We start from the raw sequence: 53,645 nt of genomic DNA on the forward strand, positions 1-53,645 counted from the left end.
CCTCTTCGCCGACACGAATCGCGTCGACCAGCGCGGCCTCGACGAGTTCTGGCCGGTTCCGAAAATGCCCGTACACCGTCATTCGGCCCACACCAGCGGCTTTGGCGATGTCGTCGACGCTCGCCTCCGGGTTGATGCTCAGCTGTTCGCGCGCCGCGGCCACGATGCTGGCGATGCTGCGTTCGGCATCGGCGCGCCGCCGCGGACGCCCGGCCGTGCTGGAATTCGACACCTCACCACCCTAGCTCGTATAGCTGTGCATGAGTTACATTGGGCTCATAACTCGTATTGACATGTACTGGTTAGCGAGAGAGGTTGAAAATGACACAAAGCCCGCACCCGTTGCGATGGCGCATCCTGGCATTGCTCGGCACCGCACAGTTGATGCTGATCCTCGACATCACCGTCGTGGCAATCGCGTTGCCGCACATCGAGATCGATCTCGATCTCAGCCGCGAGGCACTGACCTGGACCGTGAGCGCCTACACGCTCGCCTTCGGCGGACTGATGCTGCTGGGCGGACGCATCGCCGACCTGGTCGGACCGAAGCGGGTGGTTCTGGCCGGGCTGCTGATCTTCACCGCAGCGTCACTGGTGACCGGATTCGCCGAATCGGCACCCATGCTGCTGAGCGGGCGCATAGCCCAAGGTGTCGGCGCGGCGCTGTTGTCGCCCTCGGCACTGTCGTTGGTCGTCACCTTGTTCACCGGCGAGGAACGCAATAAGGCCCTCGGCGTGTGGTCCGCACTTGGCGGTGGCGGCGCGGCGTTGGGCGTGCTGCTCGGTGGCCTGCTCACCGCCGGGCCGGGTTGGGCGTGGGTGTTCTTCATCAATGTGCCGATCGGACTGGTGATCCTCATCGGACTGGCACGGATGCTGCCGAACCATCGACCCACCGCCGAGTCCACCAACCTCGATGTGCTGGGCGCGCTCCTGGTCACGGCATCGTCGACCGCCCTGATCTACGCCCTGATCACAGCCGGTGAGCACGGCTGGCTGTCCAGCACCACCGGCTGGCTCGCCCTGCTGGCGGCGATCGGCTACCTCGCCTTCGCGGCGCGACAGAAGACCGCCCGCTCACCACTGATGAACCTCGCACTGCTCGGCCGTCGCCCAGTAGCGACCGGCACCTTCTTGATCACGATCGCGACAGCGCTGATGATCGCGGTGTTCTTTCTCGGCACCTTCTACTTCCAGAACGCGCGCGGCTACGGCGCACTGCACACCGGACTGCTGTTTCTGCCGGTGGCGCTGGCAACCATGCTCGGCGCCGACCTCACCGGCCGCATGCTCGCCCGCCTCGGCGTTCGCCTACTCGCCGTCGCAGGCTTGGTCATCGCGGCGGTCGGCATGGCGCTGCCCGCGTGGTCGATGACCCCGGTCACCGTGACATTGGGCGTCACGATCGCGGCAGCCGGAACCGGCGCCCTGTTCGTCGTCGCCTCCGCGACCGCGCTCGGTCAGGTCGATCCGCGCGAGGCGGGCATTGCGGCAGGCATCGTGAGCACCTTCCACGAATTCGGCGCATCACTCGGCGCCGCAGCGGTTTCCAGCGTGGCAGCCGCCAGCCTCATCGGCGATACCCTCACCGGATTCACCGACGGATTCACCGGCGCCGCTATCACCGCCGCGGTCGCGGCCATCGTCGCAGCGCTGCTCACAGCACCGGCGACAGCGAAGGAGAGCGTCACGAACAAAGTCTGAATATTGCTGTATCCAAACTGTCGAATCGCGACTATTCGGCGCAGGTGGCGGACATCGGCACACTCGCCCGGTGGATGGACCTGGACGAACCGGAGTTGGTGATTCAGCGCGGCGACAGGCGGACGAAGGGCAGGTGACGCCCGACCTCGCGGTAGTCCTCCTGGGAGCCGTCGGTGGCAAAGCCCATGAAGCGCACTAGTTTTCGGGCCGCGCCGGGGTGACGAGGAGCATAGCGAGCCATGAAGTCACCGCCTTCGTCCGTGCCGAGGGGGTGGGCGGTGACCGGGATCGTGCGCATGCCGGCCCGGATGCTGGTCTCGGGCGCGGCCAGAATGTTCTGGTACCAGGCGGCTTTGGGGCCGAAGCCGGAGCAGACCACGTAGCTGCCGTCGGTGCGGTCGTGTTCGACGACCTCGAGAACGACCTGGCGCTGCTTGCCCGAAACGCGTCCCACGTGGTTCAACAGGAGCAGCCGATCCCCGAAGACCCAGCCGAGCCGGAGTCGGTACAGATGGATAGGGGCCCGGAACAGTAGGCGCCGAATACCGGTCGGCGGCGCGGGGCGTTTGACGATCTCCATGGTGGCGCCTTTCAGTTGTGGACGGGCGCAGATCAGTTCACCCTCCCCATCCTATTTCGCGCACGATCGCCCGGGCCGCCGCCCGACCTTCCGGCGCGGGCACGAGGGGGTAGACGTGAATGGCGTCCTGGCAGACCGTCAAGGTCAGCTCGGCATCGACGGCGTCGGCGCGGCGCCGGAGCCGAACGGCGTCGGGGTACAGAATGTCGCGGGTGCCGAACCAGAGTGACTTCGGCGCGAGGCCACGCAGTTCACCGTGGATCGGGCTCAATCGAGGATCTGTCAGATCCGCCCCCGCGGCCCAGACGAGTCCGGCCCTGCGCGCACCCGCGCCGACCAACCACGGGTCACGTCGCTGCACAGCTGCGACGCCGGGCTCGGCCAGTGCCAGGTCCAGCCAGGGAGCGATGAGGACGATCCGCCGCGGCTGGGGCAGCGGACTGTCGAGCAGCGACTGCGCGAAGCCGAGCGCCAGGCCACCGCCCGCGGAATCGCCTGCGACCGTGATGGCGTCGAAGCGGTCGAGCACCTGTCGGTATACGGTCGTCACCAGGCCGTAGGCTTCGCGCCAATGATGGTGGGGCGCAAGGCCGTACAGCGGAACTTCGACATGGACGCCCGCGTCCGCGAGCTGGCCGATCAGTCGCCAGTGCTGGGACACGATCTGTTGAAAGTATCCGCCGCCGTGCAGATATACCACCGCGGTCGTGGCCTTTTCGGCGCGTGGCGCCACTGTCCAGCAGTCGAAACCGTCGATCGTACGCATGCCGACCTGGTGGCGGGCGCGTAGTCGGGCCGGTGGCCGTCCGGCCCGCGGTCGGCGTCGCATCGCACGGTCGACGGACTCCGCCGTCACGTATGTCCGTCGTCTCGTCGCGCGGACGAATATCGCGGCCGCGTGCATCATCAAGCTCACTGTCGGCTGCCTCTCCAGTAGTCGGGATCGGTGGGCGCCTCGGGGTAGTCGGCGGCGAGGCCGTTGAGCGCGAACCCGATGAAGCCCTTGCCGATCATGAGGTCGACCGCTTCGAGCACGGCCAGCGGATCGACGGCGGGTGCGCCGAGGTAGGCGCCGCGCAGGTCCAGCTCCGGCGCGTAGGTGGGTTGCAGCTCGGCGGCGGCCGCGGCCGCGCCACCACCTTGCGAGTAGCCGAACAGGCCGACCGGACCGGAGCTGTCGATCGTCGTTCCGGCGAGTCGTTGTGCGGCCCGCACGGCGTCGAGAACGGCGTGCGCTTCGGCGAGCCGGTTCAGCCAGTCATGGGTCGCCGGTGTGCCGAGGCCGTGGTAGTCGGTGACGACCACGGCGATGCCACGCACCACCAGCGCGTTGACGGCGACGGTCTCGAACTCGGTCATGACATCGAGTAGCGGCGTGTAATGCGCGATCTTGTCGAACAAGCGCGAGGGCGCGCGCAGTGATCGCCTTGCCCGTGGGTACCGACCGCGAGACTGACCAGCGGTCGGGGCCCAGGTCCGCTCCATGCGAGGGCCGGATCGAAGTAGGTGCCGGTGACAGCGACCGGTTCGCCGTGAGTGTCGTTGCTGCGGTACATGATTCGGGTAGCACTGGCCGGCATCGGCCCATTGGGGCCGGGTACCGAGAGCGCTACCGACATCGGTTCGGCTCGCAGGATGTCGCCGGGTGCACCCGCCGGGAGCGGGACCGGCGGCACGTAGAAGTCCGTCCCGGACGCCGGACACGCACCGGCGAGGCCGGCGACCATCAACGGCAGCACGAGCGCGACTGCCGCGAGAGTCACCGCAGTGCGGACCGTCGCCGCACAGCCTTCGGGGTTGATCATGAACGTCCTTCCGGGGCAATCGCCTGATTCGCGAGACCGACTCCGCACCAGCACGCAATTGGGAATCGGCTGTCGTCACTTTAACGGCAGGGACGTCCCAGTGGTCAAATATCGGAATGGCAGACAATCCTTCGACGCCAGGGCGCCCCTACGCGGGCGAGAGCCACACCGACCGGGCCGCGCGACGCTCCGAACAGCTACTCGATGCCGGGTTCGAGCTGTTCGGGACCGTGGGCTACCGCGCGACGACCGTGCGGGCGCTGTGTCGCGAAGCGAAGGTCACCGACCGCTACTTCTACAAATCGTTCACCGACAGCGAGGACCTGATCGCCGCCGTCTATCGGCGGTGCATCGACCGCCTCCAGGACGCGGTCCTCGACGGCTTGCGCGCGGCGCCGTCGACCGACCCGGACGACCTGATCACCGCCGGGCTCGATGCCTTCTTCGCCGCGGTCGAGGATCCGCGGCTGGCCCGAATCGTCTGGCTGGAGGTGCTCGGCGCGAGTCCACGACTGGACGAGCTGTATATCGCCACCCTGAGCACCTTCCTCGACGTCATCCCGCCCACCGTTCTCGATGCCTTCGAACAGCAGGGACTGGACCGCGAACACACCCAGCTCGTCGCGATCGCGCTGGTCGGCGCGATCAATACGACGGGGATGGCATGGTTCCTGCGCGGCTACGACACACCACGATCGGCCATCGTCGCCGCGGCGAAACGCGTGATCGGATTCGCGAGCGGGCCAGGTCGACAAATAATGAACAAACCATGACGGACCCCGGTGATACCGGTGGATCGATTGATTCTCACGGTCATTGATGAATACAGTCTGGGCGAGGTTGTCAGGCATGACAAGACGAGCACAGAAACGGATGTCTACTGTGGACAGGCGAACACTCCTCGGTGCGATGGCAGTCGCGGGCACGGGGGCAATGACCATCGGCGGATTTCTCTTCACCGAAAGTCTCATCGGACCGGAACGGCTCACCGCGCGGCGAGTCGTCGATCGCCTGCAGAATATCCATGGCACCCATTCTGGATTTCGCCGCAATCACGCCAAGGGCGTTGCCGTCGAGGGCTATTTCGAAAGCAATGGGAATGGCGCGCAATTGTGTGCCGCGTCCGTTTTCCGAACGGGCAGGTACTCGGTGCGGGGGCGGTTCTCGTTGTCGGGCGGCAATCCCCACATCGCCGAGGATCCGGGCGTCGTGCGCGGTCTCGGACTGCAGTTCAGACTGCCCGCGGGCGAGCAGTGGCGGATGGCGATGATCAATCTGCCCGTCTTCCTCGACCCCACACCGCAGGACTTCCACGACCGGGGCCTGGCCTTCGCCAAGGACCCGGCGACCGGCAAACCGAACCCTCAACTGGTGTCGGACTACCTCGCCACCCATCCGCGCACCGTGGCGGCGATGAAGGTCGCGAAATCCGACCCCCCGGCTCCTACCTTCGCGACGAGTACGTTCCACGGCCTGAACGCGTTCGAATTCACCGACCCACACGGCACGACCACCCCGGTCAGGTGGAAATTGGTCCCTGAGACCGAGGCGACCCCTGATCTGCGCCCCGAGAGCCTGTTCACCCAGCTCACGACGGATCTGCGACACGGTCCGCGCCGTTGGACGATGCTGGTGGTGCGTGGCGTTCGAGGCGAGGACCGAACCGACGACGCCTCCGTACCGTGGCCGAGCACGCGTCCCGCGGTGAATGTCGGCACCGTGGTGCTGACCGGTATCGCCACCGAAACCTCGGACAACGTCCGCATGGTGAATTTCGATCCGCTGGTATTGCCCAACGGCATCGCGCCGTCCGACGATCCTTTGCTGTCGGCGCGATCGGCCGTCTACGCCGAGTCCTTCCGCCGACGGGCAGGCGAGCCCGACAACCGCGGCTCGGTGGAAGCGCAGGGCCGGGCGTGAACCCACCCACACCACAGGTCCGGTTCGGCATCGTCGCGCGAATCCTGCACTGGACAATGGCCGTACTCATCGTGGCAATGCTTTTTCTCGGCGCCGCGCTGGTCGGCTCGCTCGGCCATTATCACAGTATTCTGGTCCTGCATGAGACCGTCGGCGCGTTGATTCTTGTGCTGGCGCTGATCAGAGTCGTCAACCGAATCCGCGATACACCACCGCAGCAACTGGATTCGATCGCTCGGCCCGAGCGGATAGTCGCGACCGTCTCCGAATATTCGATGTACGCCTTGTTCATCGCCCAACCCGTCGTGGGATGGGCACTCGCCTCGGCATCGGGCATACCGATTCGCTTGCTCGGCGGAATTCGGCTACCGGCCATTACACCGACCGATCCGCATCTTTATCACGCGCTGCGGAACGTACACACCGTGCTCGCTGTCGGTTTACTCCTGGCATTCACCGCGCATATGTGCGCCGTGCTCGCACACACCCTGATCCTGCGGGATCAACTGTTGAACCGCATGCTGTTGGGCACACGCCGACGATCGGCGCCACCGGCCGTCGACGATCTCCGACCGGCCGACGGACCCGCGCCGGAGCCGCTGGTCAGTGCGCCATCAGCGGTAGCCGCACCTCGAACCGACAACCCGGGTCCCGATTCTCCACCGTGATATCGCCCCGGTGGGCCGCCATGAGGCCAGCCGCGATCGCCAGACCCATCCCGCTGCCGGTCGGCGCCCCCGCGGCAGCGACCGGCGAGCGCGCCGAGGTGCCCCGATAGGCGACTTCGAAGATGCGTGGAAGGTCCACTTCGGCGATCCCCGGTCCCGTGTCGTCGACGCGGGCCCACGCATGGCCGTCGCGCGACCCGGCGGAGATCGAGACCTGACCGCCGGGCGGGGTGTGGGCGATCGCGTTCGACACGAGGTTGGTCAGTACCCGGGTGAGCGCGCGGTCGCTGGCCGCGACTTCGATCCGCGACGCCGGTTGCTCGGCGGCGAGCGCGACGCGCGCGCGGTCGGCGCTGGGCCGGTTGGCGGCGAGCACTTCGTCGACCAGCTCACGCAGGTCCACCGGTTCCAGCTCGAGCCGCAGCGCGCCGGCGTTGATCTTGGACATCTCGAACAGATCGTCCACCATGGCCGAGAGCCGATTGGTCTCGCAACCGATCTGATCGGCGTAGCGGGCGACGTCGGTCGCGCTGCTGACGACACCGTCCGAGAGCGCCTCGGCCATCGCCCGAATACCGGCCAGCGGTGTGCGCAGATCGTGGCTGACCCAGGCGACCAGTTCCCGGCGCGAACGCTCCGCTCGTCGCTCCTGTTCACGGATCTGCTTTTCCCACACGGTCTTTCGTGCCTGTTCGCGGCCGAGCAGGAGCGCGGCGGGCACCGTGACCGCAGCTACCACAACCAGCACGATCGTGGTCCGCCTGAGCCCGTTGGACATCAGTCCACTCACCCCGATGATGCCAGCCAGCGCCGACAGCGTCGGAATCAGCACCAGCACAGCCATGCTCGTGGTCAGGGAACGATTGCTGGTGGCACGCAGAATGAGAGCGCCGATCAGCACTACGGGCACCGTGCAGGCCAGGGTCAACAGGATCAGCTCGGCGGTATCCTCAGGCATCGTCGCCCTCGGCGGGGACGGGGTTGCGGGCCCAGGCATAGCCCCGGCCCCATACCGTTTCGATCCGATGCCGGTCGCCGAGTTTGGCGCGCAGCCGCTTGATATGCACGGTGACCGTGGACAGATCGCCGAACTCCCAGCCCCACACCTGAGCAAGCAACTCGGTGCGGCTGAAAACTCGCTGGGGGTTCTCCAGCAGGAATACCAGCAGATCGAACTCGCGGGCGGTCAGTTCGACCGCCTGCCCGGCCACCGACACCGACTGGGAGTCGAGGCGAACCTGGACCGCGTCGTCGCCGATGACCTCGCGTCGAGGCTCGTGCGCCGTGTTGGATCGCCGCAGCACCGAGGCCACCCGCAACGCCAGTTCACGCGGGCTGAACGGCTTGGTGACATAGTCGTCGGCACCCGCCTCCAGCCCGAGTACGCGATCGTCCTCGTCGCCGAGCGCGGTGAGCAGAATGATCGGAGTATCCGGACGCGGGCCGGACCGCACCGCACGACAGATGTCGATACCGTCGGGCGCGGGCATCATCACATCCAGCACGGCCAATTGGACCTCGCCGCCCTGCTCCGCCAACGCGGCCAGCGCGGCGGGACCGTCGGCGGCCTCGACAACAATGCGGCCATCGCGTTCGAGATAGCGGCGCACCACATCCCGGACCATCGGGTCGTCATCGGCGATCAGAACAGACATCGGATTGCCATTTTCGTCAGATCGTGCGGGCATGAATCAGCGGTGTTGTGGCGTGCGGGCCACACCGCGCGCTACGGGTCCTGAGACCACTCGAAGGCGGCGGTGAACAGAGACGCGCAGGTAGCGGTGAGTTCGTCTGGATCCTCCTGCCTGCCCGCCATCAGCCAATACACGAGTAGGTGGTTGACGGCGCCGACGAGCGCGACCGCGGTGAGGTGACGGGCTTGCGGTGTCTGCTCGGCCTCCATGGCAGACCAGACGTTCATCACGATGTCGGCGAATTCGCGCAGGACACCGTGTCGCCGCTGCTCCATGGCCGGTGAGACGCCGACGACTTCGACGAGCACCACCCTGGCACGTCGTGGGTCTTCGGTGAGGTAGTTGACGAATCCGGCCAGGCCGCTGCGAACGATCGTGGCGATATCCGATGCCCCGGCCTCGGTGGCCTCAGCCATCGCCGCCAGGGTGGCTGATCGCATGTCGTGCACCAGTCGGTCATAGAGCGCGGCCAGGCATTCCTCGCGGTCACCGAAGGACTCATAGAAATAGCGCTCGGTGAGGGCGGCCTGCTGGCAGAGCCGCTTGACGGACGTGGCTTGGTACCCGTCGACGCCGTACCGGTCCAGGGCAGCCTCGAGTAGCGCGATCCGGCGCTGCCGGGTGCGCTCCACCGGTGCGAGACCGGTGTATCGCCGCCTGACTGGCGCCGCGCTCATACCGCTCCTTCCGTCACGATGTTCAAGGGTACCCAAGTCATTTTTGACATGTTATCGTGTCAAAAATGCGAACAGGAGAAGCATGCGCACTCGTTCCGGGAATCCAGCAACACTGAACGGCAAGGTCGTGGCAGTCACCGGCGCTGCCCAGGGCATCGGCCGTGAAATCGCTCGCGCGCTGGCACTGGCGGGCGCCCGCGTCGGCCTCGGCGACCTGGATGGCGACGCGGCCCGTGCGACGGCGGCGGCGTTGAACAGCGAGATCGCCGGACAGTCGAACGGTGCGGTCGAGGCGTTCAACCTCGACGTGACCGACACGGCATCCTTCACCGCCTTCCTCGCCGACGTCGAGTCCACCTGGGGGCCGATCGAGGTGCTGGTTAACAACGCGGGCGTGATGTGGGTCGGCAGTTTCGACGCCGAACCCGAGAACGCCACCCGGCGCCAGCTCGAGGTCAACTTGCACGGCGTGATCAGGGGTGTCAAACTCGCCGCCGCGACGATGCAGACCAGGGGGCGCGGCCATATCGTCACCATCGCCTCGGCCGCCTCGAAACTCTCCCCTCCCGGCGAATCCACGTACGCGGCGACCAAGCACGGCGTGTACGGCTATCTCAAAGGCGTGCGCACCGAGCTCGCGGCCAGCGGCGTGCAGCTGTCGATCGTCATGCCGGGCGTGGTCGACACAGAGCTGGCGGCGGGCACCGCGACCGGCGCCGCGAAGATGCTGCGGCCCGCCGATGTCGCCCATGCGGTCGTCGCGGTGATCGAACGCCCTCGCTTCGAGGTCTCCCTGCCCGCCTTCGTCGGCCCGCTCACCCGCTTGGTCGAGGTCCTGCCGCAATGGGGGCGCGACTTCATGTACCGCAAGATGCTGCCCGACCAGGTGGCCGCCGTCGCGGGATCGTCCACCCGCGAGTCCTACGAATCGCGCCTCACCGGCAACAGCCCGACCCAAGGAGAGTCATGACCGCCGTGCAGCCCTCGCCCCTCGATACCGTGCGTCCCATCCCGGAATTCGAAGGCGTGCACCAGATCTGGCCACGCGGTGACCGACTGGCCGCAGTGCGCAGCGCCGCCGAGCGGTACCGAGAGCGCTTCCTGTCCCAAGGCCAGGTCAGAGCGATCAAGAGCTTCGACATCGCAGCGGCGCCCTATCCTGCACGGTTCGCCTTCCAGGGGTACTCGATCAACGTCAACCCGATGATCTCGATCATCAACCGGATGTTCGTGATCCAGTTCGAAGGATTCGACGGCAAGCTCAAGACGTTGGTGTGGGAACCGACCGTCGCCGCGGGATCGGCGGAAGCGCCGTTCTACAACAAGCTCCAGAAGGTCTCGCGCAGCCTGCGCGCCGAGAAGCTGTTCGTCACCTACTACAACGACCCCGACACCGTGCTCCCCCGCTTGGGGCTGCGCAATTCCGACGTCGACTACCTCAGCTTCGATCACCTCCATGTGCAGGACGTGCGCATGATCATGGGTTCCGACACCCCGATAGCGGGTGAGACCGAACCGCGAAAGCCGTTGTTCCCCAACGCCAAACTGCTGGTACACCGCAAGGAGCTCGGCACGTTCGAGTCCATGCACCCGATGCAGTGGGCGTGGTACGTCGAACACGGGATGGACGGCGTGCCCGCCGACCGGCTCGAGGTCTTCGACGGTGATGTCGAACTCGGCGTCGGCGTGAGCCTGCTGTGGACTCCCGGTCACACCGACGGCAATCACTCGCTGGTCGTCAACACCCCCGACGGTGTGTGGGTGTCCTCGGAGAACGGGATGGCGGCCGACAGCTGGCAGCCCGAGTTGTCGAAGATCCCCGGCGTCAAGCAGCAAGCCGCCTTCTACGGCCGCGAGGTGGTGCTCAACGGCAACACCCTCGAGGATTCCCTCGACCAGTACGACTCGATGGTCAAGGAGAAGACCTTGGCCTCGCCGTCGCCCAAGGATCCCCAGTGGCTCCAGATCATCCCGTCGTCGGAATGCGCACCGTGGAAGCGCCAGTGGCCGGTGGTTCCCACGCACAGCCACGGCGGACTCGACTACGGCACCATCACCGCCCCCGACCGATCGCCCGAACAGTGACAATGACAGCGCGGGGGAACTGAGACATCCGGCCGGGAGCTCACGCTGCTCGGCCGGATGTCTCGTAGTTTCAGACGAGCTCGGGAACGCGCAGGTGGGCGAAGCCGAGCCGGAACTCCGCTACCTCGAGAACCTCGGCTTCCATGGTGCGGGTCGCCGCGGCCCGCATTCGATCCACCTGTTCGCGGCTGTTGTCGAGCTCCTCTCGGCTCGCCCAGACGGTCGATCCCACGCCTCGCCCGGTCTCCCGGTCGACGAACAGGCTGGCGCTGCGGAATCCTTCGATCTTCTCGAGCTCCGGCAGCAGGGTGTTCTTGAACGTCTGGATCGCCAGGTCGACACCGGACGGGTCGACTTGGACCCAGGTACACCGGGTACAGGCACTCGCGCCGGCCAGATGATCGCGGTGCATGACCGCTACTTCCCATTCCTCGATATTGTCGACCGTGCCGTTGAGCGCCTCGGCCAGACCATCACGCAGGGATCGGACGCGCATTCTGCTCTCGTGCAGCGCGGCCTCGGATTCCCACGCGGTCGTGGCGATGCATCGGCCTGTCGCCCTGTCCACCATCAGCGACATGCCGACCCACCCGTCGAGCTCGGGCATATTCGGCATCACCGCATTGTGGAGGTATGCGATACCGCGGTCGATCGACGACCGCTGGGCCGCAAATGTGCTGGAACGTGCGTACACGGGGCCACCTCCTACTTCAGGAAGGGCGGCGCCCCGGTGGGCGCCACCGGACACATCTACTGTCCTCCGAAGCGAGGATCCACACAATGCGATGGACGGTCTCAGAACACCGATAATTTCGCCGTATTCAATGGCGCCAAGGTATTGACATCGAGCAAATCAGGAGAAGACTGGATAGATACCGGAACACCGGAAATGAGCCGCACTGCCGACGAAGACGTTTGCCGACGGTTGTGACGTAATTTTCAGGATCTGGCTAAGCCCCCGGCAAGCCAGTCGAATAACCGGAGTTGTCAGCGACGACTGAACTCATGGTTTTCGATGGAGACTACCGGGGACTGTTCTGTGTGGGGCCGATAGGCTCCCCACCATGAACGCGCAGTTGATGATCGTCGAGGACGACACCCGGGTTCGAGCGTCACTGCGGCTGGCGATGGAAGACGAGGGCTACACGGTCGCCGAGGCGGACTGCGCCGAGAACGCGCTCGATCAGGTCCACAATCTCGGTGCTCCCGACGTGATGCTCGTCGACCTCATGCTCGGCGGAATGGACGGATACACCTATATCCGTGAGGTGCGTCGCGCTCATGACGTGCCGATCATCGTGGTCAGCGCCCGCGACGACACCCATGACGTGGTCGCCGCGCTGGAGGCGGGCGCCGACGATTTCGTCACCAAACCGTTCGAGGTCAAAGAACTCTCCGCACGTATCAGGGCGCTGCGCAGGCGTACCAGGAACACGACCGACCGCGATGTCACCGAGACTGTCCTCGACGCGGCAGCGCACCGCAGGCTGGTGCTCTGTCCGGAGCGCGGCGCGCTACTGCTGGCCGGCGAGGAAGTGCATCTCACGCTCACCGAGTTCCGGCTGCTGTGCGAGCTGGCACAGAACGACAGCCTGGTGCTGAGCAGGCAGGTGCTGCTCGACAAGATCTGGGATCGCGGGTTCTTCGGCGACGAACGCATCGTCGACGTCCACGTGCGCAGGCTGCGTACCAAGATCGAACGGGATCCCGCCGACCCGCGGCTGATCGTCACCGTCCGCGGTCTCGGCTACCGGCTCGATGTCCAATCCTGAACGCGGGCACCGTTTTCCGTCACGGTTCCGAGGCCTGCGCGGCCGCGTCACCGCGACGTTCGTGCTCAGCGCGAGCCTGGTAGCCGTTGTCCTGTCCGGATCGGTGTACGGCATCAGCACCAATTACATGGAGTCGCAGCGGACTCGCACTGTCGAACGGGCGGTGGGGGTACATGCCGAACTGCTGCGCATGCGGCTGACCGGCGCGGACGTCACCGGTGCTCAGGCCATGGACGCGCTCCATCTGCCGAGCGGCACCATCGCGATGTTGCGTCAGGACACCGGATGGTCGCTGGTCGGGGCCGACGTCGAACTTCCGTCGGCGTCGGCACTGCCGATTCCCGACCCGGGCGATGCGGTGGACAGCACCGCCACCCGAGTGCGGATCGGCGCGCAGCCCTATCTTCGGGCAGGCGCTGAGGTCGAGAACGGCACCGTCCTCTACGAGTTCGCACCACTGCTCGAACTCGAGTCCAACCTCCGGATGCTGCGCACGATCCTGCTCGCGTGCTCCGTGCTCGCCGTGGCGATCGCCGCCGCGATCGGCGCCTGGGCAGCACATCGCGCACTGAGCCCGCTGCGTCAGGTCGCCGCGACTGCTTCCCGGATCGCGTTCGGCGAGCACGAACTGCGGCTGCCACGTACCGACGACGAAGAACTGTCGGCCACCGTCGACGCGTTCAACGCGATGGTCGACTCACTGCAGCTGCGCATCGAGCGCGAACGGCGCCTGGTGTCCGATCTCAGCCACGAGCTGCGCACGCCACTGACCACCCTCACCACCACTGCGACGGTGCTGGCCGGGCACCGCGACGAACTGTCCGAGCGTCCGCGCGCCGCGCTGGGACTGCTCGTGGAGGAAACCGCGTACCTGCGCGGACTACTCGATGACATGCTGGCCCTGGCCCGCGTGGAAGCGGGGATCCACCGTTCCGACCAGATCCCACTCGAGCTGGCGGAGCTCCTCACCCATTTGCTCGCCGGTCGTGGCGTGGCGCCGGAGCTGCTCGACATCCGCGACGCCGGGACGATCCGCGGGCGGCGCACGGAACTCGAACGCGCACTGGTCAATCTGCTCATCAACGCCGAACGGCACGGTGGTGGCGTAACCGGTGTCGGCGTCGACCGCGTCGGCGGCGACATCGTGGTGACGGTCGACGACGCGGGCCCCGGCGTGGCTCCCGAGAACCGCGAACGCATTTTCGAACGCTTCGTCACCGCCTCACGTGCCACGGCCGGCACCGGCATCGGTCTCGCGCTCGTCAGCGAAACCGTCCTCGGCCACCACGGCACCCTTCGCTGCACGGAAAGCCCCCATGGCGGCGCCAGATTCGTGCTCACCATCCCCGCCTTGACCGACGGCCTTCACGAGATCGCAAAGAACCGACCGGAGCCCTCGCAATGATTGCCTGCGATTCTCTGTTGGTGCCGCAGCCGAGCACCGCGTGGTGTTCTCGGCCCCCTTGGACCGCCGCCACGCGGGACAACGATGAGGGTCACGTTCTGTGCCAGGGACGACGATCCGCCGGGGCCCGGTCGCGCACAATCCGGTCACCGGGATCGGCGCTGTCATTGCATGGCACCGGTCCGGAGGAGGACCGGTCATCAGGCGGTTTTGCCGTCAGGTGGCCGACGTCCGGTTGTCTGCGAGCGACACCCGATTCCGGTGACCGGATATCCGCCGACGTATCGAGGCCCAGCGCACAACGCGCCGGGCCTCGATACCGGATCGATCAGATCAGCCGATGCTGAACGGCTGACCCCACAGCGTGACGACCGAGGTCACGTTGTCGGTCTCGACCTTCACCTTCACAAAAGCACGCGCCTGGGCGTAGCCACCACAGCCGGACAGACCGATAGTGGTGTCGGCCCAGGTCACCGAGCCGCTCTTGCCCTTGAACTTGTTGTCCTTGCTGTGGTCCTCGTTGCCGTAGTCATCGGCCTTCTCGAGGTCGAGAATGTAGAACGACTCCGCCTGGCCCGGTCCGAGACTCAACTCGGCGCCGGTGTCGGCACCGACACCGGGCTTCTTGCCCGCCCAGTCGCTCTCGCCTTCGACGCCACCTTCGACGCCGCCGCCGTCGATGTTGACCTGGCAGCCGACCACGTAGCCGGGACGGATCTTGCCGCCCTTGGCGTTACCCGACACCTCGACCTGCGCACTGCCCGACACCCACGCGTTGCGGTGCACCGGGGTCGAACCCATCGACGGGTTGATGTTGGCCGACTCCCCGACCAGACGCACGGTGACGGTGGTGCCGTCGGACAGCGTCTTGACGATCTCACCGCCGGGCAGCGGAATGAAGGTGTCGGCGTTGGCAGCACCGGCCGACAGCATTCCGACGGTGACAGCGGCAGCGCCGACGACACCGGCCAGACGCGCCGCATTCTTACGGTCGAACATATGTTTCATCCTCTGATCTGAAGTCTGGTTCGGGCGGGTCAGCCGATGCTGAACGGGGCACCGTAGAGGGTGGTCTTGGAGTAGTGGTCGCCGATGATCTCGACCACGGTGTACGAGCGGGCCTGCGCGTATCCGGCACAGCCCTGCACCTCGATCTCGACGTCCTGGTACTCGATCGAGTAGACGCCGGCCTTCACGATGTCCTTCTTCTCGAGCTGGACGAACTCGACCTCGCCCGGGCCGAGCTCGATGCCCGCCGAGCCGCCGACGCTGAAGCCGGACAGGTCGATGCCACCGGACACACCGGCGGCGATCGCATCGTCGCCGATCGAGACCTGGCAGCCGATGATGTAGCCGGTGTTGAGCTGTGAGGCACCGTGGGTGGAGGAGTTGTTGGTGCCGTCGTTTCCGGACGGACCGTTGTTGGGACCCACCTCGCCCTCGGGCGTGATGGTCACGTCGGCGCTCACGTTGGCCGAGACCCACGCGACCCGGCCCGCGCCATTGGCGGCCATCGACGGCGAAACCACGGCGTGCTCACCGGTGCGCTTCACCGTGACACCGTGGCCGACCCGCTCGCCGTCCGGCAGCGGAACGAAAGCATCGGCACCGGCGGTACCGGCCATGAGCGCACCCAGTGCGAGTACGGCAACGCCGGTGCCGACAGCATTGCGGCCACCACGGATTCGGTTGATATTCATACTTCCCCTCATCAGGTTCGAGCAGTCATCCCACGGCCCCGCGCCAGCGCGTGCCGAGGGCTTGACCGAGCTTCCCCGCGAACCGTGGCGTGCCAACGCCCCTGCGAAAGCCCACTGATGAAAGTCGTGCTACGAGAACCTTTCCGGCTCTTTGCGGTGATACTTCAACGGCCGTAAACAGTTCGCAACAATTCCATCCCGCCCACGCGGCGTCGCAGCAGCGATTCCCCTGGCAGCGTCGATTCGAAGATGGTGGCGATCTCGCAGCACTGAGCCTCGCCCCACCGAGCTCGGGGCGCACATCGCGTTCGCAGCGTCAGTGTGAGTAGTCCCGGAACGTCATGACGCCGCCGACCAGGACAACCATCACCGTGAGGATGTAAACGGTGACGCGGACCCAAGTCGGCCCGTAGTAACTGACCGCCATCGACGCGCCGAGCGCTACAAGAATCAGCACCACGCCGTAGAAGGGTGTGCGTTGCTCCCTGTCAACCATCACTCCAGTGTCCACCCACTGCGCTGCGGGTGCCATGCCGATTACGACGGCCGATGCTCGGCGCGGAGGTGCGCGGCGGCCTCGACACTTGTTTATACGTATACATCTACGTATAGTCACAGGGGTTGGCCGGCATCCCGCCGAATCCCGCACGCTTGATCGGAACGAACATGACCGCCCCGCAGATCACCCACCCGGGAATGCTCCCCACCAGCGTCTACACCGCGTTGGCCGGTCCTGCGACGCGCGTCGATCTCGTCCGCGTGCGGCGATACCTGCGCAGCGATCACACGTTCGCCCAGCTGATCCGGTTCGCCCTGGTCGGCGGCGCCAGCAATATCGCCTATGTGCTGCTGTTCATGGCCATGCACGGCAGCGGCCCACTGCTCGCCAATGTCGCCGGATCGATGGTGAGCACGGTGATCGCGAACGAATTGCACCGGCAGCTCACCTTCCGGGCCGGGAGCAGGGTCGGCGGGTTCACCGCGCAGTGGGAGGGCGGCGGGCTGGCGCTGCTCGGCCTCGGGATCAGCACGGCGGCGCTGGCCGGATTGGATTTCCTGGCACCGGACCTCGACGAAGCCGCGCAGGCAGGCGCCGTGATCGCCGTCATGGCCGTGGTCGGCGGACTGCGTTTCCTGGTCCTGCGCAGTTTCGTCTTCGGAAAATAGGACCGAAATGCTGCGCTGAGCTAGCGGCTCAGGTCTCTGAACCGCCGCACCGCCAGCGGGAAGAACACCGCGATCAAGGCCAACGGCCAAGCCACCGCCAGCATTTCGGCGTGTTCAGCGGCCCAGGAGTCACCGACCGCACCCGGATTGCCGAACAGGCCACGCACCGCGGTGGCCGTTGCCGACATGGGGTTCCACTCGACGACCGCACCCAGCCACGACGGCATCGCTTCGGGTGCGGTGATGGCATTGGAGAGGAAGCTGACCGGCCAGACCAGGATCTGGACCGCCTGCACCAGTTCGGGCTTGCCCGCGACCATCGCCAGGTAGATGCCGATCCACAGCATCGCGAACCGGAACAGCAACAGCAGTCCCACCGCCGCCAGGAACGCGGCGGCTCCGTCGTGCCAGCGCCAGCCGATCGCGTAACCGACCGCGATCATCACGGCCAGCCCGACCACCGACTGCAGCATGTCGGCGATGCTGCGTCCCACCAGGACCGCGGCCGAGTTCATCGGCATCGAGCGGAATCGGTCGATGACTCCCTTGCCGAGGTCCTGCGTGACCGAGAGCATTGTCGACTCGAGTCCGAAAGCCATTGTCATGGTGAGCATTCCAGGAACCAGGTAGTCCTTGAATTCCCCGTCGATGCCGCGCCCGCCGCCGATCAGGTAGGTGAACATCACCCGCAGCATCACCGGGAAGACCAGCCCGACGACCACTTGCACGGGCTGGCGGACCCAGTGCGCCAACTCGCGTCGGGTCATCGTCCAGGAGTCGGTGAGCGCCGTGCTCAGTGTCGAACCGGGGTGGTTCGTCGAATAAATCGCGCTCATGCCGCGTTCTCCTTGGTCAGGTGCAGGAAGACTTCGTCGAGTGTCGGCCGCCGGATCGCGATGTCCTCGGCTTCGATGCCGTTGGTCTCCAGCGCCCGGACGGTCTCGGTCAGTGCCACCATCCGGTCGCCGACCGCGGCACTGACCATCCGCCGGTCCTCGTCCACCACCGCCTCGCCGGGGATGAGCGCGGCCGCGAGTGCCAGTTGGGTGACGTCGTGCAGGACCACGTCGATGCGGTCGCCGCCGGTCTTGGATTTCAGCTGGTCGGCAGTGCCTTCCGCGATGACCTTTCCGTGGTCGATCACCGAGATCTGGTCGGCCAGCTGATCGGCCTCCTCCAGGTATTGCGTGGTCAGCAGCACGGTGGTGCCGCCGTCGACCAGCGAACGCACCGAACTCCACACCTCGGCGCGGCCGCGGGGGTCGAGCCCGGTCGTCGGTTCGTCCAGAAACAGCACCTGCGGTTCGGAGATAAGCGACGCCGCGAGGTCGAGCCGCCGCCGCATACCGCCGCTGTACTGCTTGACCGCCTTCTTTCCGGTGTCCGCGAGCCCGAATCGCGCAAGGAGTTCATCGGCTCTGACGCCCGCGCGGCGCGCCCCGAGGTGGTAGAGGCGCCCGAACACTCGGAAGGGAGATGTCCATGTCAGCGATCCGGCTGCTGGTCCTCGGCGCGGTCCGTCAGCACGGACGGGCGCACGGCTATCAGGTGCGCAACGACCTGGAATTCTGGGGCGCCCACGAATGGTCCAACGCCAAGCCGGGCTCGATCTACCACGCACTCAAGCAGATGGCCAAGCAAGGATTCCTCGTCGCACACGAGGTCGCACCGAGCACCGTCGGCGGTCCGCCTCGCGTCGAGTACGAGATGACCGACAAGGGCACCGAGGAGTACTTCACGCTGCTCCGCGAGGCTCTGACCTCGTACGACCAGAAGATGGACATGCCCTCGGCCGGCATCGGGTTCATCGTCGACCTCCCCCGCGAGGAGGCCGTCGCACTCCTGAGGCAACGGATCACCGGCCTCGAGCAGTGGCGTGGCTCGGTCACCGAGTACTACACACCGGAGCAGGGGCCGGGCCAGCTCGGACACATCGGCGAGATCATGAACATGTGGCTACACTCCGCCGACAGCGAAGCGGCCTGGACCCACAGCCTCATCGAGCGCATCGAAGGCGGCGCCTATACCTTCGCCGACGAGGGCGAACCCTTCGTGGGCGTCCTCGCCCAGGACCAGCCGAACCCGTTCACGACCGGATCGCACCCCGACGACCTCCGCTGACGCGAGCCCCCGGCTCCACGACTCGCCGAAAGGTCATCCGGCCCCACGTGACCGACCCATCGCACCCGTGCGGTCAGCTAGCCCGTTGGCCAGCCGCCGTTGCGGTTTCTCATGTCCGGCTCGTCGTCGTCGCCGACCAGGTGCTCGATGCCGAGCTTCTCGGCGAACAGGTGACGCTGGGTGATCCAGCCGAGTATCGACAGGCCTGCCCAGGCCAGGGTGGCGGTGATCTGCTGCCAGCCGGGTTCGGGGTCGCGCAGGAACGACAGCGAGTCGCTGAACCGCGCGATACCGCTGCAGACCATGCTCGCGCCGCCGATCGAGGTCAACCACAGCAGCGCGCGAGCCCGGAACTTCTGCGCCAGGAACGCGCCCGCCACACACATCGCGAGCACGACGATCATGCTCAGGGCGAAGTTCTTGTCGCCGGGCTGCAAGACCGTCGCCAGCTTGGTGCCGATCATCGCGCCGGTGAGCCCGCCGATGAAATAGGCCGCGAAGCGGAATATCAGTGAGGTGACGGCCCAGACCGCGACCGCGCCGATCAGCGCGACCAGCAACAGCCACCAGAAGTTCGCGTTGAACAGGTCGGCGATCAGCCAGCCGAGACCGAACCCGATCGCGAGCAAGCCCAGGTTGACCGAGCGAATCCCGTAGAAGCACAACAGCGCTCCGACGAGGGCGACCAGAATACCGTTCATCCGCGTTCCTTTCGGCAGGTGAGTAGCCGTGCAGTGACTCGAAGCACCGGTATCGACAGCACCACGTTCCCTCCTTGCTACAGCCCGCCGATGCCCTTGCCGACGACCACCGAGCCCATGATCAGCAGCACGATCGCCATCACCGCATGATTGTTGAGCTGCAACCACTCCCGCAGACTGTCGAGCATCGGACCGAGTTTGTCGGCCGCGAGCATGTACCCGATGACCACCGCCAAGACGGTGACCGAGGCGAGCGCAGTGAACACCACGATCGCGACCAGGTCACCCCCCGCGCCCAGACCGCCGGCCCCGATCACGACACCCGCCGACACACACAGCAGCAGATTCTTCGGATTGACACCCGACAGCAGCGCTCCCAGACCCAGCGCCTTCACCGGCGTGAGCGTGTCGATCGCCTTCATCCAGCCGGGCACCTCGGTCTGCGACCGTTCCTGCCACTGGATCACCGCCAAGACCACGAGCGCGACGCCGAGAATGATCTTCACGACCGAGGCGCCCGTCGACGGTTCGCGGTCCGTGCCGCCCAGCATCCCGGCGAGCAAGGTCATCACGCCGGTCACGATGAGGATTCCGGCCACCCAACCCACCGCGAAGCCCTTCGCGGCACCGCCGGCGTTCTTCGACAGGATCATCAGAATGGCCGCGATGATCGGTATCGGCGAGACTGCGACACCCACCGCCAACGGCAGGAGACTTCCGATGACTGAGCCCATGCCACGACGCTAAGCGGGCCGCTCCCGGCGCGCCTCACACTTTCCGGGTGAACTGCGCGCACCGTTTCATCCGAATCGGGTGAAGCAGCCAGGCACGCGCCGACGGCATGATTCGGCACATGGGATCACCATCAACGCTCGGACCGGTCGAATTCCTTGTACTCGCCTTTCCCGGCACCGACATCGACAAATCCGTCTCTGGGGCATTGGCCGATGTCGTCGCGAAGGGGACGGTCACGTTGCTCGATCTGATCGTGCTGTCCATGGACGAGGCGGGCACCATCACCGAACGCGAGATCGACGACGACATCTCCGCGGTGGGCCTGACGGGCCTGACGGCGGCCGACATCGACCTCGTCAGCGACGACGACCTCGACGTCGTCCGCGCGTCGATGGAACCGGGAACGACCGCTGTCGTCATCGTTTTCGAGGAAACGTGGGCCACCCGCCTCGCCGCCGCGGTGCGTGCGGCCGACGGCGAGGTCGCGCTCCACGTGCAGGTACCGCGCGATGCCGTCGACGCCGCGCTCGCCCTCGCCTAGGAAGGAAACCGACATGCCACTCCGGATGGGTCGCGTCGGGCGACCAGGACTGCTCGGAGCCGTGGCCAGGACGGCCGTTGTCGCGGGCACCGCCACCGCGACCTCGAACGCGGTGAACCGCCGAGGAGCGCGGCGCGCCGCCGAACAGCAGGCCTACGCCCAGCAACAGGCACCGCCGCCACCACAGGCTCCCCCACCGCCCGCTGCCCCGAGCATCGGCCAGGACACCGTCGCCCAGCTCGGACAATTGGCCGAGCTGCATTCGTCCGGGGCGCTATCGGACGCCGAATTCGCCGCCGCGAAAGCCAAACTGCTCAGCTGAGCGCCCCGCCGACGATGCCCCCACCGACCGGCGGGGGCATCGCTGTGTGCGATCAGCTACTGCACCCGACCACCGACCGTGTGGATGATGACAACCTTCGGATCCCACGGAACCAGATCGTTCACCTTCTGCTGCAACTCCGCGCGTGGTGGCAACTGCTGAGGACCGAGCACCGAGACCGTTGCGATGTCGCCCTGCAGGTTGACGTCGATGACCTGCGCATCCGGCGCGTCGCGCAGCCAGTCGCGGGCCGCGTCGGCGATCTGACCGGCCCACAATGTGGACAGCGAATTGAGCACCATCGGGATCGCCACCAGCACAAGGGCAGCGCCGAGCACCAGGTATGCCCTTGCGCGCCGTACCGTCGCAGGATCGGCATCGCCCGCGTATCCGGCGACGAGCAGCACGATCGTCGAGGTGATGATCATCGCGACGACGTTCGACGCGAACAGCACGAACGCGCCACCGGCGAGTGCGGGCGCGTGCGAACCCAGGCACACGCCGACCACCCCGAGGGGCGGGACCAGCGAAATCGCGATCGCCACACCGGGCAGCACATCGCCCACGTCACGCCGAGTGATCGCGATCGCCGCGACCAGGCCGGTCGCGATCGCGGCGGTCAGATCCATCAGCTTCGGTGAGGTCCGACCGACCACCTGCGCGTTGGACAGAACATTGACGGGGTTGGGCAGCAACTGCGCGAAGAGGAAACCGAGCGCGATCACCACGACGATCCCCGAAACGACCAGCTACAGGCTCCGGCCGAGCAACGGCGCACGACCGGTCACCACACCCAACGCGACACCGAGGATCGGTATCGACAGCGGCGCGACGATCATCGCGCCGATCACTGTCGCGGTGGAATCGCCGATGACACCCGAGATCGCGATCACTGCCGACATCACCAGCATGATCCAGAACGCCGACCGCTTCGACGCGACCTGGCCCACCGACAGATCCAGCTTGTCGGTTAACTCATCCAGCGATCTGCGTTGGTCCTGCGGGACCAGAAAGCTCAGCATGGCGGTCCTTTCCGAGGAGTTCACTTCAGCCAGCGAGGCTGACGACGCCGCGAAGGGTGAACAAGGCACCGAATCCGAGGAGTACCGACAGCGTCAACAGCCGACTGTTGCGCAACATCCACGCCTGCGCAGCTGCCAAACCCTGGTCGGCCCGTTCACCCACCGCGAGATATATCCCGATCGGAATCAGGAAGTCGGCGACCGCCGCGACCAGCAGGATCACGGTTGCCAACAGAGCCGCGGCCAAGCCGACCGCGGAGCTGGCGATCACGCTCATCCCCGACAGCATGATGAACAGATTCGGGTTCAACACCCCGAGCACGAGTCCCATCGCGAAGGCTTTTCGCGGGCCGGCATCGGCCAGTTCGGCGAGAACGCGCGGTTGTTCGTCGGTCTGTGGACGCGGCCGCACCAGCATGAAGGCGCCCAGCCCCAAGAAGATCAGACCGACCACGAGTCCGGCGGCATGAGAGGTGTGGGCCGTCGTCGCCGCCGGGTCCGGCGCACCGCCGAGGCACGCCGCGAGCGCGATAATCGCGTAGACGACCAGGAACCCGAGCCCGAACATCGACGCGTTGCGCACCGGGTCGCGCGAACGAAGCAACAGGACACAGCCGATCACCGCGCCCGGCGTCACCATCAATCCGATGATCTCCGGCAACAGCAGTACCAGCAATCCACCCATCTCACGGCCTCCGCTCTCGGTGGATCCGAACCTCGGCATCGGCGTAGGCAGCCAGTGTCGACTCGCCGAGAGTGCTTGTTGCCGGGAAGAATTCGATGTGCAGGCCTTGCCCGTGCAGCAGGTCGTCGGTCCAGACGTCGCGAATCCGTGGGTCGACACCGCTGAGGTAGAGGCGACCGCCGAGCGTGTCCAACTGCCGGGCGTAGTCGCCGATCACGTGTAGGAAGGTCGCGCTCACGCTCGTCCGCCCACGCAGTCGCAGGATGACGATCGGGTCGTGCGCGCCGTCAGGGTCCGGCAGCTTGGCTTGCAGCGTGCGCGCACCCGCGTAGAACAGGCTGCCGTAGACATCCAGGATGACGATTTCGTTGTCCGACATCGTGGGCGGTGCCTTCGCCTCGACGAGATTGTCACCCTCGGCCCGCAACCGCACCACCTTCAAGTCAATGGCTTCCTGATTCAACTGCAGCAGCAGCGACAGACCGACACCGACACCGACCGCCGCCGTCACCGGCAACAGCAGGGTGGCGACGAAGGTCACCACCAGCGCGGTCCGTGAGATCGTGCCGCTGCTCCAGATAGCGACTAGGCCGTCCGGATTGACCGAGCGCGCGGCGGCGACCATCAGAATCGCTGCCAGCGTGGGCAGCGGTACCCGGCCGACCACCCCGGCCAGCCCGACCAGGATCACCAGAATCCAGAGCCCCGACCACATCCCGCCCCAGCGGCTACGCGCACCGGAGGAGACGTTGATCGCGGTCTGCCCCACCGAACCGCCTACCGGCATCCCACGAAATAACCCGGCGAAGATATTGCCGATACCCTGCGCGGTGAAATCGCGATCGACCGAGGACCGCGAGCCGCGCGGGTTGGGCGCCGACTCGGCCACCCCCGTGCCCTGAACCAGCACGATGACGGTCACCGCCAATGCCCCCATGATCAGCGACGGCGACAGCACGCCGAACTCCGGCAGGTGCGGCAGCGGAACCCCGGTCGGGATCTCGCCCGTGTCAGCGACCGTCCCCACCTTGTCCCAGCCGAAGACGAGCACAACGAGCATCGGCACGATCAAGGCGAACAGCGAGGCGACAGTGCGCAACCTCGTGTGCGCGAGCGCGATGAGCAAGATTGTCGCGAGCAGCCCGACAACCGCTGCACGCCAATCGAAGTCGAACGGATGCAGCACCACGTGGAGTGCTTTCGTCGCCGCGATCGACCCCCGCACCGGTGCGCCGAGCAGACTCGGCAGCTGACCGAACAGAATATTGGCCGAGATGCCGAGCAGGAACCCGGTCATCACCGAATGCGAGACGAACCTGGTGTACTTGCCCAGCCGCAGGATCGCGGCGACGATCATCATCGCGCCTGCCACCAACGTCAACATGACGATGGCGCCCGACCGCTGATCAGGTTCGACATCGGTCAAGGTCGAACCCACCGCCAACGCGGAAGCGCTCGTCGTGGTGACCACCATCAGCTGCGTACTCGTGCCGAACCCACCGAAGAACCGACCGGCCATGCTCGCGTACAGCCCGTGGACCGGACTCACGCCCGCGAGCACACCCGCCGCCATCCCGTCCGGGACTCCGCCGATCGCGCCCGGAATCCCGGCGACGACATCAGCTTTCGACACGCGCTCCGCCGCGAACCAGCGCCGCACCCGATGCACGACCTCAGCCACCGAACCGCCGCTTCACCGTCGGTATCGCGCCCATCGCATCTCCTTCGACGGCGACCGGTATCGACCCTCGATCGTCGCCGATCGCGCCGCACACCCCTGCGCTATCGGCTGGGAGCTGGATCAGGGCGTCACGATCGCGAAATCTGGGTCGGGGGCGTCCAGGTAGCCGACCAGCTCGGTCAGCGCGGCGGGGTCACCCTCGACCGTCACACGGCCGTCGCCGATCATCTGGCCCAGATCCGCGCCGCCGAGCAGCGCCGCGTGCAGATCCGCTTCGGTGAGCGTGAACGTCGCGTCGGCGGGCGCGAGGTCGCCCTCGACATCGAAATGCACGAGTACCCCGTTGCGGAGCAGGGCGCGGTGCACGGTTCCGGTGTCCTTGATCTTCCAGTCGAGGACGATCCTCGCCGACCAGGCCCGCGGACCGTCGACCCGCAACGCGATCGCGTCGAAGACCTGCTCCACGGAGAGCGCGGCCGCGATGTCGTCCGAGGAGCTGGCCAGCGGCGTACCGACCGCGCCGTTGCGCAATTCGTACGCACCCATCAGGAAGAAGTTGCGCCAGGTGCCGTTCTCGGAGCCGTAGCCCAGCTGTTCGAGCGTGTCGGCCTGCAGCGCCTTCGCCTCGGCATTGCCGGGGTCGGCGAAGATCACGTAGTTCAGCACCTGTGCGACCCAGCGGAAATCGCCGTCGGCGTAGGACTTACGCGCCTTGGCGATGGCCTCGTCGGCACCGCCCATGAACTCCAGGTGGCGGCGCGCGGACTCGACCGGAGTGTGCTGCCACAGGTTGGCCGGATTGCCGTCGAACCAGCCCATGTACCGCTGGTAGATCGCCTTGACGTTGTGGCTGACCGAGCCGTAGTAACCGTGGGTGGACCACGAGTTCTCCAGGGCCGGTGGCAGCTGGATGTCCTCGGCGATCTCGAGACCGGTGGCGCCCTTGTTGAGTGCTCGCAGCGTCTGGTCGTGCAGGTAGCCGTAGAGATCGCGCTGGATCGAGAGGTACTCGGTGAGCCGCTCGGTGTCCCAGGTCGGCCAGTGGTGCGAGGCGAACACCACGTCGGAGCGGCTCGCGTAGCGGTTGATCGCCTCGGTGAGATATTTCGACCAGACGTGCGGGTCGCGTACCAGCGCGCCACGCAACGTCAACAGGTTGTGCAGGGTGTGGGTGGCGTTCTCGGCCATGCACAGCGCTCGTCGGTCGGGGAAGTAGAAGTTCATCTCCGAGGGCGCCTCGGTACCCGGCGTCATCTGGAACTCGATGGCGACTCCGTCGACAGTCACGGTCTGGCCGGTGTGGTCGATGGAGATCGTCGGCGTGATGAGGGTCGGCTGTCCGGTCGAGGTCGTCGGCCCGAGGCCGGCGCCGACCGAACCCAGCGGCCCCGGCGGCAGTGCCGCGCCGTACATGTAGGCGGCCCGGCGAGCCATCGCGGTACCCGCATACACGTTCTCTTCCACCGCGTGCTCGGCGAACCCCACCGGCGCGATGATCGGGCACCGCCCCGCGTCGACATCGTCTTGCGTGGTGACGCCTTTGACGCCACCGAAGTGGTCGATGTGGGAATGGGTGTAGATCACGCCGGTCACCGGGCGGTCACCGCGATGCTCGCGATACAGCGCGAGTCCCGCGGCGGCCGTCTCGACCGAGATCAGCGGATCGATCACGATCACGCCGGTATCGCCCTCGACCAGTGTCATGTTCGACAGGTCGAGTCCACGGATCTGATAGATGCCGTCGGTGACCTGGTACAAGCCCTGCATCGCACACAGTTTCGACTGCCGCCACAGACTCGGGTGCACGGTGGGCGGGCACTCGCCGTCGAGGAACGCGAACGCGTCGCTGCTCCACACCACCTCACCCTCGGCGTTCTTCACCACCCCCGGTGTCAGCGCCGCGACGAACCCACGCTCGGCATCGGCGAAATCCTGCGTGTCGCCGAACGGCAGCGTGTGCGACGACGTCTCGTTGTTGGCTTCGATACTGGCCGAGGCGGCCTGCTGACTGGTCATCAGATCCCACTTCCCATCTGTGCGCGCTGGATTGCGTTGATGTTCGCCGATGTCAGGCGAGAGCCTTGGCCTTGAGCTGCTGGAATTCCGCCTCGGTGATGGCTCCGGCGTCGAGCAGCTTCTTCCCGTCGGCGATCTGGGCGGCGGAATTGGTACCAGCGGCCTGTCGGATGTAATCGTCGGTCTCCGTGCGTGCCTGCTTGTGCGCCTCGGCGGTCCGTTCCGCCATTCCACCGCCGCGGACGATCAGATACACCAGTCCGGTGAGCAGCGGGAACAGGAACAAACACACCACCCACACCGCTTTCACCCAGCCCGAGGTGCTCCGATCACGGAAAAGATCGGTGAGGAGGTAGAACATCAACATCAGGTAGGCGGCAAAGCAGAAGCTCACAATGATGACCCAGAGAACGTCCCACACCGACATGATTCGACCCTCGCTTCCGTGATGCGTGAGCACCGGCCGGTGTCACGATTGCACCTATGACGCCATCGTGGCGAAGAATCCGGCCTCACACATCATCCGAATCGGGTGAATCCGGCCCAACCGCCCGATCACGCGCGCTACTTCTTCGTGGTCGTGATCTGGGTCAGCAGGCAGCGCCATCGGCCGTCGGTGCGGAGGAAGGCGTCGGTGGTCCATTCATCGGCATCGAACCGAACACCCTGGTAGTGGGCGGTGTTGGTGATCCGGGTCGTCAGCAGCGCGAGCTCGCCGTGGTAGCGGATTCTGGGTTCACCGACGCGCATCATCGCCGAGTGGGTGAGGTCGCCCGACCGGACGAATGCCAGGAACTGCTCGGCCGTGGTTATGCCGTTCTCGGAGACCATGATCCATTCGTCGGCCATGTATGAACCGATCCGGTCCGCGTCATCGGCGACAATCGCCACCTGCCACTCGTCGAGCACGGCGAGGAGGTGGTCATCGACTGATCGGTCTGGAGAGCGCCTTGATGTTGTCATGATCCAACGCTAGGACCGGCATTGCGCCCGGTCTTGGACGAATGGAACGACAGTCCGGCGTGGTGGAGCGTGCGTGCTGGTCAGCTGCGTGATCGCCCGGGTATTCGAGCACGTCCGCAGCTGACCGGCACTGTTCGGTGAATCAGAGGTTGACGCCGAAATCGCGGGCGATGCCCTCCAGGCCCGAGGCGTAGCCCTGGCCGGTGGCGCGGAACTTCCACTCGGCGCCGTTGCGGTACAGCTCGCCGAAGACCATGGCGGTTTCGGTGGACGCGTCCTCGGAGAGGTCGTAGCGAGCCAGTTCCTCACCGTTGCTGCGGTCGAGCACGCGGATGTAGGCATTGCGCACCTGGCCGAAGGACTGGCTGCGGTTCGCCGCGTCGTAGATCGAGACCGGGAACACGATGGAGTCGATCGTGGCCGGGGTGTTGGCCAGGTCGACATTGATCGTCTCGTCGTCACCGTCGCCGGCACCGGTGGTGTTGTCGCCCGCGTGCTCGATCGCGCCCTCGGGCGACTTCAGGTTGTTGAAGAAGACGAAGTGCCCGCTCGACACCACCTTCTTGTCGGCGCCGAGGCCGATGGCGCTGGCATCGAGGTCGAAGTCCGTGCCGGTGGTGGTCCGCAGATCCCAGCCGAGACCGACCGCGACGGCGGTGAGGTTCGGCGCTGCCTTGGTCAGTGAGACATTGCCGCCCTTGGACAAGCTGACACCCATATCGAAACTCCCCTTGATCATCGCGGCACGAAGCGCACCGACGCCCACACCCTAGCGCTGAACTCTGAACGTTTGCTGTGATCAATCCCCTTCGGCTGCACCCGATTCCACAGGCAACCGGTCGGCACCCCAACTGCGGTGCAGGTAGCCGATCACCCGGTCGAGTTCCGCGCGCTCGACGGCGGCCAGCTCGCCCGGCTCGAGTGGGTCGAAATGGAAAATGTAGAGGCGCGAGGCGAATTGCTCGAAGGGCAGCGACGCCTCACCGAAACGCTCACCGTGCCCGGCTGTTCCGACGACGACCCCGTCGCCCCAGTCCTGGCCGCTGTCGTTGTTCGGGTTGTAGAAATACACCCGCATCACGTCCTGCGGGTCGAGACTGACCCGGAGCACGGTGATCGCATGCCAACCGACGAAGCGGGCCGCACTGTCGGTGACGGCGATACCGGCGGGCTGCGGATGGATCACCGGCTGGTTGCCGTTGTAGAACGGGTGGTAGCCGGCGTAGAAGTGGCGCAGGAACTCGTCGAGGTCGGTGAGGTGCCCGGTGGCCACGTCGACATTGATCCGGAACCCGCGGCCGGACCACCAGCCGTGGAACTCCGGGTTGATCCAGCGGTGCGGATCGCCGTCGCGGCCGACGCAACGCCGTCCCATCTCGGCGTAGATCCGGTCGAGGTGCGGAACCACCAGCAGTGACACCGGGTCCAGATCGAGTTGCAGCGCAGTCGATTCCGCGTCGGCGGTCTCGCGCGAGGAGATCGGTTGCCCCTCGAAGTGCATCACGATCTCGTCGTCGCGCGCGGCCCACACCAGTGTCTGCAGCAGATAGTCGGGATCGTTGTAAGCCCACATCGACAGTGCCCGCGCCGATTGGCAGGTGGGGTTGTCGCCCTGCCCGATCCCCAGCGGCAGGCCGAGAACCGACAGCATCCCCGACAGCAACCACGCCCGCGGATCCGGCGTCGGCCCGAACACCCGGGTCAGCCTGCGGCGCGAGTGCGGTGAAAGCCGTAGTGCCAGTTGGCGCCACAGCGCGGGCGCGACCGGCGGCTGATAGAGGATGCCGCGTTCGAGCAGCAAGGTGAGTCCGTACACGCACTGCGCCGTTTCGACGTGGACAGCCTGCTCGATGAGGCTGTGCACGAGTTCGTGATAGCAGAGCAGACTGTCGCGGCCGGTGCTGGACAAGCCCATCGCCTCACCGAGCAAGTACTCACCCTTGGTGAGCAGAAAGCGAAGCAGCACAGCGTGATACGGCGACACCAACCCGGTGTCGTGCATGGACCGCGCGAATCCCGTTGCCTCGTACTGCAACGCACTGTCGTCCATCGATTCCAGCCGCGTGCGGTAGATCTCGACCCCGGGGTCTTCCCTGCACCCCTCGGTGGTTCCGTAGAGGCTGCTGATCAGCCGGTCGGCACCGAGACCGCTGGCACCGAGATCCACCTCGGGATTCGCCCGCGCGACTGCGATCTGGGTGATCATCCGCTTGACCCCGTCGACCTGAATGGGCCGCTGCCGCAGGATGCGCCAGATCTCGTCGACCAGGTTCTCGAGCACCTTCTCGTACCCGACCTCGGCGACGAGGTAGTGCAGCAGTTCACGCGAGACCTGCGCCATCCGCCCCTGCTGCTCCCGCTCGGCCTCGGTGGGCGGGGAGAACAGCAGCGACAGATTCACCGCGAGTACCTGCGACAGATGATCCCCAGCCTGTTCGGCCGAGATCAGCGCGTGCTGATAATCGCCCTTGGCGACCGCGAGCAGGCGCAGATCACTCACCGCCTCCAGCACCATGGTGTCGGCATTGGCGCTGCGCAACGAGCCGGTGCTCAGCGCCGGGATGAGGATCTGCGGTTGCGCCCAATCCGTACCGAGGAACAGCCCCGCGGCCTCCAGCTTCTCGGCGCGTTCCCGCACCGCGGCACAACCGCCGGGCAGCAACAGTACCCGCCGCAGGGAATCCATGACCCTGGGCAGTTTGACCAACTTGCCGAAATCGCCTGTGTCCGCGAGGGACTGTGTGGCGTGGTCCACCGTGGCGAGGCGCCGGTCCAAGCTCGCCGGGTCGTGGCCGTCCGGACTCAATCGCCGATCCCTTCACACACCGCTGCCCCAGGCAACGGATCAAATATAGAAATCGAGTTCTTCTTGTCGCTTCAACAGATCCCGCAGAGTGTACGGGTCTTCGCCGAAGAAATAGAGCAGACCCCAGTGATTACCGAATGCGGTCCGTTTGGTGACCTTTTCGGCCTGGGGCGCGGTGAGCTCGTGCGAGTCGAAGTAATCGTGATCCTCGGTCTCGGGCGGCACGTTCAGCCGGCTGACCACGCGCCGGCGCGGATACACGCCGAAGCACCCCGCGTGGCCGGTGGCATCCACCACTTCCTTCGGGAAGAAGGCGTCGATCTCCGCGGCGGTGGATTTCGGGTCGAAAGCCAGCACCAGTGCATGGTAGGCGTTGAAACCGTACGTGCGTTCCAACAGCTCGAACACTTTGAAACCCGGCGGCCGGTAGGCGACTTCGCCGAAGTACATCTCACCGTCGCTGGTGACGAAGTACTCGGGATGAATGAAACCGAATTCGATGTCGAAGGTCTTGATCAGCTTTTCGACCTGCCGGGTGATCTCGGGCCGGTATTTCTCCAGTTCCGGCGTCGCTGGCACGAACACCGAGTATCCGAGCGTCACGTACTCCGAGATGTTCAGAAAGCAGATGCGGCCGTTGTGGACCCAGGCCTCGACCGCGAACTCCCAGCCGTCCAGGTGCGATTCCATCAGCATCGGGAACTCGTCGTCGGGGATCGTGTCGGCCTCGTCGGGGGTCCGGATGATCCGGTGACCGAGGCAGCCCGCCTTGTCGAACGCCTTGAGATGAATCGGATCGTTGGGATCACCGTCGAGCTTCAGCAGGGTCTGATTGACGCGCTTCAGGAATCGGATCACGTCGTCGCGTTCGTGCGCCTCTTCGAAAATGCCGACCCGGATACCGCCGAGCTGCGCGCGCCGCTTCATCAACGACTTGTCGCGCAGGAGCATGGACTGCCCGAGCAGGCGCGGATTGTCGAGCAACACCGAGTTGATCGCGCCTGCCCATTCCACCGTCTCCTCGAAGATCGGAATGGCGACATCGACGCCCTTTTTCTTCAGGGTCTCCGCGATCTCCATCGAGCGATCGTTGAGCCGCTCGAAATCCCAGGGAATATAAGGAATGTTGTGCTCTTCGCAATAATTTTGCGCCCATTCGGGCGCGACGACGATATAGCGGCGATCGAACCGATCAACCGCCTCGACCGCGTTCAGACTCCAGCCCAGCAGGGCTACATAACCTTTGTTCGGGTTTCGACTTTTCGATTCGTCAGCTGAAATCGACAAACCTTATCCCTTCTCGAACTCCACAGCCCCGGAACCGGGACCCTGAATGAATCCCTGCAGGGCTGCCATTTCAATGGGGTACCCGGGCCCTCGATGACCAACCATGACAAAGCTGTGACCGAGGACTTCCGAGGTGGCACAACCGCCGCCTGCCCCGCGGTGCGACTACGCTCATGGCATGCCCGGTCCCGAGACCTTGCCGCCGCCACGCAACGGTGCCGGCCTCGCGGCGTTGGTGCTCGGCATCATCGCCTGCGCGGTCTCGTTCATTCCCGTCGTCAGCGAGTTCGTCGCCGCCCCAGCCGGTATCGGGGCCGTGGCCGCCGCGTTCATCGGCTGGGATCGGATCGAGAGCGGCGTGGCCACCAACCGCGCCGACACGATCGCGGGCGGGATCCTCGGCGCTGTGGCGCTGGCGGTGACCGCGCTCGTCTACCTCGCCACACACTCCGGCTGACGACCGCTGAGATTCTGTCGCCGTGCACGTGGCGAACGAAGTCCGTAGCCTGAAAATCGTGATTACTCTCAAGAAGGAAGACGGCGCGGCCGATCTCGCCGGTATCACCAAGATGAGCGTGGGGGTGAGCTGGGATCCGTCGGCGGGTTCCAGCGGTGGAATTCTCGGAATGGCCCGGCGCAAGCGCGGTGTCGACCTGGATCTGATCGCCGTGCTGTTCCAAGGCAGTGAACCGGTGCGGTTCGCCGGTCTGGATTCGCTCGACCCGCTCGGCAACGGATCGGTGCTGCACACCGGCGACGAGCAGACCGGTGCGGCCGTTGGCGACGACGAGACCGTGCACGTCACCTTCGGCAATGTTCCCCCCGCCATCGACTCCATCGTCTTCGTCGCCGTCGCGTTCAAGAAGGGCAGCTCCTTCGAGAAGGCGAACAACGTCTCGTTCAAGGTCTACGACGCCACCGGCGGCGATACCCAGCCCGTCGCCGACATCTGGCCATCAATGCTCGGCGCGGACAATGCCAATGCGATCGCGCGGACCTTCCGCAACGGTCCGATGTGGCAGCTGGAGGTCCTCGACCGCAAGGGCAAGATCAAGCAGGGCGATCGCCAGGCGTTGCTGCGCTTCGCGATCGGCTGACACCGCGGCGGCAGGGCCCGGCGCGCACTGCGCCGAGCTCCGCCGCGACGCGAGGCCGACCTCGCCGTTTCGCACATTTGCGACATCAGCGAAGTTCTCGAGTCCACGCGATTTCGGTGTTCCCTGAATAGTTGCTGCGCTACGGTTTTTCGCATGGACGACATCGAGTTGGATTTGCCGAGCGTCGCTACTTCTCACAACGCCGGACGAATTCTGGAAATCGGCGCGGTCGGTCTGCGCAACCCACTGCCCGTCAACGGAGAACAGACCCACGCCTATGTGTGCTGCGTCGACGGCACCACCCTGCAGCTCCCGGACTCGCTGCAGAACTGGGCCATGCAAACCCTCGCCGCGAACTTCGACCTACGCGCGACCGGCCTACCCTCACTGTTCCCCTGCCGCTTCGAATTCGGCATCCGCGACGGCGCCGCCTACGCGGTACCGGTGACCGAGCGGTCGCTGCGCGAGAAGTCCAACGCATGACGACCTGACGGCGCCTATCGTCACCCTCATGCACGAGGGACTCACCTACGCCCCCGCGGGCGCGACCAGCCCCGCCGACGAGATCTGGACCGGCGAATACCCCGGATTCCGCCGGTTCGACACCACCCTGGTGATCGGCCACGGCGAGCCGACGTGGGCCGCCGCTTCCGAGGCCGTGCTGCGGTGGGGCATCAAGCGCCGCAGCGGCTTTCGCGTCGCTCCCGATGTCGCGGTGTCGACGGATGCGCAGTACCGGATCAGCGCGGGATGGGGGCCCGTCTCCATCCACGAGCCGGTTCGGGTAGTCGCGGTGGTCGACACCGAGAATCGATGCGGCTTCGCCTATGGCACTTTGCCCGGCCATCCGGTCAGCGGTGAGGAAGCCTTTGTCGTACACCGGGATTCGACCGGCGCTGTCTCACTCACCCTTCGCTCGTTGACCAGACCCGCACCGACCGGACTGTGGCGCTTCACCTTTCCGATACTTCTTGTCGCGCAACGCTTCTACCGTCGTCGATATCTGCGCGCGCTGGCGCACTAGGCGATCGGGGGCAGATGAACGACCTGGCCCGCATACGCCAGACCGGCGCCGAAGCCGAGCAGCAGCGCGGTGTCGCCGGGGTTGGCGGCACCGGAGCGCACGAGTTGTTCCATAGCCATCGGAATGGAAGCGGCACTGGTGTTGCCGGTTTCGATGATGTCGCGCGCGACAGCGACAGTCTCGGGCAGGCCGAGGGTGCGGACCAGCGCGTCGGTGATGCGGATATTGGCCTGGTGCGGGACGAAAGCGTCGAGGTCGTCGGCCGTGAGACCCGCACGGTCGAGCGCGTCACGACAAGCCTTCTCCAAAAACGTGACGGCCCAGCGGAATACCTCGGTGCCGTTCATCCGAATGTACGGACGTTGCGAAGTGCCGCCGCCCGCCTCGGCCGCGGCGACCTCGGCGAAATACTCCAGAAAGTCCTTGTCCTGCTTGATCGCCGAGGTGCGCGAGCCATCCGAACCCCACGCGACCGGGCCGATCCCCTCCTGCTCGGCCGGGCCGACGACGACCGCACCGGCACCGTCGGCGAAGATGAACGCGCAACCGCGATCGGTGGTGTCGAGCAGATCCGACAACCGCTCCACCCCGATCACCAGCACCTGCCGCGCCTGACCCGAGCGCACCAGATTCGCCGCATCGGCCAACGCGTAGCAGAAGCCCGCGCAGCCCGCGGAGATGTCGAAGGCGGCGGTGTCGTGCATGCCGAGTTCGGTCGCCACCACCGCGCCCGCCGACGGACCGAGCACCATCTGCGACGACGTCGCCAGCACGACCGCGTCGACCTGCTCGGCACTCACCGACGCCGCGGCGAGCGCGTCACGGGCGGCCGCGACACTCATCGACACGATCGTCTCGTCGGGCTCGGCCCAGTGCCGGGTGGCGATCCCCGAACGGGTCTTGATCCACTCGTCCGACGACTCGATCGCGTCGACGATCTCGGCATTGGGCACGACACGGCGCGGGCGGTACACGCCGAGGCCGAGAATTCCCGCGTGGGTGACCGGAACCGCGGTGGCAATGGGGGTGGGCATCGCATCCTCTCCAGATGAACCGATCGGTTCACACTGAAATAGGTCTAACATGAACCGATCGGTTCAATCAAGGGGTAGGAGAAGATCGGATGGCCGCCGGACCACGCGCCCGACTCATCGAGCACACGATCAGTACCGTCCAGGAACACGGTGTCCACGCGGCCGCGTTGAGTGAATTGCTCAAGCGCAGCAGAACGTCACGCAACTCGCTGTACCAGCACTTCCCTTCCGGCAAAGGCGAATTGGTACAGACAGCGGCACGGATCGTGGCACGTCTGGTGTACTCGCACGTGAGCTCGATGGCCGATGCGCTCCAGACCGCGCCGTCGGCCCAGCAGTGGCTCACCGACCTGCTCGCCTTCTGGCGAATCCCGCTGGAAAAATCCGAGTACGCCGCGGGCTCGTTCATGATGGCGGCCGCCCTCGACGAACTCGACCCCGCCGTCCAGTCCATCGCGGGCCAGGCCTTCGCCGAATGGACGGCGCGGCTGGCCGACGGGATCGTCGCCACCGGGATCGAACGCTCGACCGCGGTGTCACTGGCCGGTTTCCTGCTCACCACCATCGAGGGCACGATCGTGCACAGCCGCGCGCTCAAGTCGTCACACCCGTTCGACCAGGCGGTCACTCAACTGACGATCCTGTTCAAGGTGCACCTGTCCGAACGTTGAGCTTCCTCACGAAATACTGTGCGCCGCATCGAGTTCGGCGCGCAGGGTGGTGATGATCCGGCGGCGGGCCGTCGCGCCTTCGGCGCTGGGAGTCAGCGGGTAGACGTGCACGAGTCCGGGCTCTTCGTGATAATCGAGGTCGACGCCCGCCGTGCGCGCCTTCGCCGCCAGCAGGCGGGCGTCGGGGTTGAGGATGTCGTCGGTGCCGGTGAACACAGTAATCGGTCCCAGCCCACCCAGGTCGCCGAACAGTGGGCTGACCAGGGGATCTTTCATCGAGAGTTCGCCGCTCCACATCCTGCCGAACACCAAGCCGCCCTCCCGGCCCAGCCACGGGTCCCGTGGGAGCACCGCGTCGATCTCGGGGTTTTCGAGGGTGAGGTCGAGGGCGGGTGAGATCAGAATCGTGCGGGGGACGGTACGGCCCGCGTCGCGCAGGTGCAGCGCGGTGGACAGCGCGATCTGACCGCCCGCGGAGTCACCGGCGAGAAAGGTCGGGCCGTAGCGCTCGTTGGCTGAGGTGACCAGTTCGGCGATGCGGGGAATCACCTGGGCCGCGGTGCCGAACGGGATCAGCGGATAGATCGGGACCGTCACGACGAGGTGGGTCTGCGCGGCGATGCGTGCCGCGAGTTGCCAATGTTGCGAAGCGATTTCGCTCACCCAGCCGCCACCGTGCGCGTACACGAGGCCGCCCCGGGTGATCCCGTCCGACGGCGTCAGCGTGTAGATCGGCCAGCCACGGTCGTGCACCACCGAGATCTCGACACCACGCAGTTTGCGCGGCGGACCATAGGCGACAGGCCGCAGTTCGCGGTCGCGCACGTATGCCATGGCCAGCTCGGCATCGATGTAGTTCCGGTTGCGCCGGGTGACCCGCAGGAATCCCGGAATCACGAACCGACTCATCACACCAGGCACCGCGACCTCCACTCGACAACGAGACCGGCACAGTCGAAGCGCTCGGGTCGAGCGTCGCCGGTCACGCCAAGCTACTCCGTACCGGCGTCAGCCGAGGGGTTGCTCGGTGACATCGGTCCGCAAGCTGGTCCCGTTGAGGTCCAGATAGAGCACACCCTCGGTGACCGACAGGGTGGCGGTATTGCGACGGTCGACCAACCCCGCCGCCTCATCGATGAACGCGCGATCGAAACTGAACAGCGGGATCTGCGCCGCATTGTGAATCTTTTTGCCCGCGTACTGCGCGAGTACCTTCGCCGGGTCACGATGGGTATAAACCGCCGCACGACCAGCGAGTTTGCTCCCACGATGAATACGATCCGCGTCGGGCGCACCCACTTCGATCCACGCGGTGGTCCGCCCGGTCATATCCCGAACCTGCACCGCGGGCTCATCGGTGGCCGAGATCCCGCCCTCACTGAACACAATCCCCTCCTCGTACTGCAAGCAGTACGCGAGGATCCGCGTGACCATGTATTCCAGCGTCTCCGACGGATGCCGAGCCACCCGCAATTCGAGATCCTCGTACACCCCCCGATCCACATCGGCGAGCTGAACGGCGAAGTTGTGCAGTGTTGCGCTGAGTGCCATAGGACGTCAGAGCCTACCGGGCTCCCCTGCCCAGGCGTCTCGCGCACCGGTCAGGACCGATCAGTCGTCATGCAATGGTGTATGCCTCGTCGCCGAAACGGGCTACGACTTCTATCTCGCCGCCGAGCGCTTCGACGTACTTGCGGATCGTCTCGATTTTGGAACGTTCGATTTCGCCGTGCTCGATTTTCGAGACGGTTCGCTGACCTACGCCGATCTTGTTGCCGAGTTCAGTTTGGTTGAGTTGCTGGGCTTCTCGCAGTTCGGCCAGGCGGTAAGCCCGCTCGACCGAACGCATCTTCTTGCGGACCGCGGCGACGCGAGACTGATCGTAGCCACCGCGCGGATGCCGCGTCTGGTCGCTGTTGTGCAGCTCCATCAGTCCAAACCTCCTATGTGCTCGTCGTAGATGCGGTCGGCGATCGGGATATTCTCCCGGTACCACTTGTTCCACTGATTGGTCTTGTCGCCGGCGATGAGAAATATCGCCGATCGGTGGGGATCGAACGCAAAGATGATTCTCGCATTCGAACCTGGTATACGAAGTTCCTTCATGTTCGAGTGCCGCGACGTTCGCAAGGTGTCGACCCATGGCCGCCCGAGCGCCGGGCCCCGTTCCTCCAATTCCTGACGCGCCGCTTCGTAGTGGTCGAACATAACGTCGTCCAAGCCATCGACCCATCTCAGGACCTGCTTGGTGAGGTAGATGGTCCATCCCACATTCACACGATACCACCCATGGGGTCTAGACCCCATGGGTGGTATTACTCCCGGCTAGAAATTGTCCAGCAAGTCTCGTGGGGCGGCCTGGCGCCAGGAGTCGGTGATGATGGCTTCCAGTTCCTCGCGGTCGTCGAGGGCGGACAAGTGGACCCGGACCCAGGGGTTGCCCGCCTCGTGTGCGGCGATCCAGAACTTGGCGGGCTCGGCCAGCACCAGCTCGTCGCGTTCGACGATCGGGCAGCGCACCGCCATCGAGGTCTCCTCCTCCGGCAGGGTGAGGAACAGCTTGCCCGCGACCTTGAAAATCGGCATGCCCCAGGCGAATTGCTCTGTCGCCTGCGGTAGTGACAGGACGTAGGCGCGGACGTCATCCCCGGTGACCTTCATGCTCTACATCCTGACAGCACCCACCGACACCGACCTGATCCGCGTCGTCGGGCCGGGACCGCTAGTCGACCACCCCGATGGTGGTCACCGATTTCCGGGCGCGCGATGCGGTGATCCGGCGGCCGATCACTCCGTGGCGAGGGGCGAAGAGGTAGACGAAGGTGAAGGCGACGCCTTGGGTTACCACGACCATGCCGCCGGCAGCGGTATCGAGGTGGTAGCTGATGTAGAGGCCGGTGACCGCGCACACCACCGACACGGTGGGGGCGATGACGAGCATGCGGGAGAAGCGATCGGTGAGCAGGTAGGCGGTGGCGCCGGGGATGATCAGCATGGCCACCACCAGGACCACACCGACCGCCTGCAGCGCGACTACCGAGGTCAGGGCCAGCAGGGCCAGCAGCGCGGTGCCGAGCACGCGGGGGTTGAGGCCGATGGCGTGGGCGTGGGTGGCGTCGAAGGCGTAGAGGGTGAAGTCGCGGCGTTTGAGGACCAGAGCGATCAGGACAATGGCGGCCAGGATCATGATCTGAACCATCTCGCCGCTGCTCACGCCGAGCAGATTGCCGAAAACGATGTGGTTCAAGTCGGTTTGGCTCGGCGTCACCGACACCAGCACCAAGCCGAACGCGAACAAGGTGGTGAACACGATGCCGATCGCGGCGTCTTCCTTCACCCGGCTCGTATCGCGAACGACCCCGATCAACGCGACAGCGAGGAACCCGAAGATCACCGCGCCGACGGCGAACGGCCAGCCGACGATGTAGGCCAGCACCACGCCGGGCAGTACCGCGTGCGAGACCGCGTCACCCATCAGCGACCAGCCGATCAGCACCAACCAGCACGACAGCACCGCGCACACCACCGCCGCGGTGACGGTGGTAGCCAGCGCGCGCACCATGAATTCGTAGCGCAGCGGGTCGATCAGGAATTCCTCGAGGCTCATCGGTCTCCGTCCACATCCAGGCCGAAGGCCTTGGCCAGGTTCTCCGGACGCAACACCACGTCGGGGTCGCCGTGTTCGAGCACTCGGCGGTTCAAAAGCACTGCCTCGTCGGCCAATTGGGGCAACGCGTGCAGATCGTGGGTGGACACCAGAATCGTGGCCCCGTCGGCGGCGAGCTCGCGCAACAGCGCGGTGATGGTCGCCTCGGAACGCTTGTCGACACCGGCGAACGGTTCGTCGAGCAGCAGGATCGTGGCCTCTTGGGCGATGCCGCGGGCAACGAACGTGCGCTTCTTCTGACCACCGGAGAGCTGGCCGATCTGCCGGTCGGCGAGGTCGGTGAGCTCGACGCGGGCCAGCGCCGCGTCGACGGCGGCGCGGTCGGCCTTGCTCGCCCGGCGGGTGAACCCCATTTTCCCGTAGCGCCCGGTCATCACCACATCGCGCACCGACAGCGGAAAAGTCCAGTCCACGTCCTCCGATTGCGGCACGTAACCGAGGCTGCCCGCCTTGCGCGCGGCGGCCGGGGCGCGACCGTTGATCAGCACCCGGCCGCGGTCGGGCGTCACCAGGCCCATCACGCTCTTGAACAGCGTCGACTTGCCCGAGCCGTTCATGCCGATCAACCCGCACACCCGGCCGGATTTCAACGTCAGCTCGACATTGTCGAGCGCGAGCACATCACCGTAATGGACTGTCACGTCCTGGATTTCGACAACCGGTGCGGTCATTTCGGTGCTCCGGCGAGTGCGGTCGCGATGGTGTTCGCGTCGTGGCGGATCAGCTGCAGATAGGTCGGCACCGGACCGTCGGCTTCCGAGAGTGAGTCGACGTAGAGAACGCCGCCGAACCGCGAGCCGGAAGCTTCGACCACGCGTTGCATCGGCGCGTCGGACACCGTCGATTCGCAGAACACGGCGGGCACACCGCGCTGGCGGACGAAGTCGATGGTCGAGCCGATCTGCTGCGGGGTGGCCTGCTGTTCGGCGTTGACCGGCCAGATGTATTTCTCGGTGAGGCCCGCGTCGCGAGCGAGGTAGGAGAACGCGCCCTCGCAGGTGACCAAGGCGCGCTGGTCGGCGGGCAGGGTGTTCACCGCGGCGACGAGATCGTCGCGCACGGCGCCGAGCTGTGTTTTGTAGGCGTCACCGTTGGCGCGGTAGGCGTCGGCGTGTTCAGGGTCGAGATCGGTGAACGCGCGGACCATGTTGTCGACGTAGATCTGCGCGTTCACCGGCGACATCCACGCGTGCGGATTGGGCTTGCCGCGGTAGGCGTCCTCGCTGATGTCCATGGTCGCCACGCCCTCGGTGACCACCGCGTGCGGCACATCGAGATCGGCGACGAACTGACTGAACCACGCTTCGAGGTTGAGCCCGTTGTCGAGGATCAGGTCGGCCTTGGCTGCCTTCTTGATGTCGCCCGGGGTCGGCTCGTACCCGTGGATCTCGGCGCCCACCTTGGTGATCGACTCGACCCTCAGATGCTCGCCTGCCACATTCCGCGCCATATCGGCGAGCACGGTGAACGTGGTGAGGACAACCTTCTTCCCATCGTCATCGGAGGTGATCCCACCGCAGGCAGTCAGCGCGAACGCCATGACACTCAGAACACATGCCGCAAGCACCCGGCGTCGCACCGGAGAACGGTAGAACCCAACCTTCATTCCAGAATTATATTGTTCGGCGACCCGAACTTTCAAGTTCTGGTCTTGAAACAGTCGCCGAGACGGCTCAGGATGCCCAAGGCGGGGTGAAGGTCGATCCATCGGGAAGCTCTGCCGCGAAGCCGACGCGCACGGTCACCAACAGCGCGGCCGGCTCGTCGGTCGAGTTCGCGAGGGCGATCATCGAGCCCGCGGGCGCGACCGCCGCGTCACCCGGTTTCATCAGCGCGGATTCACCATCGATCGTCATAGTCACCTCGCCCGACAGCAGAACGAAGGCCTCCTCCCCCAGGATCCGATGCGGCACGCCGACCGAGTCGGCACCGACCTCGGTCTGCCAGACGCACAGTTCGGCACTGCCGGTGCCGGGACGGACGAGCGAGGTGAACCGAGCGTTGTGCACCTCGTGCACCTGCGCGTCGGCGGAACGGATTATCGGCATTCGAACCTCCATAAGGTCAAGCAACTTGTCTATATGGTCAAGTAGATTGACTATTGTGTCAAGTGCCAGAATGACAGTCGTGCCCGCGAACGCAGACCTGCCCCTCCTGCTGCTCGCGGCAGCGGCCGAGGTAACCCAGGCGGTGCACGCCGGGGTCGCCGCCGCGGGGTTCACCGACATCCGGCCGACGCACGGCTTCGCCTTCGTGCGCATGGCACCCGACGGCGCGACGGTCGGGGAGATCGCCGAGCACCTCGGCGTCACCAAACAGGCAGCCAGCCAGCTGGTCGACGAGCTGGTCACCAAGGGCTACGCCGACCGCAATCCACACCCGCGCGATGCGCGCGCTCGCCTGATCACCCTCACCGACCGCGGCTGGGCGTGCACGCGGGCCGCCGACGCCGCGCTGGCCGAATTCACCCTGAGCTGGTCGGACACCCTCGGCGCGGCCGGCCTCACCCAGCTCAGCACGGCATTGGGCCGCGTTGTCACCCCGGGACGAGTCCGCCCTAGCTGGTGACCCGTAACCAAACCGTGCGAGCCGACGATTTCATAGTGGGTATTCATTAATCCGAAGAAGTGGATTTTCAAAACCTGCGCGGTGGCACGGCGAGCGGCATACTCTCGGATCGAGCGGTGACGCGCCACCGCGGCACCCGGGCCGACGGTCCGGGTCGCCCACTCGTCACGTCATCGTTCGCCGTGATCCCGGAGGGTCAATGTCAGTCCTAGCCACCGCTTCATCCACCGTCGACACCATCACCCGGCACAAGTACGAGCGGCTGCAGTACACCGGCTCGGCCGGCGTCGTCGCCTCGCTCGAGGACACGCGCCTGGTCGATCGCTGGCGGGCCGATTACCCCGGCTGGGATGGCGAGCACTGGGCATTCGACGCGGGCACCGACAGCCCGGGACGGCTGCGCCCGATCAATGTCGCGGTGCGCAACAACTGATCAGCGCGGCGACACACGGCTGATCAGCACGGTGCGCACCGGCTGATCAGGCCGCGCCCGCGGCGGTGGCCCGGTCGACGATCCGCGGGAACGGGCTCGCCGCTTCCAGCTGGTAGGCCAGGTCGAGCAAGGTCCGCTCGTCACCACGGCGGGCGGCGAACTGAATCGACCCGGGCAGACCGCTCGGCAGCAGACCGTGCGGCAGCGAAATGCCCGGCCCCCCACCGACATTGTTGAGCGGGGTGAAACCCACGTAGTCGGCGAGTTTGGTGAACAGCGCGTCGAACGGCTGGCCGGGCGCGAGCTCGCCGATCCGCGGCGCCGGATGGGAAAGCACCGGGGTGAGTAGCACGTCTACCTCGGCGAAATGCCTGTCGTAGGCCGCCACGCCCCCGCGCAACCGCCACGTCGACGCGGCCACACCGAGCGGATTGCGCTTGGCCAGCCCGATGAGCCCGGTGGTGAACGGGTCGAGTTTGCGCGGATCGAAGTACCCGCGGTGCCCCAGCCGGAACGACAGCGCCATCGCCGCGGCCATCACCGCCCAGTACTGCTTGAAGTCCTCGACGAAGCGGGGATCCACGTCCAAGCGCATCTCGACGACCTCGTGACCGAGGCCTTCGAGCACCGTCACCGCGGATGCCAGGATCGCGCCGTTGTCGGCGTGCACCGGTCGGCCGAGCACATCGGCGGTGATCAGGCCGATCCGCAACCGTCGCGCACTCGGCCCCTCGACCAGCCCGACCGGCGTCAGGCTCGAATTCGCCCCGAATCGCTCGACGGCGGCCAAGTAGTGCGCGGTGTCGCGGACCGAGCGGGTGAGCACGCCCTCGGCAACCAGATGCACCGGCAGTTTGCGGGCGCCCGGCTGGTCGAGCAGTCGGTTGCGGGTGGTCTTCAGGCCGACGAGACCGTTGGCCGCGGCGGGGATGCGGATCGAACCGCCACCGTCGTTGGCGTGCGCGATCGGCACCACCCCGGCCGCCACCAGCGCCGCCGACCCGCCCGAGGACGCGCCCGCCGAGTACTCCGGATTCCACGGATTGCGGGTCGGCGCGCGATCGGTGAATTCGGTACTCGCGGTGAGACCGAATTCCGGCAGCGTCGACTTACCGAGCACGATCACACCCGAATGCAGGAACTGCGCACCGGGACCGCTGGTCACCGTGGCCGGGTGCGGGGTGAACGCCGCCGAGCCGTGACAGCTGGGCAGGCCCGCGATGTCGGTGTTGTCCTTCACGAACGCGGGCACTCCCGCGAACACACCCGCGGTTTCCGGCGTCGACGCGGCGCGCTCGAAACAGGTCATCTGCACCGCGTCCAGACTCGGATCGACCCGCCGAGTCCTGGCGATCGCGGCCTCGATCACCTCCGACCGGCTCACCTCCCCCGCGCGCAACGCGGCGGCGACACCGACCGCGTCCAGCGTCCCGAGGGCATCGTCGGTAAATCCATGCACGGCAGAGCTCATACCCGCAGCGTAATGCGAGCGAGCGGCCCTTCGCAGCAGTAACGAACTTGCGCGAACCTGCCTCCGCGGTGGCGACCGGCCACACTGACGGTTCGAGGCTGGCGCGGTGACGGCATACACGGCACTATCGAAATCGTGGAACACCTTCGAATCGCCCGACCTTCGGGTGCTGTGTCGTGACCGTGCTGGCTCCCGGCGAGAACCGGCCTGCGCCCGGCGACCAGTTGACTGTCACCGTCGCGAGTTCGGCATCGGTCGATGTGTCAGCGCTCCTGGTGAACAGCGCGGGCAGAGTTCGTTCTGACGCCGACTTCGTCTTCTTCAATCAGCCCACCGGGCCAGGCGTGGTGTACCGGCACGGCAACGGTGGGCCCGACGTGGTGGCCGTGCAGACCTCGGCATTGCCCGCCGAGGTGGAGAAGGTGGTGGTCACGGCGAGTCTCGACGGTCGTGGACCCGCGACCTTCGCCTCGGTCGGCGCCCTGACCACCACCATCGAATCTGGCTCCACTGCACTGACTTTCCCGATTTCTGGGCTCACCACCGAGAGCGGTGTGGTGTGCGTGGAGATCTATCGCCGCAGCGGGGCCTGGAAGGTTCGGGCGATCGGGCAGGGCTACGACGACGGATTGGCCGGGATCGCTTCGGCTTTCGGCGTGAACCTCGACGACGAACCCGAAGTTCCCGCCGCACAGAGCGTTCCGGTGCCACCGAGTCAACCGCCCGCCTACCCAGCAGCGGGCGCGCCCGCTCCCCCGTCGACCTATCCCAACCAGGGCAGCCCCGTTCAGCTGGGGCAGCCGCCCACTGCCCCGCCTACCCATCCCGGTCACGGTGCCGCGGGCCAGTTCGCCCCGCCACCAGCGCAACCCGCGTTCTCTTCTCAGCAAGGAGCCCAGCCCGTGCACAGCGACCTGTTCGACCCCTCGCATGCCGAGGTCAACGGCCTCGGTATCCAGAAACAGGGCGGCAAGATGGTGAAGGTCGGCATGAACGGGGAGGTGATGGCGCGGGCCGGGTCGATGGTGGCCTACCAGGGTGACCTGAAATTCGAAGCGCAGGGCTCCGGCGGCATCGGCCGCGCCATCCGTCAGCACCTCACCGGCGAGGGTGTGCCGCTGATGAAGGTGACCGGCCGCGGCGACCTCTTCCTGGCCAACAGTGCCGCCGACGTGCACATCATCGACCTCGATGGCACCGACGGTCTCACCATCAACGGCGCCAACGTCCTCGCCTTCGACTCCACGCTGCGCTACGACATCGGCCGCGTCCAGGGCGCAGCCGGCTACGCGTCCAACGCGGGCCTGTTCAACTGCGTCTTCACCGGCCGCGGCCGCATCGCCATCACCACCCACGGCAGCCCCGTCGTCCTGACCGTCGACCAGGCCACCTACGCCGACCCCAACGCCGCCGTAGCGTGGTCATCGAGCCTGCAAACCGGCATCAAACGCAATGACTCGTTCGGCCTCGGCCGCCTGATGGGCCGCAGCACCGGCGAGGCGAGCACCCTCGCCTTCTCCGGCCGCGGTTTCGTCATCGTCCAGCCCTCCGAACTTCCCCCGGGCGGCCTCATCGGCGGCACCGGCGGCGGCCAGCAAGCAGGCACCGGCGGCGGCATCTTCGGCTGACTCCGGACACGAAAAAGGCCGATACCCGCTCAATCGCGGGCATCGGCCTTTGTGCAGTGTCTGCTAGTTCGCGCGCTCCTTGCGGGCCTGGCGGCGGGCCTCACGCATGTCGTTGAGTTCCTGTTCCAGGCTCTCCGCGATGCGGAACTGGCCGGTGTCGTAGATGCTGGTCGGCTCGATCGCCTCATAGCCGAAATTGGCTTCGGCGAACGCCTTTTCGACGCGGGCCTCGATGTCGGAGATGGCGCTCTTGCGGGCGGCGGGGACCGAGTCGGTGGCCGGCTCGGGCTTGGCCGGTTCCTTGGGTGGCTCCGGTGCCAGGACGGGCGCGGGGGCGGATTTCTTGGCGGTGGCCTTGTCCGAGGCGGACGGTTTGCCGATGCCGAACCGCTTGCGCTTCTCCGGCGGGCGGCCGTTGCCGTTGGTGATCGGCTCGGTGGGGGTCCAGGCGGGTTCGCGGGTGAGCGGGGTGGTGGCGACGGTTTCGGCGGCGGCGACCGCTTCGGCGCGAGCCGCCCCCGTCATCGGCGGGGTGTAGGTAAGGCGGATGCCCTCGGTGCTCTGGCGGGCGAGCAGGCCGTCGGCCGGGTCGGGCATGTCCCTGACCTGGCTGGTCGCGCGGGTGATGGCAAGACCGTAGCGGGCACTGACCGCGTCGTGGATCAGCAGCGCGACACCGATCATCACCGGCGCGACCGCGTGCACGGCGACGTCATACCAACGCCCGTCGCGCACATAGGGATAGGTGTTGAGGGTGACGGTGAGACCGAGCAGCGCGAGCTCGGCGAGCGCGACCTGCCGACGGTTGTCGATCACGCCCCACTCGGCGACCTTGTTCGTGCCGACCATGATGATGATCAGACACACGCTGATCATCGCCTCGAGCAGGTAGCTGAACCAGAACAGCGGATCGCTCGGCCCGCCGGGCGCGATGTTCTGCTGCACGTTCACCGCCGACCACAGCATGCCGGCGCCGACGACGCCCGCCAGTGCCTTGAGCGACCACGACCGGTGCCGGTACAGCGAAGCCAGCTTCGCGTGCGGGCTCGATTCGCGCCGCTGGGAGGCCATCGCCCTTCTGGCGAGCAGCAGATCTCGCATGTCGGCCTTCTCGATCGCTTCGGTGGTCTGTCGGCTCCGGTCCGACGCGGACGCCATCGCCTGGGTGTGCTTCCAGCGCTGCTCGCGATCCTGTTCGCGGATGCGTTCGGCGAGTTCGCGTTCGGCGCGCAACTCGTCTTCGGAGAGCGCGTCGGTGAGGGCCGGATCGAATTGGTAGGCAAGGCGCCCACGGGCACGTTCGACTCGCTGGGCGAGCTGGCTGACGTCGTCCTCGAGACCGGACTCGATCGTCATGCCAGACCACCGCCCCGGGCGCGCGAAGGCAGGCAGGTGACCACACGTGTGAACGGCACACCGCATTCTTAGTCGATATACCCTCGAGCGCGAAACCGATGCTCCCGCACGACTCCCCGAACACGGCGCGCCGCGCGCGACACGCCCAACAATTTCGGAGGGTGACTGGATCTGCGAAGATAATCCCCCGCCGCCGCCGGAGCCAGACTTTCCAGCGCTTCGGTGCCCGACCGTTGCCGAACGCCGCTCGCGGACAACCCCACCGACCGGATCGGCCCACTGCTCGCCGGGCCAACGGCCGACCGCCGACCTGTTCGAGGGAAACTCCGTTTCACCGGGCGACGCGAACCACGGGCACCTAGGGTTGGGCCGGGGTGCCGGGGGGTTCGCGCACGCCCGTGAGATCGACTCCGGAGTGACGAATTGACCGAGCACACAAGCGAACTCGACCAGGTGATCGCGCAACGGCTCGAACCGTGGACCGCACGGCTCGGCGCCGACCGCAAGGCATATTTCCATCATGTGCTCCGGGTACTGCGCACGGCCGATCTGCTGTTCGCCCGTAGCGGCGAGCCGGGACCGCCACCGAGTGCGCGCGAGGAGTTCCGCACCGCGGCGACCTTCCACGATCTCGGCATCTGGGCCGCGGGCACGTTCGACTATCTCGAACCGTCGTGCGCGCTGGCGGGCGACTGGCTGATCGCGCACAACCGCGAGGACATCGCCGAGCTCGTCGCCGAGATGATCCGCGACCACCACCGGGTGCGCTCGGCGGGCAGCGCGACCGACCCGGTGGAGCTGTTCCGGCGCGCCGATCTGATCGACGTGACGTTCGGCGCGCGGCGCTACGGCCTGCCGTATGCGGCCTACTGCGCGCTGACGCGGCGATACCCGGACAGCGGCTTCCACTTCAAGCTGGTGGAGCTGACGGTGCGGCGCGCGCTCATCCATCCCCTCTCGCCGCTGCCCATGATGCGCTGGTGAGACGCCATTTCGGCGGTACTATTGTCACTACGCCAATACTGCGGCACACTGGTGTCTGTAACCACCGGTCACGCCTGGGCCGGTGCTGTGCCGAGCCGAACAAGGAGACTCGATGGCCGCCAATCGGTCCAGCTGGATGAACGATGACCTGGACGCCCTTCGCGACCTCGCCCGCGCCTTCATGTCCAAGGAAATCGTTCCCAACGTCGAGAAGTACCGCGAGCAGCACCACGTCGACCGCGACCTGTGGAACAAGGCCGGCGAAGTGGGCCTGCTGTGCATCTCGATCCCCGAGGAGTACGGCGGCGGTGGCGGCACCTTCGCGCATGAAGCCGTGCTCATGGAGGAGCAGGCGCGCGCGGTCGACACCTCGTGGGGCATCAGCCTGCACAACGGCATCGTGGCGCACTACGTCCTCGCCTACGGCACCGAAGAGCAGAAGAAGCACTGGCTGCCGAAAATGGCCAGCGGCGAGGTCGTCGGCGCGATCGCGATGACCGAGCCCGGCACCGGTTCGGACCTGCAGGCGGTCAAGGCCAAGGCGATCCGCGACGGCGACGAGTACGTCATCAACGGCTCCAAGACCTTCATCACCAACGGCCTGCAGGCCGACCTGATCATCCTGGTCGCCAAGACCGACCCCACCCAGGGCGCGTCCGGCGTCTCGCTGGTGCTGGTCGAGGCCGACCGCGCCGGTTTCCGTCGCGGCCGGGTGCTCGACAAGATCGGCCAGAAGGGCCAGGACACCTCCGAGCTGTTCTTCGAGGACGTGCGCGTCCCGGTCACCAATCTGCTCGGCACCCAGGAGGGCCAGGGCTTCATCCAGCTGATGCAGCAGCTGCCCCAGGAGCGCCTGATCGTGTCGATGGGCGCGGTCGCGGGCATGGAGGTCGCCCTCGACCACACGCTGCGCTACACCAAGGAGCGCGAGGCGTTCGGTCGCCCGGTGTTCGGCTTCCAGAACACCAAGTTCAAGCTGGCCGAGGTCGCCACCGAGGCGCGCATCGCGCGCGTGTTCATCGACGACTGCGTCGAGAAGCACATCCGCGGCGAGCTCGACATCCCGACCGTCGCCATGGCGAAGTGGTGGACCACCGACAAGGCGATGCAGATCGCCGACACCTGTCTGCAGCTGTTCGGCGGCTACGGCTACATGAACGAGTACCCGATCGCGCGCATGTGGGTCGACAACCGCGTCCAGCTCATCTACGCGGGCACCAACGAGATCATGAAGGAAATCATCGCCCGGAGCCTGTGATCCGCCAGCTCTGTCGATGATCCCGACCGGCCGCGAACCGTTGTTCGCGGCCGGTTTTCGCTGTTGAGGGGTCATTTCGTGACCTATCCGCCGTCCCCGCCGAGACGAATGTCCTTCGACAAGCGGCAATATTCGGCGACGGCGAGGACGGTGCGGCAACAGTGGACACGGACGGCAGCGGTTCGACGGGACGACCCGGACCGGAACCGGTACTGCCGGACCGAGCACAGATGATGCAGGCGGTGTGCGGGGTCGCCGGTGCGGGTGATCCTGTTCTCACCGCCGCGCACGAACTCGCCACTCTGCACGAACGCCGCGAACAACAGATACCCGGCGATACCAGCGACATCGACTGGGCGCGTGCGCGTCTGGTCTGCGAGATCGACCGCTGGGTCGTCATCCGCTCCCCCACTCCGGCGACCTCGGCACCGATGCACACCGAGAGCATCGGCGCCGTCGTCGACCGCATGGCCCATTTCGCCGCGCTCACCTACCACGCGCTGGCCTGCGGCGCCGAAGCCGAACTACACGCCGCGCAACTACGCCTGCACGAATTGGCCTGCGGCTACGACGATCTCATCACCGAAGTGGCCAGCGGCGCTCGGCGACTGCCCGACGGACTCGACAGCGACACACCGGAAAGCGGTGGGGCACAACCGAGCCGGAACGAGCCACATTCCGACTAGCGAGTGATCACCCATCCTCCCCCTGTTTCGACGCGGCACACGATCCCCGCTCATGGGGCGCGGGGATCATGCGGGACAGGTTCACCCGGCAGCGGCCGACACCGAGGTACGGCTCGCCCCGGCCGGCGGCTCGGCCACACCTGTCACCGGCGTCAGAACATTCGGACCGCGACCAATCGCCAACTGTCCTTGGACGATTCGATGCGACCCGCGATGGCCAACGTGCGAGGACCGCGTTGGTAGGAAGCGAAGACTTCGGCGGCGTCACCCTCCGCGGGGGTCAGGTGGACGCGAGTCAAGGTGGCGGTCCCGAGGTTTCGGTGGGGAGCCGAGTCCTGCGCGAGCATCGTGTTGATGGCGGCCAGCGCCTTCGCGTCGGTGAACGCGCGCAGATGAGTGGATGACCTACGCCGATCGACAACCTCGAGCAGTAGCCGCAACACCTGCTCGGTGAATCGCTGCGCGCTCGTGGATGATCCGGTGGCAGGTGGCGCGACCCGCGGGCACGACGCCCGCACCGCCCTGCGGATACCGGCCGGTGTTCCACCTGCCGCTCTCCGCCGAACCGGTCCCCTAACCGGCTGGGGTCCAACAACATTCACAGCCTCGGACCGATGCACCACGGCCCCGCCTTCCAACTGCGGCTCGCAATGCGGCGCGGGCGACAACAACATTCCATCCGTAGACATGCTCGTCCCCTTCGAGTCGTCCACCCACTCCCCAGTGGTGGCGCACAGCATCGCACGGGGGTACGACAAGTGTTCGCGAAATCGGTGCAGGTCACCTCATGTTGTCCGCCCCATCGCACCCGCGCGTCCTGCCCACATCACGGCGTCCGGCCCGAATCACCCGGTTTCGGCCAAGGCGTCAGAACAGCGTCATCGGTTCATCGGGCACAGGGATGGGCTGCGCGGGCAGATCAGGGACGATCGCGCGGACTTCGTCGTGGAAGCGGCGAGCCAAACCACGGGCCGCGGCGTTGTCGGGGGTGTGCACGAAGACCGTGGGCGAGCGGCCTTCGCGCAACCAGCCGGCGACGGTCTCGACCCACGGCGCCCAGCCCGCAACGGTGCGGCCGGCGTCGGCGCGGCCGTGGTAGCGCACGATCGGATACTCGGTCAGCGCCCGCATCCGGCGCGGGACGCGCGGCTTCTTCGCCCTGGCCTCGTATTCGGAGGGGTCACCCGGCGGCCCGTCGAACAGGACAGTCGTATCGAAGGGCACCCATTCGGCCCCGATCCGCCCGAGCACCCGTTCCAGCTGCACCGCGGCCCGCTCGTCTTCGAAGAACGCCGGATGACGCACCTCCACCGCGCACCGCAGCCCACTGGGCAGCTCACGCTGGAACCGGGCGAGCGCGCCAAGATCGGTCGGCCCGAACGATGCGGGCAGCTGGATCCACAGCGCGTGTACCCGCGGCCCGAGCGGTGCCATCACGTCGAGAAACGCGCCGAGTTCGGCACCGGCGTCGACGAGCCTGCGCTCATGCGTCACCGCCCTCGGCGGTTTGAGCACGAACCGGAAATCGGGCGCGGTCTGGCGGGCCCACGACTCGACGGTGGACGCCGACGGCGTCGCGTAGAACGTGGTGTTGCCCTCGACCGCACCGCAGTGCCCGGCATAGGCACGCAACCGCTCCCCTGGCCCGGGCATCCGCTGCTGCCACTGGGGATGGGTCCACATCGCACACCCCACCCGCAGCTCGCGCACAGCCCGACGGTAGTACAGCGACCGGCCGCGCCTAAAATCAGACCGGTTGCCACCATTCGCCCCTGTGCGCGGGTGGCGGGATCGACGGTCCGTCCGTGGACCGAACGCTCCGCCCCATCCGCGCCGGATTTCCGGTGCGCGCACAACGGAAAGGGCCTGTGATGGCGATTCTCACCACCGAGCGGCCCCGTGCTGTCTCCACCACCCGCGCCTGGCTCGGCGTGTCCGCGGCCATGGTCGCGATCGCGTGGGGTGGCAACGAGTTCACGCCGCTGCTGGTGATGTACAAAGCCCACGGTCTCGCGCTGACCGCGGTCGATCTGCTGCTGTTCTACTACGTCCTCGGCATCGTGCCCGCCCTGCTCATCGGCGGCCCGCTCTCGGATCGATTCGGGCGCCGCCCGCTGATGCTGCCCGCACCGCTGATCGCCGCGGCCGGTTCGCTGCTGCTCGCGGCCGGCGCGGCCTCGGTGCCGATGCTGGCGGCCGGACGGATGCTGTGCGGTGTCGCGCTCGGATTGGCGATGGCGGTCGGTGGCAGCTGGCTCAAGGAACTGTCGCAACCACCGTTCGCCGCGGCCGCCGCGGGCAACGGGGCTCGCCGATCCGCGATGAGTCTGACCGCCGGATTCGCCCTCGGCGCCGGGGTGGCGGGAACCCTCGCGCAGTGGGCGCCACTGCCTGATTCGTTGGCCTATCTCGTCAACGCGGTGCTCTGCGTCGCGACCGCGTTCTGGGTGGCTCGAACGCCGGAAACCGTGACCCGCCCAGCGAATCCGGGCAGGCTGCGCGACGATCTGAAGATCCCCGCCGCCGGGCACCGGCGATTCCTGCGCGTCGCGGTACCGATCGCGCTGTGGCTGTTCACCGCCAACGCCACCGCCTACGCTGTGCTCCCGACGCTGATGTCGCCGCGCGTGCAGCAGGCCCCGATCGCCTTCTCCGCCCTGGTCACCATGGTGACGCTCGGCTGCGGATTCACCATCCAATCGGTGGCCCGGCGCATCGACCGCCCCGGCACCGCACGCGCCGCGGTAGTCGCGCTGGTGCTGCTCACCGCGGGAATGGTGCTGGCCGCGTGGACGGCGGCCAGCCTGAGCATCTGGGTGACGCTGCTGACCGCCGTCGTGCTCGGCAGCGGCTATGGCATCGGCTTGGTCGCCGGCCTGCAACAGGTCGAACGCATCGCGGGCCCCGGCGATCTGGCCGGCCTGAACGCGGTCTTCTACTCGGTGAGCTATCTCGGCTTCGGCGTGCCCGCGGTCCTGTCTGCCCTGCACAGCGGCCTCGGCTTCGGCTATCCCGCCATGTTCGGAGTCACCGCCGCGATCGCCGCGAGCTGCCTCGCCCTGGTAGCCGCCAACTACCGCGAGCGGGCATAACCGAACCCAACACCCAGGATCGCCGCGCACTACGGTGAATCAGGTGAGCGCCGACCCCGTTGAGATCCTCCTCCGCTGGCAGGATTCCGGCGCGATCTGGCGGGTCGTAGGGCGCCGACCGGACTCGGTGACCATCGCCCTATACGAATGCACCGGCGGACAGGAAGTGGACCGCTTCACCTCTACCGATCCCGCCCTCCTGCGGTTTCTCGGCGAACGCGCCACCAGCGAGGACTGACCCGCCCGCGGTGAACGGGGTTACGCTGGTTGGCGCTATCGCTTCACGCCCGTCGGCCCGTACGCGGCCGGATCGCCAAGTGAGGAGAGACCATGTCGGCCCCTACCGGACTACCCGCTGGAACCTGGGTCATCGACCCGGCCCATTCCACCCTGCAGTTCTCCGTGCGCCACCTGATGGTGAGCAAAGTACGTGGCCGGTTCACCGATTTCGGCGGCACGCTGGTGGTTCACCCCGACGGCACCGCCGACGCCGATGTCGAGATGAAGGTCGCCTCCGTCACCACCGACAACCCGCAGCGCGACGGCCACCTGGCCACCGCCGACTTCTTCGACGTCGCCAACCACCCGATCGCCACCTTCAAGGCCACCGGTTTCAAGG

At 66.4% G+C, this 53,645-nt stretch carries 63 protein-coding genes and 2 pseudogenes (2 of these 65 running past the window's edge); 26 read left to right on the forward strand and 39 right to left on the reverse strand.

Annotated features, from left to right (window positions below; genetic code table 11):
• Positions 1-232 carry the beginning of a TetR/AcrR family transcriptional regulator gene (locus tag ACFXKN_RS22775; protein WP_378963440.1) on the reverse strand. The gene continues 383 nt to the left of window position 1, outside the view, so the window shows 232 of its 615 coding nt (coding positions 1-232); it begins with the start codon at positions 230-232; its stop codon lies off the left edge, out of view.
• Between the two features lie 89 nt (positions 233-321).
• Here ACFXKN_RS22775 and ACFXKN_RS22780 point away from each other — a divergent pair, with 89 nt between their 5' ends.
• Entirely contained in the window at positions 322-1,704 is a 1,383-nt protein-coding gene (locus tag ACFXKN_RS22780; protein ID WP_378963439.1) for an MFS transporter, read from the forward strand.
• A 103-nt stretch (positions 1,705-1,807) separates the two neighbouring features.
• Here ACFXKN_RS22780 and ACFXKN_RS22785 read toward each other — a convergent pair whose 3' ends face one another.
• From ACFXKN_RS22785 to ACFXKN_RS22800, 4 genes are all read right to left on the reverse strand, one after another.
• On the reverse strand, positions 1,808-2,284 hold the full coding sequence (locus ACFXKN_RS22785; RefSeq protein WP_378963438.1) for a nitroreductase family deazaflavin-dependent oxidoreductase: 477 nt from the start codon (positions 2,282-2,284) through the stop codon (positions 1,808-1,810).
• Between the two features lie 37 nt (positions 2,285-2,321).
• A complete protein-coding gene (locus tag ACFXKN_RS22790) occupies positions 2,322-3,050 on the reverse strand; it encodes an alpha/beta hydrolase fold domain-containing protein (protein ID WP_378963437.1) in 729 nt (242 codons plus the stop codon).
• A 146-nt stretch (positions 3,051-3,196) separates the two neighbouring features.
• On the reverse strand, positions 3,197-3,643 hold the full coding sequence (locus ACFXKN_RS22795; RefSeq protein WP_378963436.1) for an alpha/beta fold hydrolase: 447 nt from the start codon (positions 3,641-3,643) through the stop codon (positions 3,197-3,199).
• On the reverse strand, positions 3,640-4,089 hold the full coding sequence (locus tag ACFXKN_RS22800) for a hypothetical protein (protein WP_378963435.1): 450 nt from the start codon (positions 4,087-4,089) through the stop codon (positions 3,640-3,642). The genes ACFXKN_RS22795 and ACFXKN_RS22800 overlap by 4 nt, the downstream gene beginning before the upstream one ends.
• Before the next feature lie 116 nt (positions 4,090-4,205).
• On the opposite strand from ACFXKN_RS22800, the gene ACFXKN_RS22805 reads away from it, so the two are divergent.
• The 3 genes and pseudogenes from ACFXKN_RS22805 to ACFXKN_RS22815 all read left to right on the forward strand — a co-directional run.
• On the forward strand, positions 4,206-4,862 hold the full coding sequence (locus ACFXKN_RS22805; protein ID WP_378963434.1) for a TetR/AcrR family transcriptional regulator: 657 nt from the start codon (positions 4,206-4,208) through the stop codon (positions 4,860-4,862).
• A 100-nt stretch (positions 4,863-4,962) separates the two neighbouring features.
• Positions 4,963-6,009, forward strand: a complete 1,047-nt coding sequence (locus ACFXKN_RS22810) for a catalase family peroxidase (protein ID WP_378963433.1) — start codon at positions 4,963-4,965, stop codon at positions 6,007-6,009.
• Positions 6,006-6,533: pseudogene (locus tag ACFXKN_RS22815) on the forward strand (cytochrome b); the annotation flags it as partial. The gene ACFXKN_RS22810 and the pseudogene ACFXKN_RS22815, both read left to right, overlap by 4 nt.
• 79 nt (positions 6,534-6,612) lie before the next feature.
• On the opposite strand, the gene ACFXKN_RS22820 reads toward ACFXKN_RS22815, so the two are convergent.
• The 3 genes from ACFXKN_RS22820 to ACFXKN_RS22830 form a co-directional block, all read right to left on the reverse strand.
• Positions 6,613-7,635, reverse strand: coding sequence for a sensor histidine kinase (locus ACFXKN_RS22820; protein ID WP_378963432.1), 1,023 nt, complete (start codon positions 7,633-7,635; stop codon positions 6,613-6,615).
• Complete coding sequence (locus tag ACFXKN_RS22825) at positions 7,628-8,332, reverse strand: response regulator transcription factor (RefSeq protein WP_378963431.1); 705 nt, start codon at positions 8,330-8,332, stop codon at positions 7,628-7,630. The genes ACFXKN_RS22820 and ACFXKN_RS22825 overlap by 8 nt, the downstream gene beginning before the upstream one ends.
• 71 nt (positions 8,333-8,403) lie before the next feature.
• Positions 8,404-9,048: a TetR/AcrR family transcriptional regulator gene (locus ACFXKN_RS22830; RefSeq protein WP_378963430.1), complete on the reverse strand. Its 645-nt coding sequence runs from the start codon at positions 9,046-9,048 to the stop codon at positions 8,404-8,406.
• Between the two features lie 82 nt (positions 9,049-9,130).
• Between ACFXKN_RS22830 and ACFXKN_RS22835 the strand changes: the two genes are divergently transcribed.
• Both ACFXKN_RS22835 and ACFXKN_RS22840 read left to right on the forward strand, forming a co-directional pair.
• Entirely contained in the window at positions 9,131-10,018 is an 888-nt protein-coding gene (locus tag ACFXKN_RS22835; protein WP_378963429.1) for an SDR family oxidoreductase, read from the forward strand.
• Positions 10,015-11,133: a hypothetical protein gene (locus tag ACFXKN_RS22840; protein ID WP_379433777.1), complete on the forward strand. Its 1,119-nt coding sequence runs from the start codon at positions 10,015-10,017 to the stop codon at positions 11,131-11,133. The genes ACFXKN_RS22835 and ACFXKN_RS22840 overlap by 4 nt, the downstream gene beginning before the upstream one ends.
• 70 nt (positions 11,134-11,203) lie before the next feature.
• On the opposite strand, the gene ACFXKN_RS22845 is transcribed toward ACFXKN_RS22840, so the two are convergent.
• Entirely contained in the window at positions 11,204-11,749 is a 546-nt protein-coding gene (locus tag ACFXKN_RS22845; RefSeq protein ID WP_378963427.1) for a hypothetical protein, read from the reverse strand.
• Positions 11,750-12,197: 448 nt separating this feature from the next.
• Between ACFXKN_RS22845 and ACFXKN_RS22850 the strand changes: the two genes are divergently transcribed.
• The gene (locus ACFXKN_RS22850; RefSeq protein ID WP_379433778.1) at positions 12,198-12,905 is read left to right on the forward strand and encodes a response regulator transcription factor; all 708 of its coding nucleotides are present in this window, start codon (positions 12,198-12,200) and stop codon (positions 12,903-12,905) included.
• Positions 12,892-14,310: a sensor histidine kinase gene (locus tag ACFXKN_RS22855; RefSeq protein ID WP_378963425.1), complete on the forward strand. Its 1,419-nt coding sequence runs from the start codon at positions 12,892-12,894 to the stop codon at positions 14,308-14,310. Before ACFXKN_RS22850 ends, ACFXKN_RS22855 begins: the two co-directional genes overlap by 14 nt.
• Positions 14,311-14,643: 333 nt before the next feature.
• Here ACFXKN_RS22855 and ACFXKN_RS22860 read toward each other — a convergent pair whose 3' ends face one another.
• The 3 genes from ACFXKN_RS22860 to ACFXKN_RS22870 all read right to left on the reverse strand — a co-directional run bounded on the left by ACFXKN_RS22860 (position 14,644) and on the right by ACFXKN_RS22870 (position 16,506).
• Positions 14,644-15,309, reverse strand: a complete 666-nt coding sequence (locus ACFXKN_RS22860; RefSeq protein WP_378963424.1) for an MspA family porin — start codon at positions 15,307-15,309, stop codon at positions 14,644-14,646.
• A gap of 38 nt (positions 15,310-15,347) precedes the next feature.
• The gene (locus tag ACFXKN_RS22865) at positions 15,348-16,010 is read right to left on the reverse strand and encodes an MspA family porin (RefSeq protein WP_378963423.1); all 663 of its coding nucleotides are present in this window, start codon (positions 16,008-16,010) and stop codon (positions 15,348-15,350) included.
• Positions 16,011-16,326: 316 nt separating this feature from the next.
• Entirely contained in the window at positions 16,327-16,506 is a 180-nt protein-coding gene (locus ACFXKN_RS22870; RefSeq protein WP_378963421.1) for a hypothetical protein, read from the reverse strand.
• A gap of 170 nt (positions 16,507-16,676) precedes the next feature.
• Here ACFXKN_RS22870 and ACFXKN_RS22875 point away from each other — a divergent pair, with 170 nt between their 5' ends.
• Positions 16,677-17,177 carry a GtrA family protein gene (locus ACFXKN_RS22875; RefSeq protein ID WP_378963420.1) on the forward strand — a complete coding sequence of 167 codons (501 nt, stop codon included), beginning with the start codon at positions 16,677-16,679 and terminating at the stop codon, positions 17,175-17,177.
• A 20-nt stretch (positions 17,178-17,197) separates the two neighbouring features.
• Here the strand turns inward: ACFXKN_RS22875 and ACFXKN_RS22880 are convergent, their stop codons facing one another.
• A complete protein-coding gene (locus tag ACFXKN_RS22880; RefSeq protein WP_378963419.1) occupies positions 17,198-18,013 on the reverse strand; it encodes an ABC transporter permease in 816 nt (271 codons plus the stop codon).
• Positions 18,010-18,642, reverse strand: coding sequence for an ATP-binding cassette domain-containing protein (locus ACFXKN_RS22885; protein ID WP_378963418.1), 633 nt, complete (start codon positions 18,640-18,642; stop codon positions 18,010-18,012). Before ACFXKN_RS22885 ends, ACFXKN_RS22880 begins: the two co-directional genes overlap by 4 nt.
• A 17-nt stretch (positions 18,643-18,659) precedes the next feature.
• Here ACFXKN_RS22885 and ACFXKN_RS22890 point away from each other — a divergent pair, with 17 nt between their 5' ends.
• Positions 18,660-19,298: a PadR family transcriptional regulator gene (locus tag ACFXKN_RS22890; protein ID WP_378963415.1), complete on the forward strand. Its 639-nt coding sequence runs from the start codon at positions 18,660-18,662 to the stop codon at positions 19,296-19,298.
• Positions 19,299-19,375: 77 nt separating this feature from the next.
• Here the strand turns inward: ACFXKN_RS22890 and ACFXKN_RS22895 are convergent, their stop codons facing one another.
• Positions 19,376-19,999: a DUF4203 domain-containing protein gene (locus ACFXKN_RS22895; RefSeq protein WP_378963414.1), complete on the reverse strand. Its 624-nt coding sequence runs from the start codon at positions 19,997-19,999 to the stop codon at positions 19,376-19,378.
• Positions 20,000-20,076: 77 nt separating this feature from the next.
• Entirely contained in the window at positions 20,077-20,733 is a 657-nt protein-coding gene (locus ACFXKN_RS22900; protein ID WP_378963413.1) for a GAP family protein, read from the reverse strand.
• A gap of 119 nt (positions 20,734-20,852) precedes the next feature.
• Here ACFXKN_RS22900 and ACFXKN_RS22905 point away from each other — a divergent pair, with 119 nt between their 5' ends.
• Positions 20,853-21,275 (forward strand): DUF6325 family protein, encoded by a 423-nt coding sequence (locus ACFXKN_RS22905; RefSeq protein WP_378963412.1) that lies wholly within the window; start codon positions 20,853-20,855, stop codon positions 21,273-21,275.
• A 13-nt stretch (positions 21,276-21,288) separates the two neighbouring features.
• The gene (locus ACFXKN_RS22910; RefSeq protein ID WP_378963411.1) at positions 21,289-21,597 is read left to right on the forward strand and encodes an SHOCT domain-containing protein; all 309 of its coding nucleotides are present in this window, start codon (positions 21,289-21,291) and stop codon (positions 21,595-21,597) included.
• A 56-nt stretch (positions 21,598-21,653) separates the two neighbouring features.
• Here ACFXKN_RS22910 and ACFXKN_RS22915 read toward each other — a convergent pair.
• The 9 genes and pseudogenes from ACFXKN_RS22915 to ACFXKN_RS22955 all read right to left on the reverse strand — a co-directional run bounded on the left by ACFXKN_RS22915 (position 21,654) and on the right by ACFXKN_RS22955 (position 31,850).
• Positions 21,654-22,619, reverse strand: a pseudogene (locus ACFXKN_RS22915) (DUF389 domain-containing protein).
• 25 nt (positions 22,620-22,644) lie between these two features.
• Entirely contained in the window at positions 22,645-23,304 is a 660-nt protein-coding gene (locus ACFXKN_RS22920; RefSeq protein WP_378963410.1) for a GAP family protein, read from the reverse strand.
• 1 nt (position 23,305) lies between these two features.
• The gene (locus ACFXKN_RS22925) at positions 23,306-24,985 is read right to left on the reverse strand and encodes a SulP family inorganic anion transporter (RefSeq protein WP_378963409.1); all 1,680 of its coding nucleotides are present in this window, start codon (positions 24,983-24,985) and stop codon (positions 23,306-23,308) included.
• Positions 24,986-25,105: 120 nt separating this feature from the next.
• Complete coding sequence (locus ACFXKN_RS22930) at positions 25,106-27,001, reverse strand: alkyl/aryl-sulfatase (protein WP_378963408.1); 1,896 nt, start codon at positions 26,999-27,001, stop codon at positions 25,106-25,108.
• Between the two features lie 52 nt (positions 27,002-27,053).
• The gene (locus ACFXKN_RS22935) at positions 27,054-27,428 is read right to left on the reverse strand and encodes an SHOCT domain-containing protein (RefSeq protein WP_378963407.1); all 375 of its coding nucleotides are present in this window, start codon (positions 27,426-27,428) and stop codon (positions 27,054-27,056) included.
• A 137-nt stretch (positions 27,429-27,565) separates the two neighbouring features.
• Positions 27,566-27,964, reverse strand: a complete 399-nt coding sequence (locus ACFXKN_RS22940) for a nuclear transport factor 2 family protein (RefSeq protein WP_379433779.1) — start codon at positions 27,962-27,964, stop codon at positions 27,566-27,568.
• Positions 27,965-28,106: 142 nt separating this feature from the next.
• On the reverse strand, positions 28,107-28,682 hold the full coding sequence (locus ACFXKN_RS22945; protein WP_378920691.1) for a TerD family protein: 576 nt from the start codon (positions 28,680-28,682) through the stop codon (positions 28,107-28,109).
• A gap of 81 nt (positions 28,683-28,763) precedes the next feature.
• Positions 28,764-30,770, reverse strand: coding sequence for a hypothetical protein (locus ACFXKN_RS22950; RefSeq protein ID WP_378963405.1), 2,007 nt, complete (start codon positions 30,768-30,770; stop codon positions 28,764-28,766).
• A 39-nt stretch (positions 30,771-30,809) separates the two neighbouring features.
• Positions 30,810-31,850 (reverse strand): acetyl-CoA carboxylase biotin carboxylase subunit family protein, encoded by a 1,041-nt coding sequence (locus tag ACFXKN_RS22955; protein ID WP_378963552.1) that lies wholly within the window; start codon positions 31,848-31,850, stop codon positions 30,810-30,812.
• Between the two features lie 385 nt (positions 31,851-32,235).
• Between ACFXKN_RS22955 and ACFXKN_RS22960 the strand changes: the two genes are divergently transcribed.
• The 4 genes from ACFXKN_RS22960 (at position 32,236) to ACFXKN_RS22975 (ending at position 34,178) form a co-directional block, all read left to right on the forward strand.
• Complete coding sequence (locus ACFXKN_RS22960) at positions 32,236-32,514, forward strand: hypothetical protein (RefSeq protein WP_378963404.1); 279 nt, start codon at positions 32,236-32,238, stop codon at positions 32,512-32,514.
• Positions 32,515-32,572: 58 nt separating this feature from the next.
• Entirely contained in the window at positions 32,573-33,154 is a 582-nt protein-coding gene (locus ACFXKN_RS22965) for a TerD family protein (protein ID WP_378963403.1), read from the forward strand.
• A 153-nt stretch (positions 33,155-33,307) separates the two neighbouring features.
• Positions 33,308-33,637 (forward strand): hypothetical protein, encoded by a 330-nt coding sequence (locus ACFXKN_RS22970; protein ID WP_378963402.1) that lies wholly within the window; start codon positions 33,308-33,310, stop codon positions 33,635-33,637.
• A gap of 28 nt (positions 33,638-33,665) precedes the next feature.
• A complete protein-coding gene (locus ACFXKN_RS22975; protein ID WP_378963401.1) occupies positions 33,666-34,178 on the forward strand; it encodes a DUF1990 family protein in 513 nt (170 codons plus the stop codon).
• Here ACFXKN_RS22975 and ACFXKN_RS22980 read toward each other — a convergent pair.
• The gene (locus ACFXKN_RS22980) at positions 34,175-35,212 is read right to left on the reverse strand and encodes a beta-ketoacyl-ACP synthase III (RefSeq protein WP_378963400.1); all 1,038 of its coding nucleotides are present in this window, start codon (positions 35,210-35,212) and stop codon (positions 34,175-34,177) included. The two genes, ACFXKN_RS22975 and ACFXKN_RS22980, sit on opposite strands and share 4 nt — an antisense overlap.
• A gap of 89 nt (positions 35,213-35,301) precedes the next feature.
• Between ACFXKN_RS22980 and ACFXKN_RS22985 the strand changes: the two genes are divergently transcribed.
• Complete coding sequence (locus tag ACFXKN_RS22985; RefSeq protein ID WP_378963399.1) at positions 35,302-35,883, forward strand: TetR/AcrR family transcriptional regulator; 582 nt, start codon at positions 35,302-35,304, stop codon at positions 35,881-35,883.
• Between the two features lie 6 nt (positions 35,884-35,889).
• Here ACFXKN_RS22985 and ACFXKN_RS22990 read toward each other — a convergent pair whose 3' ends face one another.
• From ACFXKN_RS22990 to ACFXKN_RS23030, 9 genes are all read right to left on the reverse strand, one after another.
• Positions 35,890-36,792 carry an alpha/beta hydrolase fold domain-containing protein gene (locus ACFXKN_RS22990; protein WP_378963398.1) on the reverse strand — a complete coding sequence of 301 codons (903 nt, stop codon included), beginning with the start codon at positions 36,790-36,792 and terminating at the stop codon, positions 35,890-35,892.
• Between the two features lie 99 nt (positions 36,793-36,891).
• Positions 36,892-37,434 carry a YaeQ family protein gene (locus tag ACFXKN_RS22995; protein ID WP_378929695.1) on the reverse strand — a complete coding sequence of 181 codons (543 nt, stop codon included), beginning with the start codon at positions 37,432-37,434 and terminating at the stop codon, positions 36,892-36,894.
• 67 nt (positions 37,435-37,501) lie between these two features.
• Positions 37,502-37,813 carry a helix-turn-helix transcriptional regulator gene (locus ACFXKN_RS23000; RefSeq protein WP_266297982.1) on the reverse strand — a complete coding sequence of 104 codons (312 nt, stop codon included), beginning with the start codon at positions 37,811-37,813 and terminating at the stop codon, positions 37,502-37,504.
• Positions 37,813-38,154, reverse strand: coding sequence for a type II toxin-antitoxin system RelE/ParE family toxin (locus tag ACFXKN_RS23005; protein ID WP_378963397.1), 342 nt, complete (start codon positions 38,152-38,154; stop codon positions 37,813-37,815). The genes ACFXKN_RS23000 and ACFXKN_RS23005 overlap by 1 nt, the downstream gene beginning before the upstream one ends.
• Positions 38,155-38,208: 54 nt before the next feature.
• Complete coding sequence (locus ACFXKN_RS23010) at positions 38,209-38,544, reverse strand: MmcQ/YjbR family DNA-binding protein (RefSeq protein WP_378963396.1); 336 nt, start codon at positions 38,542-38,544, stop codon at positions 38,209-38,211.
• Positions 38,545-38,605: 61 nt separating this feature from the next.
• A complete protein-coding gene (locus tag ACFXKN_RS23015; protein WP_378963395.1) occupies positions 38,606-39,490 on the reverse strand; it encodes a metal ABC transporter permease in 885 nt (294 codons plus the stop codon).
• Positions 39,487-40,221 (reverse strand): metal ABC transporter ATP-binding protein, encoded by a 735-nt coding sequence (locus ACFXKN_RS23020; RefSeq protein WP_378963394.1) that lies wholly within the window; start codon positions 40,219-40,221, stop codon positions 39,487-39,489. Before ACFXKN_RS23020 ends, ACFXKN_RS23015 begins: the two co-directional genes overlap by 4 nt.
• Complete coding sequence (locus ACFXKN_RS23025) at positions 40,218-41,156, reverse strand: metal ABC transporter substrate-binding protein (protein ID WP_378963393.1); 939 nt, start codon at positions 41,154-41,156, stop codon at positions 40,218-40,220. Before ACFXKN_RS23025 ends, ACFXKN_RS23020 begins: the two co-directional genes overlap by 4 nt.
• 67 nt (positions 41,157-41,223) lie before the next feature.
• Positions 41,224-41,598, reverse strand: coding sequence for a cupin domain-containing protein (locus ACFXKN_RS23030; RefSeq protein ID WP_378963392.1), 375 nt, complete (start codon positions 41,596-41,598; stop codon positions 41,224-41,226).
• Between the two features lie 79 nt (positions 41,599-41,677).
• On the opposite strand from ACFXKN_RS23030, the gene ACFXKN_RS23035 reads away from it, so the two are divergent.
• Together ACFXKN_RS23035 and ACFXKN_RS23040 are read left to right on the forward strand one after the other, a co-directional pair.
• Complete coding sequence (locus tag ACFXKN_RS23035; RefSeq protein WP_378963391.1) at positions 41,678-42,118, forward strand: MarR family winged helix-turn-helix transcriptional regulator; 441 nt, start codon at positions 41,678-41,680, stop codon at positions 42,116-42,118.
• A gap of 199 nt (positions 42,119-42,317) precedes the next feature.
• Complete coding sequence (locus ACFXKN_RS23040) at positions 42,318-42,551, forward strand: hypothetical protein (RefSeq protein ID WP_378963390.1); 234 nt, start codon at positions 42,318-42,320, stop codon at positions 42,549-42,551.
• Between the two features lie 46 nt (positions 42,552-42,597).
• Here the strand turns inward: ACFXKN_RS23040 and ACFXKN_RS23045 are convergent, their stop codons facing one another.
• On the reverse strand, positions 42,598-44,022 hold the full coding sequence (locus ACFXKN_RS23045) for an amidase (protein WP_378963389.1): 1,425 nt from the start codon (positions 44,020-44,022) through the stop codon (positions 42,598-42,600).
• A gap of 176 nt (positions 44,023-44,198) precedes the next feature.
• On the opposite strand from ACFXKN_RS23045, the gene ACFXKN_RS23050 reads away from it, so the two are divergent.
• The gene (locus tag ACFXKN_RS23050) at positions 44,199-45,650 is read left to right on the forward strand and encodes an AIM24 family protein (protein WP_378963388.1); all 1,452 of its coding nucleotides are present in this window, start codon (positions 44,199-44,201) and stop codon (positions 45,648-45,650) included.
• Positions 45,651-45,713: 63 nt separating this feature from the next.
• On the opposite strand, the gene ACFXKN_RS23055 is transcribed toward ACFXKN_RS23050, so the two are convergent.
• The gene (locus ACFXKN_RS23055; RefSeq protein ID WP_378963387.1) at positions 45,714-47,006 is read right to left on the reverse strand and encodes a hypothetical protein; all 1,293 of its coding nucleotides are present in this window, start codon (positions 47,004-47,006) and stop codon (positions 45,714-45,716) included.
• A 423-nt stretch (positions 47,007-47,429) separates the two neighbouring features.
• Here ACFXKN_RS23055 and ACFXKN_RS23060 point away from each other — a divergent pair, with 423 nt between their 5' ends.
• From ACFXKN_RS23060 to ACFXKN_RS23070, 3 genes are all read left to right on the forward strand, one after another.
• Entirely contained in the window at positions 47,430-47,990 is a 561-nt protein-coding gene (locus ACFXKN_RS23060; RefSeq protein ID WP_378963386.1) for an HD domain-containing protein, read from the forward strand.
• Positions 47,991-48,102: 112 nt separating this feature from the next.
• A complete protein-coding gene (locus ACFXKN_RS23065; RefSeq protein WP_378963385.1) occupies positions 48,103-49,248 on the forward strand; it encodes an acyl-CoA dehydrogenase family protein in 1,146 nt (381 codons plus the stop codon).
• Positions 49,249-49,409: 161 nt separating this feature from the next.
• Positions 49,410-49,934, forward strand: a complete 525-nt coding sequence (locus ACFXKN_RS23070) for a DUF4254 domain-containing protein (protein WP_379433780.1) — start codon at positions 49,410-49,412, stop codon at positions 49,932-49,934.
• Positions 49,935-50,086: 152 nt separating this feature from the next.
• On the opposite strand, the gene ACFXKN_RS23075 is transcribed toward ACFXKN_RS23070, so the two are convergent.
• The gene (locus ACFXKN_RS23075; protein ID WP_378963383.1) at positions 50,087-50,452 is read right to left on the reverse strand and encodes an Rv3235 family protein; all 366 of its coding nucleotides are present in this window, start codon (positions 50,450-50,452) and stop codon (positions 50,087-50,089) included.
• 349 nt (positions 50,453-50,801) lie between these two features.
• Complete coding sequence (locus ACFXKN_RS23080; protein WP_378963382.1) at positions 50,802-51,644, reverse strand: DUF72 domain-containing protein; 843 nt, start codon at positions 51,642-51,644, stop codon at positions 50,802-50,804.
• A 161-nt stretch (positions 51,645-51,805) separates the two neighbouring features.
• On the opposite strand from ACFXKN_RS23080, the gene ACFXKN_RS23085 reads away from it, so the two are divergent.
• The 3 genes from ACFXKN_RS23085 to ACFXKN_RS23095 all read left to right on the forward strand — a co-directional run.
• Positions 51,806-53,026, forward strand: coding sequence for an MFS transporter (locus tag ACFXKN_RS23085; RefSeq protein WP_378963381.1), 1,221 nt, complete (start codon positions 51,806-51,808; stop codon positions 53,024-53,026).
• 43 nt (positions 53,027-53,069) lie between these two features.
• A complete protein-coding gene (locus tag ACFXKN_RS23090; protein ID WP_378963375.1) occupies positions 53,070-53,264 on the forward strand; it encodes a hypothetical protein in 195 nt (64 codons plus the stop codon).
• Between the two features lie 92 nt (positions 53,265-53,356).
• Positions 53,357-53,645: the 5' portion of a YceI family protein gene (locus ACFXKN_RS23095; RefSeq protein ID WP_378963371.1), read on the forward strand. It continues 254 nt past the right edge of the window; only the first 289 of its 543 coding nucleotides appear in the window; it begins with the start codon at positions 53,357-53,359; the stop codon falls past the right edge of the window.

The organism is Nocardia sp. NPDC059195, assembly GCF_042754695.1.
Lineage (GTDB): Bacteria > Actinomycetota > Actinomycetes > Mycobacteriales > Mycobacteriaceae > Nocardia.

Bases quoted from the DNA above. Each gene is read 5' to 3' on its own strand.
- ACFXKN_RS23085 (WP_378963381.1), top strand. From the start codon at position 51,806: ATGGCGATTCTCACCACCGAGCGGCCCCGTGCTGTCTCCACCACCCGC.
- ACFXKN_RS23055 (WP_378963387.1), bottom strand. From the start codon at position 47,006: ATGACGATCGAGTCCGGTCTCGAGGACGACGTCAGCCAGCTCGCCCAG.
- ACFXKN_RS23015 (WP_378963395.1), bottom strand. From the start codon at position 39,490: ATGAGCCTCGAGGAATTCCTGATCGACCCGCTGCGCTACGAATTCATG.
- ACFXKN_RS23000 (WP_266297982.1), bottom strand. From the start codon at position 37,813: ATGGAGCTGCACAACAGCGACCAGACGCGGCATCCGCGCGGTGGCTAC.
- ACFXKN_RS22845 (WP_378963427.1), bottom strand. From the start codon at position 11,749: ATGCCGAATATGCCCGAGCTCGACGGGTGGGTCGGCATGTCGCTGATG.
- ACFXKN_RS22980 (WP_378963400.1), bottom strand. From the start codon at position 35,212: ATGCCCACCCCCATTGCCACCGCGGTTCCGGTCACCCACGCGGGAATT.
- ACFXKN_RS23040 (WP_378963390.1), top strand. From the start codon at position 42,318: ATGTCAGTCCTAGCCACCGCTTCATCCACCGTCGACACCATCACCCGG.
- ACFXKN_RS22955 (WP_378963552.1), bottom strand. From the start codon at position 31,850: ATGGAGATCGCGGAGACCCTGAAGAAAAAGGGCGTCGATGTCGCCATT.
- ACFXKN_RS23010 (WP_378963396.1), bottom strand. From the start codon at position 38,544: ATGAAGGTCACCGGGGATGACGTCCGCGCCTACGTCCTGTCACTACCG.
- ACFXKN_RS22920 (WP_378963410.1), bottom strand. From the start codon at position 23,304: ATGGGTGGATTGCTGGTACTGCTGTTGCCGGAGATCATCGGATTGATG.
- ACFXKN_RS22960 (WP_378963404.1), top strand. From the start codon at position 32,236: ATGCCCGGTCCCGAGACCTTGCCGCCGCCACGCAACGGTGCCGGCCTC.
- ACFXKN_RS22995 (WP_378929695.1), bottom strand. From the start codon at position 37,434: ATGGCACTCAGCGCAACACTGCACAACTTCGCCGTTCAGCTCGCCGAT.
- ACFXKN_RS22900 (WP_378963413.1), bottom strand. From the start codon at position 20,733: ATGGGCTCAGTCATCGGAAGTCTCCTGCCGTTGGCGGTGGGTGTCGCA.
- ACFXKN_RS22975 (WP_378963401.1), top strand. From the start codon at position 33,666: ATGCACGAGGGACTCACCTACGCCCCCGCGGGCGCGACCAGCCCCGCC.
- ACFXKN_RS22870 (WP_378963421.1), bottom strand. From the start codon at position 16,506: ATGGTTGACAGGGAGCAACGCACACCCTTCTACGGCGTGGTGCTGATT.
- ACFXKN_RS22805 (WP_378963434.1), top strand. From the start codon at position 4,206: ATGGCAGACAATCCTTCGACGCCAGGGCGCCCCTACGCGGGCGAGAGC.
- ACFXKN_RS22855 (WP_378963425.1), top strand. From the start codon at position 12,892: ATGTCCAATCCTGAACGCGGGCACCGTTTTCCGTCACGGTTCCGAGGC.
- ACFXKN_RS22970 (WP_378963402.1), top strand. From the start codon at position 33,308: ATGGACGACATCGAGTTGGATTTGCCGAGCGTCGCTACTTCTCACAAC.
- ACFXKN_RS22890 (WP_378963415.1), top strand. From the start codon at position 18,660: ATGTCAGCGATCCGGCTGCTGGTCCTCGGCGCGGTCCGTCAGCACGGA.
- ACFXKN_RS22865 (WP_378963423.1), bottom strand. From the start codon at position 16,010: ATGAATATCAACCGAATCCGTGGTGGCCGCAATGCTGTCGGCACCGGC.
- ACFXKN_RS22895 (WP_378963414.1), bottom strand. From the start codon at position 19,999: ATGAACGGTATTCTGGTCGCCCTCGTCGGAGCGCTGTTGTGCTTCTAC.
- ACFXKN_RS22825 (WP_378963431.1), bottom strand. From the start codon at position 8,332: ATGTCTGTTCTGATCGCCGATGACGACCCGATGGTCCGGGATGTGGTG.
- ACFXKN_RS22935 (WP_378963407.1), bottom strand. From the start codon at position 27,428: ATGTCGGTGTGGGACGTTCTCTGGGTCATCATTGTGAGCTTCTGCTTT.
- ACFXKN_RS22840 (WP_379433777.1), top strand. From the start codon at position 10,015: ATGACCGCCGTGCAGCCCTCGCCCCTCGATACCGTGCGTCCCATCCCG.
- ACFXKN_RS22795 (WP_378963436.1), bottom strand. From the start codon at position 3,643: ATGACCGAGTTCGAGACCGTCGCCGTCAACGCGCTGGTGGTGCGTGGC.
- ACFXKN_RS22930 (WP_378963408.1), bottom strand. From the start codon at position 27,001: ATGACCAGTCAGCAGGCCGCCTCGGCCAGTATCGAAGCCAACAACGAG.
- ACFXKN_RS22990 (WP_378963398.1), bottom strand. From the start codon at position 36,792: ATGAGTCGGTTCGTGATTCCGGGATTCCTGCGGGTCACCCGGCGCAAC.
- ACFXKN_RS22860 (WP_378963424.1), bottom strand. From the start codon at position 15,309: ATGTTCGACCGTAAGAATGCGGCGCGTCTGGCCGGTGTCGTCGGCGCT.
- ACFXKN_RS22830 (WP_378963430.1), bottom strand. From the start codon at position 9,048: ATGAGCGCGGCGCCAGTCAGGCGGCGATACACCGGTCTCGCACCGGTG.
- ACFXKN_RS22850 (WP_379433778.1), top strand. From the start codon at position 12,198: ATGAACGCGCAGTTGATGATCGTCGAGGACGACACCCGGGTTCGAGCG.
- ACFXKN_RS22810 (WP_378963433.1), top strand. From the start codon at position 4,963: ATGTCTACTGTGGACAGGCGAACACTCCTCGGTGCGATGGCAGTCGCG.
- ACFXKN_RS22790 (WP_378963437.1), bottom strand. From the start codon at position 3,050: ATGCGTACGATCGACGGTTTCGACTGCTGGACAGTGGCGCCACGCGCC.
- ACFXKN_RS22985 (WP_378963399.1), top strand. From the start codon at position 35,302: ATGGCCGCCGGACCACGCGCCCGACTCATCGAGCACACGATCAGTACC.
- ACFXKN_RS23045 (WP_378963389.1), bottom strand. From the start codon at position 44,022: ATGAGCTCTGCCGTGCATGGATTTACCGACGATGCCCTCGGGACGCTG.
- ACFXKN_RS22780 (WP_378963439.1), top strand. From the start codon at position 322: ATGACACAAAGCCCGCACCCGTTGCGATGGCGCATCCTGGCATTGCTC.
- ACFXKN_RS22875 (WP_378963420.1), top strand. From the start codon at position 16,677: ATGACCGCCCCGCAGATCACCCACCCGGGAATGCTCCCCACCAGCGTC.
- ACFXKN_RS22905 (WP_378963412.1), top strand. From the start codon at position 20,853: ATGGGATCACCATCAACGCTCGGACCGGTCGAATTCCTTGTACTCGCC.
- ACFXKN_RS22945 (WP_378920691.1), bottom strand. From the start codon at position 28,682: ATGGGTGTCAGCTTGTCCAAGGGCGGCAATGTCTCACTGACCAAGGCA.
- ACFXKN_RS23020 (WP_378963394.1), bottom strand. From the start codon at position 40,221: ATGACCGCACCGGTTGTCGAAATCCAGGACGTGACAGTCCATTACGGT.
- ACFXKN_RS22820 (WP_378963432.1), bottom strand. From the start codon at position 7,635: ATGCCTGAGGATACCGCCGAGCTGATCCTGTTGACCCTGGCCTGCACG.
- ACFXKN_RS22835 (WP_378963429.1), top strand. From the start codon at position 9,131: ATGCGCACTCGTTCCGGGAATCCAGCAACACTGAACGGCAAGGTCGTG.
- ACFXKN_RS22940 (WP_379433779.1), bottom strand. From the start codon at position 27,964: ATGACAACATCAAGGCGCTCTCCAGACCGATCAGTCGATGACCACCTC.
- ACFXKN_RS23030 (WP_378963392.1), bottom strand. From the start codon at position 41,598: ATGCCGATAATCCGTTCCGCCGACGCGCAGGTGCACGAGGTGCACAAC.
- ACFXKN_RS23065 (WP_378963385.1), top strand. From the start codon at position 48,103: ATGGCCGCCAATCGGTCCAGCTGGATGAACGATGACCTGGACGCCCTT.
- ACFXKN_RS22880 (WP_378963419.1), bottom strand. From the start codon at position 18,013: ATGAGCGCGATTTATTCGACGAACCACCCCGGTTCGACACTGAGCACG.
- ACFXKN_RS23025 (WP_378963393.1), bottom strand. From the start codon at position 41,156: ATGAAGGTTGGGTTCTACCGTTCTCCGGTGCGACGCCGGGTGCTTGCG.
- ACFXKN_RS22910 (WP_378963411.1), top strand. From the start codon at position 21,289: ATGCCACTCCGGATGGGTCGCGTCGGGCGACCAGGACTGCTCGGAGCC.
- ACFXKN_RS22785 (WP_378963438.1), bottom strand. From the start codon at position 2,284: ATGGAGATCGTCAAACGCCCCGCGCCGCCGACCGGTATTCGGCGCCTA.
- ACFXKN_RS22800 (WP_378963435.1), bottom strand. From the start codon at position 4,089: ATGATCAACCCCGAAGGCTGTGCGGCGACGGTCCGCACTGCGGTGACT.